The organism is Agrobacterium sp. A3-95 (assembly GCF_053521785.1).
Window position 1 is genome coordinate 1 of record NZ_JBNWDR010000003.1, and the last position, 57,671, is coordinate 57,671.

The 57,671-nt window shown below is 58.2% G+C and carries 48 protein-coding genes, 1 tRNA gene and 1 pseudogene (1 of these 50 running past the window's edge); 31 read left to right on the plus strand and 19 right to left on the minus strand.

Going from position 1 to position 57,671, the window contains the following annotated elements; genetic code table 11:
* The first annotated feature begins 329 nt into the window (after positions 1-329).
* The 4 genes from ACQZ5Y_RS09430 to ACQZ5Y_RS09445 all read left to right on the plus strand — a co-directional run bounded on the left by ACQZ5Y_RS09430 (position 330) and on the right by ACQZ5Y_RS09445 (position 4,634).
* Positions 330-406: transfer RNA gene (locus tag ACQZ5Y_RS09430), tRNA-Met, on the plus strand.
* A 537-nt stretch (positions 407-943) separates the two neighbouring features.
* On the plus strand, positions 944-2,053 hold the full coding sequence (locus ACQZ5Y_RS09435) for a 2Fe-2S iron-sulfur cluster-binding protein (RefSeq protein WP_174050002.1): 1,110 nt from the start codon (positions 944-946) through the stop codon (positions 2,051-2,053).
* 41 nt (positions 2,054-2,094) lie between these two features.
* Positions 2,095-3,216: a histidinol-phosphate transaminase gene (gene hisC, locus ACQZ5Y_RS09440; protein WP_112675621.1), complete on the plus strand. Its 1,122-nt coding sequence runs from the start codon at positions 2,095-2,097 to the stop codon at positions 3,214-3,216.
* Positions 3,213-4,634, plus strand: a complete 1,422-nt coding sequence (locus ACQZ5Y_RS09445; protein ID WP_174050000.1) for an FAD-binding oxidoreductase — start codon at positions 3,213-3,215, stop codon at positions 4,632-4,634. Before hisC ends, ACQZ5Y_RS09445 begins: the two co-directional genes overlap by 4 nt.
* A gap of 51 nt (positions 4,635-4,685) precedes the next feature.
* On the opposite strand, the pseudogene ACQZ5Y_RS09450 reads toward ACQZ5Y_RS09445, so the two are convergent.
* From ACQZ5Y_RS09450 to ACQZ5Y_RS09475, 6 genes and pseudogenes are all read right to left on the minus strand, one after another.
* A pseudogene (locus tag ACQZ5Y_RS09450) lies at positions 4,686-4,811 on the minus strand (S-(hydroxymethyl)glutathione synthase); the annotation flags it as partial.
* Positions 4,790-5,476 carry an ABC transporter permease gene (locus ACQZ5Y_RS09455; RefSeq protein ID WP_013636823.1) on the minus strand — a complete coding sequence of 229 codons (687 nt, stop codon included), beginning with the start codon at positions 5,474-5,476 and terminating at the stop codon, positions 4,790-4,792. The gene ACQZ5Y_RS09455 and the pseudogene ACQZ5Y_RS09450, both read right to left, overlap by 22 nt.
* A gap of 4 nt (positions 5,477-5,480) precedes the next feature.
* Positions 5,481-6,188, minus strand: coding sequence for an ABC transporter permease (locus ACQZ5Y_RS09460; RefSeq protein ID WP_035198759.1), 708 nt, complete (start codon positions 6,186-6,188; stop codon positions 5,481-5,483).
* Between the two features lie 137 nt (positions 6,189-6,325).
* Positions 6,326-7,120 carry a transporter substrate-binding domain-containing protein gene (locus tag ACQZ5Y_RS09465; protein ID WP_003514202.1) on the minus strand — a complete coding sequence of 265 codons (795 nt, stop codon included), beginning with the start codon at positions 7,118-7,120 and terminating at the stop codon, positions 6,326-6,328.
* A 71-nt stretch (positions 7,121-7,191) separates the two neighbouring features.
* Positions 7,192-9,153 carry a DUF2817 domain-containing protein gene (locus ACQZ5Y_RS09470; protein WP_174049998.1) on the minus strand — a complete coding sequence of 654 codons (1,962 nt, stop codon included), beginning with the start codon at positions 9,151-9,153 and terminating at the stop codon, positions 7,192-7,194.
* 138 nt (positions 9,154-9,291) lie between these two features.
* On the minus strand, positions 9,292-10,332 hold the full coding sequence (locus ACQZ5Y_RS09475; protein ID WP_174049996.1) for an aromatic ring-hydroxylating dioxygenase subunit alpha: 1,041 nt from the start codon (positions 10,330-10,332) through the stop codon (positions 9,292-9,294).
* Positions 10,333-10,461: 129 nt separating this feature from the next.
* Between ACQZ5Y_RS09475 and ACQZ5Y_RS09480 the strand changes: the two genes are divergently transcribed.
* Entirely contained in the window at positions 10,462-11,382 is a 921-nt protein-coding gene (locus tag ACQZ5Y_RS09480; RefSeq protein ID WP_080797685.1) for a LysR family transcriptional regulator, read from the plus strand.
* A 23-nt stretch (positions 11,383-11,405) separates the two neighbouring features.
* On the opposite strand, the gene ACQZ5Y_RS09485 is transcribed toward ACQZ5Y_RS09480, so the two are convergent.
* Positions 11,406-11,921, minus strand: a complete 516-nt coding sequence (locus ACQZ5Y_RS09485; protein WP_174049994.1) for a flavin reductase family protein — start codon at positions 11,919-11,921, stop codon at positions 11,406-11,408.
* A gap of 11 nt (positions 11,922-11,932) precedes the next feature.
* Positions 11,933-13,294 (minus strand): LLM class flavin-dependent oxidoreductase, encoded by a 1,362-nt coding sequence (locus tag ACQZ5Y_RS09490; protein ID WP_174050035.1) that lies wholly within the window; start codon positions 13,292-13,294, stop codon positions 11,933-11,935.
* A gap of 430 nt (positions 13,295-13,724) precedes the next feature.
* Between ACQZ5Y_RS09490 and ACQZ5Y_RS09495 the strand changes: the two genes are divergently transcribed.
* The 10 genes from ACQZ5Y_RS09495 (at position 13,725) to ACQZ5Y_RS09540 (ending at position 23,150) form a co-directional block, all read left to right on the plus strand.
* Positions 13,725-14,858, plus strand: coding sequence for an HD domain-containing phosphohydrolase (locus ACQZ5Y_RS09495; protein WP_336509975.1), 1,134 nt, complete (start codon positions 13,725-13,727; stop codon positions 14,856-14,858).
* Positions 14,851-15,177 carry a hypothetical protein gene (locus ACQZ5Y_RS09500; protein ID WP_174049992.1) on the plus strand — a complete coding sequence of 109 codons (327 nt, stop codon included), beginning with the start codon at positions 14,851-14,853 and terminating at the stop codon, positions 15,175-15,177. The genes ACQZ5Y_RS09495 and ACQZ5Y_RS09500 overlap by 8 nt, the downstream gene beginning before the upstream one ends.
* Positions 15,174-15,542: a response regulator gene (locus tag ACQZ5Y_RS09505; RefSeq protein WP_013636814.1), complete on the plus strand. Its 369-nt coding sequence runs from the start codon at positions 15,174-15,176 to the stop codon at positions 15,540-15,542. The genes ACQZ5Y_RS09500 and ACQZ5Y_RS09505 overlap by 4 nt, the downstream gene beginning before the upstream one ends.
* On the plus strand, positions 15,539-17,506 hold the full coding sequence (locus ACQZ5Y_RS09510; protein WP_174049990.1) for a chemotaxis protein CheA: 1,968 nt from the start codon (positions 15,539-15,541) through the stop codon (positions 17,504-17,506). The genes ACQZ5Y_RS09505 and ACQZ5Y_RS09510 overlap by 4 nt, the downstream gene beginning before the upstream one ends.
* Positions 17,503-18,048: a chemotaxis protein CheW gene (locus tag ACQZ5Y_RS09515; RefSeq protein ID WP_111783443.1), complete on the plus strand. Its 546-nt coding sequence runs from the start codon at positions 17,503-17,505 to the stop codon at positions 18,046-18,048. The genes ACQZ5Y_RS09510 and ACQZ5Y_RS09515 overlap by 4 nt, the downstream gene beginning before the upstream one ends.
* Before the next feature lies 1 nt (position 18,049).
* Entirely contained in the window at positions 18,050-19,867 is a 1,818-nt protein-coding gene (locus ACQZ5Y_RS09520; RefSeq protein WP_013636812.1) for a methyl-accepting chemotaxis protein, read from the plus strand.
* 2 nt (positions 19,868-19,869) lie between these two features.
* The gene (locus ACQZ5Y_RS09525) at positions 19,870-20,364 is read left to right on the plus strand and encodes a chemotaxis protein CheW (protein ID WP_003514179.1); all 495 of its coding nucleotides are present in this window, start codon (positions 19,870-19,872) and stop codon (positions 20,362-20,364) included.
* Positions 20,361-21,230: a CheR family methyltransferase gene (locus ACQZ5Y_RS09530; RefSeq protein ID WP_013636811.1), complete on the plus strand. Its 870-nt coding sequence runs from the start codon at positions 20,361-20,363 to the stop codon at positions 21,228-21,230. Before ACQZ5Y_RS09525 ends, ACQZ5Y_RS09530 begins: the two co-directional genes overlap by 4 nt.
* 12 nt (positions 21,231-21,242) lie before the next feature.
* Positions 21,243-22,331, plus strand: coding sequence for a protein-glutamate methylesterase/protein-glutamine glutaminase (locus ACQZ5Y_RS09535; protein ID WP_113472897.1), 1,089 nt, complete (start codon positions 21,243-21,245; stop codon positions 22,329-22,331).
* Positions 22,332-22,448: 117 nt separating this feature from the next.
* Complete coding sequence (locus ACQZ5Y_RS09540) at positions 22,449-23,150, plus strand: ParA family protein (protein ID WP_013636809.1); 702 nt, start codon at positions 22,449-22,451, stop codon at positions 23,148-23,150.
* 58 nt (positions 23,151-23,208) lie between these two features.
* Here ACQZ5Y_RS09540 and ACQZ5Y_RS09545 read toward each other — a convergent pair whose 3' ends face one another.
* The 3 genes from ACQZ5Y_RS09545 to ACQZ5Y_RS09555 all read right to left on the minus strand — a co-directional run bounded on the left by ACQZ5Y_RS09545 (position 23,209) and on the right by ACQZ5Y_RS09555 (position 27,925).
* Positions 23,209-24,936, minus strand: a complete 1,728-nt coding sequence (locus tag ACQZ5Y_RS09545) for a chemotaxis protein (RefSeq protein WP_174049988.1) — start codon at positions 24,934-24,936, stop codon at positions 23,209-23,211.
* 137 nt (positions 24,937-25,073) lie between these two features.
* Positions 25,074-27,188 carry an ATP-binding protein gene (locus ACQZ5Y_RS09550; RefSeq protein ID WP_174049986.1) on the minus strand — a complete coding sequence of 705 codons (2,115 nt, stop codon included), beginning with the start codon at positions 27,186-27,188 and terminating at the stop codon, positions 25,074-25,076.
* Positions 27,185-27,925: a winged helix-turn-helix domain-containing protein gene (locus ACQZ5Y_RS09555; RefSeq protein WP_174049984.1), complete on the minus strand. Its 741-nt coding sequence runs from the start codon at positions 27,923-27,925 to the stop codon at positions 27,185-27,187. Before ACQZ5Y_RS09555 ends, ACQZ5Y_RS09550 begins: the two co-directional genes overlap by 4 nt.
* Positions 27,926-28,154: 229 nt before the next feature.
* On the opposite strand from ACQZ5Y_RS09555, the gene ACQZ5Y_RS09560 reads away from it, so the two are divergent.
* The 4 genes from ACQZ5Y_RS09560 to ACQZ5Y_RS09575 all read left to right on the plus strand — a co-directional run bounded on the left by ACQZ5Y_RS09560 (position 28,155) and on the right by ACQZ5Y_RS09575 (position 33,666).
* On the plus strand, positions 28,155-29,147 hold the full coding sequence (locus ACQZ5Y_RS09560; RefSeq protein WP_029658808.1) for an ABC transporter substrate-binding protein: 993 nt from the start codon (positions 28,155-28,157) through the stop codon (positions 29,145-29,147).
* 117 nt (positions 29,148-29,264) lie between these two features.
* Positions 29,265-30,290, plus strand: a complete 1,026-nt coding sequence (locus ACQZ5Y_RS09565) for an ABC transporter substrate-binding protein (RefSeq protein WP_003514162.1) — start codon at positions 29,265-29,267, stop codon at positions 30,288-30,290.
* Between the two features lie 86 nt (positions 30,291-30,376).
* Complete coding sequence (locus tag ACQZ5Y_RS09570) at positions 30,377-32,608, plus strand: ABC transporter permease (RefSeq protein ID WP_019565040.1); 2,232 nt, start codon at positions 30,377-30,379, stop codon at positions 32,606-32,608.
* Positions 32,605-33,666 (plus strand): ABC transporter ATP-binding protein, encoded by a 1,062-nt coding sequence (locus ACQZ5Y_RS09575; protein ID WP_003514159.1) that lies wholly within the window; start codon positions 32,605-32,607, stop codon positions 33,664-33,666. Before ACQZ5Y_RS09570 ends, ACQZ5Y_RS09575 begins: the two co-directional genes overlap by 4 nt.
* Before the next feature lie 27 nt (positions 33,667-33,693).
* On the opposite strand, the gene ACQZ5Y_RS09580 is transcribed toward ACQZ5Y_RS09575, so the two are convergent.
* Positions 33,694-35,730, minus strand: a complete 2,037-nt coding sequence (locus ACQZ5Y_RS09580) for an oxidoreductase (protein WP_174049982.1) — start codon at positions 35,728-35,730, stop codon at positions 33,694-33,696.
* A 145-nt stretch (positions 35,731-35,875) separates the two neighbouring features.
* On the opposite strand from ACQZ5Y_RS09580, the gene ACQZ5Y_RS09585 reads away from it, so the two are divergent.
* The 3 genes from ACQZ5Y_RS09585 (at position 35,876) to ACQZ5Y_RS09595 (ending at position 38,752) form a co-directional block, all read left to right on the plus strand.
* Positions 35,876-36,505: a TetR/AcrR family transcriptional regulator gene (locus ACQZ5Y_RS09585; protein ID WP_013636802.1), complete on the plus strand. Its 630-nt coding sequence runs from the start codon at positions 35,876-35,878 to the stop codon at positions 36,503-36,505.
* Between the two features lie 139 nt (positions 36,506-36,644).
* Positions 36,645-37,319, plus strand: a complete 675-nt coding sequence (locus ACQZ5Y_RS09590) for a response regulator transcription factor (protein WP_174049980.1) — start codon at positions 36,645-36,647, stop codon at positions 37,317-37,319.
* Positions 37,320-37,354: 35 nt separating this feature from the next.
* Positions 37,355-38,752: a sensor histidine kinase gene (locus ACQZ5Y_RS09595; RefSeq protein ID WP_236762901.1), complete on the plus strand. Its 1,398-nt coding sequence runs from the start codon at positions 37,355-37,357 to the stop codon at positions 38,750-38,752.
* Between the two features lie 248 nt (positions 38,753-39,000).
* Here ACQZ5Y_RS09595 and ACQZ5Y_RS09600 read toward each other — a convergent pair whose 3' ends face one another.
* Both ACQZ5Y_RS09600 and ACQZ5Y_RS09605 read right to left on the minus strand, forming a co-directional pair.
* Positions 39,001-39,387 carry a hypothetical protein gene (locus ACQZ5Y_RS09600; protein ID WP_112154341.1) on the minus strand — a complete coding sequence of 129 codons (387 nt, stop codon included), beginning with the start codon at positions 39,385-39,387 and terminating at the stop codon, positions 39,001-39,003.
* A 104-nt stretch (positions 39,388-39,491) separates the two neighbouring features.
* On the minus strand, positions 39,492-39,923 hold the full coding sequence (locus ACQZ5Y_RS09605) for a MarR family winged helix-turn-helix transcriptional regulator (RefSeq protein WP_025594436.1): 432 nt from the start codon (positions 39,921-39,923) through the stop codon (positions 39,492-39,494).
* Positions 39,924-40,128: 205 nt separating this feature from the next.
* Here ACQZ5Y_RS09605 and graD point away from each other — a divergent pair, with 205 nt between their 5' ends.
* From graD to ACQZ5Y_RS09640, 7 genes are all read left to right on the plus strand, one after another.
* Positions 40,129-40,668, plus strand: coding sequence for an FADH(2)-dependent resorcinol hydroxylase reductase component (graD, locus tag ACQZ5Y_RS09610; protein WP_003514147.1), 540 nt, complete (start codon positions 40,129-40,131; stop codon positions 40,666-40,668).
* Between the two features lie 36 nt (positions 40,669-40,704).
* Positions 40,705-41,934, plus strand: a complete 1,230-nt coding sequence (gene graA, locus ACQZ5Y_RS09615; protein ID WP_174049976.1) for an FADH(2)-dependent resorcinol hydroxylase oxygenase component — start codon at positions 40,705-40,707, stop codon at positions 41,932-41,934.
* Between the two features lie 46 nt (positions 41,935-41,980).
* The gene (tsdA, locus tag ACQZ5Y_RS09620; protein ID WP_174049974.1) at positions 41,981-42,964 is read left to right on the plus strand and encodes a gamma-resorcylate decarboxylase; all 984 of its coding nucleotides are present in this window, start codon (positions 41,981-41,983) and stop codon (positions 42,962-42,964) included.
* A 3-nt stretch (positions 42,965-42,967) separates the two neighbouring features.
* Positions 42,968-44,023: a maleylacetate reductase gene (graC, locus tag ACQZ5Y_RS09625; protein ID WP_025594429.1), complete on the plus strand. Its 1,056-nt coding sequence runs from the start codon at positions 42,968-42,970 to the stop codon at positions 44,021-44,023.
* A gap of 40 nt (positions 44,024-44,063) precedes the next feature.
* Complete coding sequence (gene graB / locus ACQZ5Y_RS09630; RefSeq protein WP_174049972.1) at positions 44,064-44,948, plus strand: hydroxyquinol 1,2-dioxygenase; 885 nt, start codon at positions 44,064-44,066, stop codon at positions 44,946-44,948.
* On the plus strand, positions 44,948-45,286 hold the full coding sequence (locus ACQZ5Y_RS09635) for a YciI family protein (protein WP_174049970.1): 339 nt from the start codon (positions 44,948-44,950) through the stop codon (positions 45,284-45,286). Before graB ends, ACQZ5Y_RS09635 begins: the two co-directional genes overlap by 1 nt.
* Before the next feature lie 220 nt (positions 45,287-45,506).
* Positions 45,507-46,793 (plus strand): MFS transporter, encoded by a 1,287-nt coding sequence (locus tag ACQZ5Y_RS09640; RefSeq protein WP_013636793.1) that lies wholly within the window; start codon positions 45,507-45,509, stop codon positions 46,791-46,793.
* Between the two features lie 53 nt (positions 46,794-46,846).
* On the opposite strand, the gene ACQZ5Y_RS09645 is transcribed toward ACQZ5Y_RS09640, so the two are convergent.
* From ACQZ5Y_RS09645 to mprF, 4 genes are all read right to left on the minus strand, one after another.
* On the minus strand, positions 46,847-49,174 hold the full coding sequence (locus ACQZ5Y_RS09645; protein WP_174049968.1) for a DUF1217 domain-containing protein: 2,328 nt from the start codon (positions 49,172-49,174) through the stop codon (positions 46,847-46,849).
* A 377-nt stretch (positions 49,175-49,551) separates the two neighbouring features.
* Positions 49,552-50,877, minus strand: a complete 1,326-nt coding sequence (telA, locus tag ACQZ5Y_RS09650; protein WP_174049966.1) for a telomere resolvase TelA — start codon at positions 50,875-50,877, stop codon at positions 49,552-49,554.
* Between the two features lie 288 nt (positions 50,878-51,165).
* Complete coding sequence (locus ACQZ5Y_RS09655; RefSeq protein WP_211380935.1) at positions 51,166-52,536, minus strand: virulence factor; 1,371 nt, start codon at positions 52,534-52,536, stop codon at positions 51,166-51,168.
* Between the two features lie 11 nt (positions 52,537-52,547).
* Entirely contained in the window at positions 52,548-55,148 is a 2,601-nt protein-coding gene (gene mprF / locus ACQZ5Y_RS09660; RefSeq protein WP_065662125.1) for a bifunctional lysylphosphatidylglycerol flippase/synthetase MprF, read from the minus strand.
* Between the two features lie 275 nt (positions 55,149-55,423).
* On the opposite strand from mprF, the gene ACQZ5Y_RS09665 reads away from it, so the two are divergent.
* Entirely contained in the window at positions 55,424-55,717 is a 294-nt protein-coding gene (locus tag ACQZ5Y_RS09665; protein WP_003514125.1) for a hypothetical protein, read from the plus strand.
* 60 nt (positions 55,718-55,777) lie between these two features.
* Here the strand turns inward: ACQZ5Y_RS09665 and ACQZ5Y_RS09670 are convergent, their stop codons facing one another.
* Entirely contained in the window at positions 55,778-56,818 is a 1,041-nt protein-coding gene (locus ACQZ5Y_RS09670) for a dipeptidase (RefSeq protein ID WP_013636788.1), read from the minus strand.
* Positions 56,819-57,053: 235 nt separating this feature from the next.
* Here ACQZ5Y_RS09670 and ACQZ5Y_RS09675 point away from each other — a divergent pair, with 235 nt between their 5' ends.
* Positions 57,054-57,671, plus strand: the beginning of a protein-coding gene (locus tag ACQZ5Y_RS09675) for an ABC transporter substrate-binding protein (RefSeq protein ID WP_003514121.1). 978 nt of this gene lie beyond the right edge of the window; only the first 618 of its 1,596 coding nucleotides appear in the window; the start codon lies at positions 57,054-57,056; its stop codon lies beyond the right edge, outside the window.

Consider the following 57,671-nt stretch of genomic DNA (forward strand, 5'->3'; position numbering starts at 1 on the left):
ACACGGCCGTGAAACGCCCCAGCGCCAATGGTACTCCGTCTCAAGACGCGGGAGAGTAGGTCGCTGCCAGGTCTGCAAAACGCAACAAATATCTTCTCAAGCAAACTCTTCGGCCCAGCCGATACAAAGGGCCGCTCAAAGCGGCCTTTTTGCATTGCGTAACATGAAAACATAAGGAAAACGCAACGTGCGTCCCTTAAAGGAGACAAATCGCCTTCGGCAATTTGCTCCGGAAGTATACATCACAGCGTCCCTGTGATGCAGTCGCGATAAATCCAATAGGGATTTACGCTGGTCGCGATAAATCCAATAGGGATTTACGCTGGTAACGCGGGGTGGAGCAGCCCGGTAGCTCGTCAGGCTCATAACCTGAAGGCCGCAGGTTCAAATCCTGCCCCCGCAACCAAAATTTACGAATAAATTCAACACGAAAGCCCTCTCATCGTAGAGGGCTTTCGTGCGTTTTGGGCGTTGGATACCGCAAATGAATTGCTGGCGGTATAGCCACGTGGGGCTCTGATAGCGTGCAGCTAGGCCTATACCCTGCTCGCGGAGCACTCTGCAACTATCTAACGATTGGTTATGAAGATCACGTTCTGCTTGGCGTATCCCGGTAAAAACGAGGGCGCAAATCCAGAGTTGCTCGCGCCGGTTCAAACCCCCATAGTTTAGCTTTTCTAAACAAAAACCCATCTGTGGCGGGATTGTCTCTCTTTGTTGACGCGCAAATAATGAGATTTGTCAGAGGGATAAATTGAGGTGAGGCCTTGGGGCTGCAAATTGGTGAAGACCAAATTGCCAGCGAGTTTTTGAGGAAGTTCTGCCTCCCGCGAAAACCTTTGACCGTCTGCAGATTGAAGCAAGCTTTGAGCGATCTCACGGGGAGGGCTCTCGAGGCGATCTGTAGATTTCCGGATATTGCAATCATCAGGACAAGCAAATCATGACGACCCGCCTGGATCCACGTTTTCGCCCGTTCGAGGTAAAGCGCAAGGTGCGCGAGAGTGCCACGATCACGTCATTTTACCTCACGCCTGTCGATCCTGCGGATTGGTGTACTTTTGAGGCGGGCCAGTTTCTGACGATCCAGATACCGCATCCCGAAGGCAAAGAACCGCTTGTCCGGAATTACACGGTTTCGTCAGGACCAAATGAGATCGGGGTCTATCGTATTACCGTGAAACGGGAGGCCGCTTTAGCGCCCGATATGGCCGATGGTCTTGTTTCGTGCTGGCTCCATGACGCCGTAGAAGAGGGTGCGGTCATCCATATTGACAGGCCGCGTGGTGCCTTCAAACTCGACAAGGCCAGTCAGCGACCGGTTATTCTCTTGTCCGGTGGCGTCGGGCTGACACCTACGATATCCATGTTGAAGGTCCTGGTTGCGGAAAGCGATCGGCCCGTCTGGTTCGTCCATGCCTGCGATGGGGCTGCTACCCATGCGCTGCGTGAAGAAGTACGGGTGCTCGCTGAACAGCGCAGCAACGTCCATATTCATTACTGTTATCGTTTTCCGACCGACGAGGATGCTAAAGCCGGGCTGTTCCATTCCGCCGGTTTCATCAAGCGGGAGACCTTGCAGTCGTTTCTGCCGCTGGACGATTACGAAGTCTATATGTGCGGACCACCGCCGTTCATGCAGGCGATGTATGACCTGCTCCTCTCCCTCGGCTTGGAGAAAAGCAAGATTGCCTACGAGTTTTTCGGGCCTGCCTCCCTGCTTTCGCCATCGCAGCCGAAGAAGGAAGCAAACCTCAGCCTCACTGTTGCTCCGGTGGCGTCAGAGCCTGAGTACTCCGGCATCGAGATTGTTCTCGGAAAGTCAAATGCCAGATTCGAGTGGGATTCAGCCTCGGAATCCATCCTGAGCTTTCTGGAGAGCCGGGGTATTGAGCCAGCATTCTCCTGTCGCGCGGGTGTCTGCGGCAGCTGTGTCCAGGACCTTGTGTCCGGCGACGTGGAATATGTGGAAGAGCCGCTGGATGACGTGCCGTCCGGGCAGATTCTCCTCTGTTGTTCCAAGCCCGTGAGTTCAGTCGTACTCGACCTCTGAAACCAGATTCCAGCGTTTGTCCAAATCAGCGAGATCAACACATGGCCGATATACTTAGACTCAACCCGCACGTTGCTGAACTCCCGCCATATAATGCTGGAATGAATATCGCCGTTGCGCGAAGCAAGACGGGTTTGACCGATATTGCGGCCCTTGCCAGCAATGAGAATCCATATGGTTGCTCTCCGAAGGTAACCGCTGCGCTGGCCAGTCTTGACCCTTCACGCTATGCGGATCCTGCCTGTGTGATCTTGCGTGATGCGCTTAGTCGAAAGATCGGCGTTGCCGGAAACCGGATTGTCATTGGAAACGGCTCCGAAGAGATGATCGCTGCCGTTTGTCGCGCGGTCCTGCGCCCGGATGCTACCGTGGTCGCGATGATACCTGGTTTCGGCCTTCACGAAATCGAGCCCAAAGCAAATGGTGCGAAAATCATCAAGATACCGATGACGAAGGATCTTCGGTTCGATCTTGAGGCGATGACGACCGCATTGCGCGAAAAGCCATCGATATTCTTCATCTCCTCGCCTTCCAATCCCGTGGGCCCGGCGTTGCGACAGGATCAGCTCTCAAGCCTCATTGCAGCTGTCTCGAAAGAGACGTTGCTTGTTTTCGACGAAGCCTATTTCGAATTCTGCGACGGGAATACGCCAGATGGGCTTAAGACACTGGCTGACAGCGCTATCTCCTGGGTCGTGCTCAGAACCTTCTCGAAGGCCTATGGGCTGGCTGGGTTGCGCGTCGGATATGCCGTGGCTTCCGATGAGCGGCTGGCACAGGCCATGTCATCTGCAAAAACACCGTTCAACGTCAATGCAGCCGCGCAATTGGCCGCAGTTGCCGCGCTCGATGACGAAAACTGGATGCGGGTTTCAGTCGAAAGCGTCATCAAGGAGCGCAGGCGCATGGCTGCGGCAATCGCCTCGCTTGATCTTTTCGTTCCGGACTCTCAGACGAATTTTCTCTTCATCGATGTTGGTTGCGACAGTTCGATCGCTTTCGATCATTTCCTGTCCCATGGCGTCATCGTCAAACCCTGGAAAGAACCGGAGTTCGCCAGCTTCATTCGTGTGACCGTCGGGCTCCCTGCGGAAAACGACCGTTTTCTCGAAGCGTTACGCTCACTCAAAGATAAGCTTCCTGAGGCAAAAGTCGCGTCATGATCGAACACAATACCGCCTTAACACGGGATTTGTCCGCCGCGTTTCTCAATGAAATCGACCAGATTATCGGCCTGTCGAACCTGAAACGCGGTGATGCCGTTGCCAATCTCGATTATGGCGTAACGCCTGCGAATTTCGGTGCGGATGCGGTTGCTTTCCCTTCATCTCCGCACGAGGTTGCGTCGATCATAAAAACTGCGGTTGCCCATGGTATATCGGTTGTACCACAGGGTGGCCGAACCGGGCTTGTTGGCGGGGGTGTGTCCGTCCCCGGTCAAATCGTGGTGTCCACCGCCCGGCTGAACCGGATCGTGGAAATCTATCCAGATGAGCGGGTTGCCGTTGTGGAGGCGGGCGTTACGCTTCAAGCGTTGCAGGCGGCCGCATCGGAGCATCGTCTCGAGCCAGGCATCGACTTGCCATCGCGTGGTTCTGCCACGATTGGCGGAATGGTCTCGACCAATGCCGGCGGGATTTCTGCCTTTCGATATGGGGTGATGCGACATCGCGTGCTCGGACTGGAAGTCGTATTGCCTGATGGCTCGATATATTCCGACCTGACACGCGTGGTGAAGAACGCCGCAGGATACGATCTCAAGCATCTCTTCATCGGGGCCGAGGGTACGCTTGGTATTGTGACCAGAATTGCCATCAAGCTGGAGCCGGTTCCCGCAGCAACCGCAACCGCACTTTTTGGGCTTCCCTCCGTTGAAGCGGCTCTTGATGCAACCGGGCTGGGGTTGACCGTGAGGTATGGCCACATGCGTGCGGCGGAAGCGATCTGGAATTCGTTTTTCTCCCTGACGGCGGGCGAGCACCTTTGGTCGGCGCCAGATTATGCCCCTGACTATCCTGTCAACCTCATCATGTCTCTGGGCGGCGGTGACGAGGAACAGCTTCAGATGGAGCTCGGCCGGATTTACGAGGAGCTGTATGAAACCTATCCGAACGTGTCCGCTGTCGTCGCAACATCGAAGGCGCAGGAAGCAGAGTTGTGGCGTCTGAGGGAGGACACGGACCTTATCTATCGCAGATATCCGGCTGCGCCGTCCTTTGACGTCTCCGTCCCCTTGTCGCAGATCGGAGAATATGTGGCTCGCTGCGTACCGGAGCTTCGGTCAATCGATCCTCTCCTCGATCCCTACCTCTTCGGCCACATTGCCGATGGCAATCTTCACATTGTTCTCAATGCAGCCGGGGCAGCTCTGACGCCCGCCAAGATTGCTGCCATCGAATCCGTTCTGTACCGCGACCTGACGCAATCGGGTGGTTCGTTCTCGGCGGAACATGGGATAGGCTCCAAACGCATTCATGCGTTGCGGGAGACAGCGAACCCGGTAAAATTTGCCTTGATGACGCAGATCAAGGCCGCAATCGATGGCGGATGCACTCTTAACCCCGGCAAAGTCACCGGCTGACATGACAACGCCGCGCTCTTTAGGCGCGCGGCGCGGACACGACATAGGCGGCTACGGTTCAGTTCGCCAGATCGCCATTTTTTTGGCTGTCCAGGCGGCGATATAGTCCATAAATGCGCGTGACAGGCAGTCGTAAGGTTCGAGACTACTGGCCTTCAGCGCGCTTCGTGACGCATCAGATGTGCCTCAAGCATGCGGATGAGCATGACGAGGGTGAGGTTGATGACGAGGTAGATGGCACCCGCCAAGGCGAAAACCTCGAAAATCGCGAATGTCTGGCTCATCAGGCGCTTTGCATATCCCGTGATCTCGAGAACCGTGATTGTCGAGGCAAGGCTCGTACCCTTGACGACGAGGATCAGCTCATTGCCGTAAGCCGGCAGAGCCTGGCGAATGGCGAGCGGGAATTCGATCCGGCGGAAACGCATAAATGGTGACATTCCCGTGGCTTTGGCCGCTTCCTTGAGACCCGCGGGAACCGATAATAATCCGCCTCGCAGAATCTCCGATGTATAGGCGGCTGTGTTGAGCGCCATCGCCATGACCGCGCAGCGCGCACCATCACTAATCACCCACCACGTTATGGCATTGCCTTTGATAAAGCCAATTTGGCCAAGCCCGTAGTAAAACAGGAACAGCTGTACAAGCAGCGGTGTACCGCGAAAGACCATGCTGTAATATTTTGCAAACCCGGCAAGGAAACGGTTTTCGGACAGCCGCATGAGCGCAAGACCAAGGCCGAGATTGAAACCGATCGCGACAGATATCGCGGTTATGGTCGCCGTTGTGGAAAGCCCTTTCAAGAGGAAAGGCATCGATGTTTTCAGGAATTCGATATCCATCGCGTTACTTCCTCGCCCTTAGTCTCACCAGGCGTTCGACCCTGTCGAATCCAGCCTGGCTTATGATGGTGATCGCGAAATACACGACGGCTGCGATAAGAAAGAAAATCAGGGGATTGCGGGTGCTACCGGCGCCAACCGAGGCGGCGCGCATCAGTTCCTGCAGCCCGACAACCGATACCAGTGCCGTGTCCTTGATGGTTGTCTGCCAGACATTGTTCATACCGGGGATGGCAATGCGTAGCATTTGCGGGATGATGATGCGCCTGAAGATGCGGCGCCCGGGAATCCCCAGTGCGCGCGCAGCTTCTATGTGTCCCGTCGGGATGGAAGCCAATGCTCCCCTGATAACCTCGGTCGAGTAGGCGCCTGAAATCGTACCGATGGCAATGATGGCAATGATGAAGGCATATCCGCTGTCCGCAAGGGCAGCATATCCGAAAGCTGTGGCAACCTGTGTCACGAATTGCACGGAAGAAAAGAACAGCAGATAGATGATAAGCAGTTCCGGCACCCCCCGCACGAGAGAGGTATAGGCGTCTACCACAAGTGTCAGCGGGAATATCCGCGCCCACTTGATGACCCCGCACAAGGTTCCGATCAACGCACCGACAAGCATGCTGACCGTACCGACGGCAATCGTTATTGCGGCCCCCTGCAGAATGGCTCTTATCCAACCACCCTGCCAAACTAGGATCAGACTAGACTCCATTGGATTTGCCTTGGTTTTGCTGCGCACTCCCTTGCCTTTTTGGCAGCAGGCATCGTCAGCGTCTTCGACCGTGCGCACCCTGTCAGGTTGCGATTGAGTGGTTGCCCCGCACTTCTGGGAAGAGCGGGGCAGGCGTCTTAGTTGCAGGGTCTGGAGATATCCATCTTGAACCACTTCTGGCTCGCTTTGCCGATCGAACCATCCGCGACGAGCTCGCACAGTGCCTTGTCGATCTTCGTCTTCAGCTCGGTGTTCTCCTTGGCAATACCGACGCCGATCCCTTCGCCGAGGGTGGAATCGAATTTGCTCTGAACTTTCACGTCGACAAACTGAAAGTCCTTGCCTTCGGGCTTGGCGAGAAAATCCTGAAGTGCAGAGGCGTCTGCAAATGCTGCCTCAACGCGGCCGCTTGCGAGATCGATCTGCATATTGTCGAGCGTGTCGTAGGTTTTGAGATTGGCATTCGGCACCCGCTTTTCGATGAAATGGGCGTGCGTCGTGCCGGTTTGAACGCCGATCGTCTTGCCGTCCAAGCCCTTCAACAAAGTGTCGATATCCTTGATGCCGGCGAGATCGGACGTCTTGGGAACGAGGAACATGTTTGCCAGCTCAGCATATCCGACCGAAAAATTGATTTCCTTTTTTCGATCCTGGGTAATCGACATCCCGGAGATGATGACGTCGAAGCGCTTCGCCTTGAGGGCAGGGATCAGGCCATCAAAGGCCTGCACGACGAACCGGCACTTCACGGCGAGCTTCGTGCAGAGCAGGTTGCCGACATCGGCGTCGAAGCCGGTTACATTGCCGGCAGCATCGGCCATGCTCCATGGTGGATAGGCACCTTCGGTGCCGATCGACAATTCGCCTTCGGCAGCGTGCGCCGTGCTGACGCCTGCAAGAAGCAGGGCGAGTGACAGGACTTTCAGATTCATATGCGAATTCCCCTATTTGGTTATTTGTTAGGTTTGATTTGCCGGACACAGCGCCGGCACAGCGGATCACGTCATAACGTTCGCGACAGAAACTGACGCAGGCGTTCCGATCGCGGATTGGTGAACAATTCCGCCGGGGTACTCTCTTCCTCCACCTTTCCTTTGTGTAAGAAGAGAATCTTGTGAGATACCTCGCGCGCAAACTGCATTTCATGCGTCACGAGGATCATGGTATTGCCCTCTTCTGCCAGCTGACGGATCACGCGCAGGACCTCTCCCACAAGTTCGGGGTCGAGAGCGGATGTCGGTTCGTCACAGAGGATGACTTTTGGCCGCATGGCCAGTGTTCTTGCGATGGCCGCACGTTGCTGCTGGCCGCCGGAAAGCTGCCCGGGATATTGGGCATGCTTTTCCGACAGTCCCACTTTCTTCAACAACTGATGGGCATGGTCGACTGCATCCTGGCGACGCTCGCCAAGAACATGGACGGGAGCCTCGATGATGTTCTCAAGCACGGACATGTGGGGCCAGAGGTTGAAGTTCTGGAATACCATTCCCACGCGGGCGCGAATTCTTTCGACCTGGCGCATGTCTGCTGGCTGCGAACGGCCATTCGCTCCACCCTTCATTCGTATTTCCTCGCCATCAACGACGATCGTTCCACTGCTGGGCTGTTCGAGCAGGTTTATACAGCGCAAAAACGTGCTCTTGCCGGAACCTGACGAGCCGATCATGGAAACGACTTCACCGGGATCGGCACTCAGCCCCACGCCCGACAGGACTTCGTGCGTGCCGAAGCTTTTATGGAGATCATGAACTTCAACGGCTGGCCGTTCATGGCGTTTGGTGTTGACAGGCACGGCCGGTGGCCAGTCGCTCACCAAAGCCGGAGCGGTTGCGCCCTTTGAAGCCAGGGGAGTAACCGACGCAAATGCGGTCAGCGCGCGGTCGAAATATCGCAAGCTTGTCCCAAGACAGTTCTGCTGCCATTCGGGATCGTCAGGAATGAACGCCGTTCTCAGCGTCTTCTTGATTTTCTGCCCAAGCGGAGATTCGATATTCCCGAAAAGATGCAGCCAGTTATCCGCCTGCACTGCGTCCATCACCACCGGGCCTTCAAGGGTTCCGCATTCGATTACCAGCGGCAATACGCGGCTGTCCGGCAAGGATTTGCAGACCGCTGCTGAAACGTAGCCCGTAGCCGTTGCCGCAATGCCGGTATCGGTCGTTGCGCCCTTGCCGGTCATCACGACCGCGAGTGCGTGCCCATAGGTTTTTCTGCCCCATTCCAGACCGGCATGGTCCTCTTCCGCCACGGATAGCAGCGCGGGATATCCGTAAGGGCCTGCACCGGTGTGAAGATCGAAGACGACGACATCCGACGCGCCGCTGACGAAAGTGCTCAAGATATCGTTGAGGGTGCGGTTCGACCATGTCGGGCCGTTTCCGCCATAAAACAGTCCGTCTGGAAAGTCGTATTGGCCTGCTTCGATAATCGCGGCGATCCCTGCGTGACCGTTTAAAGCGGCCTTGGCATCTCTCAGCAGTTGATCGGCACGGTCACGATCGGGCCCATCCCATTCGGCGCAGACAAATGCATTATGGAGTGGGGCGTATCGTTCGTTTCGTGGAACGGCTCTTTTCCAGTCAACGAAGTTTCGGTTGAGATCGACATTGTCCTCGTTGACCCGTCGGCTCCATGCTGTTCCCCACGGGTTGATCAGATGGATCATCACCACAGCCGTATCGGGAGGAAGCGGTAAAGGGTTATTTGCGGCAAGCCATTCAGCCTGGCAAGCCGATCCGAATTGCCCCTCAACTCCGTGCGTGCCGGACAAGATGACGAGTTTTTTTGACGCGTTGCGTTCGCCCAGATATGCAACATCCGTGAAAAGGTGCTCTCCACCTGGGCCATGCAATGGATGCTTATATTCGAACAACGCAGCATTCGACCGGCGCGCGGCGGAAAGAAAACGTTGCCGCAGCACATTATAGTCCACTGAATAGAGCTCAGGCTGCCTGATGTGGCGCATCAAGGATACTCCCGATTTGTGGCGGGCGTCGGCTTTTGCCGATCACCAGCTATGTTCCCGGTTATTATTTTTTTGCCATCTCCGCCTGACCATTTGAGCAGGCGAAGACCATATCGTTAGTCATTCCGGCGCAGGCGCTTACTCCGCGGCAGCGACGACATTCATGGTATCGCTATCGATCATCTGTGAAAGCTTGCGTCTGAACCGCAGCGGTCCGACATCGATCTTCAGATCGAGGTTTGGAGTCTTCTTGTTCGCGATCCCGTGGTGGACCGCCTCCAGCACGACACGGTCTTCCTCGAATGCGCCGCGTACGGATGTTGCGAAGCGCGCTGAAACGTCCGGGTCGTCGGGCGCGAAATTTCGCATCTGAAACCAGTAATACTTCGTGCGGTTCTCATCGACTGGCGTCATGAAATTGTAGCTGTCCATCAAGAACGTATTGGCTGGCAATTCGCGGCCTTCGCCACCGAAGCCTGATGGTGCAAAGATGGCCTTGATGATGGCATTGCTGGGGTAGCGAACCTCGTAATGCTGTTTTCGATCGCATTTCCCCTCAAATTGCAGGAACGGTGCGTAGAAGGGGGCTGGATCTGAATCCAGCATCCAGCGCCAGACGACGACGCCATCGCTTTTCACCGTTGTTTCCAATGGCGTTTCTTCGCAGGCGGAACTGGCGAACGAGCTCTGATGCACCCATGCGACGTGGGATGGGTCCAGCAGATTGTCCGTCATGTAGAGGTAATTGCAGTTGATCGTCATCGACTCGCCGCGATTGACGCCCCAGGACGGATCACCGAAATGTTCGACATGGAAAATCTCTGCGGGATCGGCTTTCGCGGCCTCACCCATCCAGACCCAGACGAGCCCGTAACGTTCCTCCACCGGGTAGGAGCGGACGCAGGCCACATGTGGAATACGCTCTGCACCCGGCACGCGGGTGCAGGCGCCGGAACAGTCGAAGGTCAGTCCGTGATAGCCGCATTCGACGTCGTCGCCCTTGATACGCCCCATGGACAAGGGGAGCTTGCGATGGGGACAGGCATCTTCGAGCGCTGCAAGCTTGCCATTCTGAAGACGATAAAGGACGATATTTTCGCCGAGCATCGTTACGGGTGTCAGGTCTCGTCCGATTTCGTGATCCCAGGTGGCGACGTACCAAGCATTCTTGAGAAACATTTTCTTCCCCCGTTCTCGCTTTAATCGGAACAGTATTTTCCTTGTTGCGATGCGGGACAAGCGGATTTTCGTTGCGTTTTTGTTTAGAAAAACTTAACAAAAAGCAGAACTGGAGATACTATATTGGCTATGCCCCCACTCCATGCCCTGCAAGCTTTCGAAGCCGTAGGAAGGTGCGGCACGATGAGCACGGCCGCCAAAGAACTGGGCGTAACACCCAGTGCCATCAGCCAACAGGTGCGCAAGCTTGAGAACCATCTCGGCGTTACGCTCCTCGAACGTATCGGACGCCGTGTGGAACTGACGTCGTGGGGTGTTCTTCTTCACAAGGAAGTCGCCAAAGGCTTCAGCCAGCTCAATCATTCCGTCGATGTTCTCGAACGGGCGCGGAGCCAGACCGGCATCGTGCTGACTGCGCTCAGCTCGGTGGTGAACAAGTGGATCGGCCGCAAGATCTTCGAGTGGCAGGCTCTCTATCCGGAAGCCAATGTCCGTATCATCGGCAAGGATGACGAACCCAGCCTGTCGGGCGGCCAGAGCGATTTCCGCATAACCTATGGAAAGCGGGCGGAGGTGCATGCGCATTTCGTGCCGCTTTATACGGATTGGGTGGTTCCTGCATGTTCGCCGCGTCTGCTCGGGGGACGGACATTATCGGCGCCCGCCGACCTTCTCAAATTCCCTTTGCTCAATATCGAGTGGGAAGCCCATTACAGCCGTCCGCCACAATGGAGCGAGTGGGCGCAGCTGGTTGGCGCGACCGTGAATGAAAAACTCTCGAGCCTGTTTTTCGCGCTGTCGAGCAACGCAATCGACGCTGCGGTCAACGGACACGGCTTCGTGCTGGCTCAGGTCTCGATGATCGAGGACGAGTTGCAGGCCGGTACACTTGTTGTTCCTTTCGACATCCGCCTTCCGCTTCCCGAGAGCTACTATCTGGCATGGGATCGTTCCGTTTTCGATAAGCCCTACGGAAGAGAATTTCATATGTGGGTGATGGGGATCGCGAAAAAGCAGTCTGTCGCATCGTCCCCGAACCGTAGTGCGTGACTAAGGGCCTACCGCTCGGGATATCACTTTCTGATGTGTTGATATTCTCCGCGCCAGTACAGAAGTGGCCGGGCATCGTCATGCGTCCTTATCGACCGGACGAGGCCGATCAGGATCACATGGGATCGATGGATGATCGCGTCTTCGAGTTCGCAGTCCAGACTTGCCAGAGCGCCATTCAGCGCAAGGCCGCCTGACGCCATCGTGTGCCAGACGGCGCCATCGTAGCGGCTGGCACCCTTAAGGCCATTAAAACCCGAGAATGAGTGGGCGACGTTTTCCTGACCTTCAGCGACGACGTTGACGCAAAACCGTCTGGCTTTCTCGACGATTTCCCAGGACGAGGATCCACGATTGAGTGCGACCATCACAGTCGGGCCATCCGCAGAAAGTGCTGTGACGGATGTTGCGGTGAAGCCGGTTCGTGTTTCACCCGTGCCTGTCGTGATGACGCAAACGGCACCCGCCAGATTCCGCATGGAGGATTTGAAGAGGTCAGCGCCCGGAGATGGCTCCTGCATTTTCATCCGGTCCACCATGATCGGCTCCTTCAGATGCGCTCTTTATCGCCTTTGGCGGCCGTGTAACGGTTGGCAGGCATCGAAAGCCCCAGGTTCTCGCGCAGCGTCGATCCTTCATATTCCTCACGAAACAGTCCGCGTCGCCGCAACTCCGGCAAGACAAGGCGGACGAAATCTTCCAGGCTTGCGGGAAGTGTCGGGAACATAAGAATGAAACCGTCGGCGGCACGGGTTTCGAACCACTCTTCCATGTAGTCTGCGATCTGTTTTGGTGTCCCGGTTATTCCGTTTCCGGTGTGGCGTTCTGCGTAGTGGCGGATCAATTGTCCCACTGTCTGTCCTTGCTTGACGAACTCGACGAGCTGGTCAAACATCTTGCGCGAGCCTTTCGGCTCGGTGGGCAGCCGGTCCATCGGAAATGGTTGATCGAGGGGGACGCCACGAAGGTCGGCTTCGAGGAACTCCGAAAGCATCAACCGACCTACGTCCGGATGCAGGCTGTCGATGAGAAAATCGACTTTTGCCTTCGCCTCGGCCTCGGTCTCCCCGACATTGACGACAATGCCCGGCATGACCTTGAGATCTTCGGGATCGCGACCGAATGCCGGCATACGTCCTTTGACGTTCTGGTAGAAAGCCCTGTTGCTCTCGATGTTGGATGCCAGGCTGAAGACGATTTCAGACGTCCGTGCAGCAAGGTTCATTCCGGCCTCGGAGCCGCCGGCCTGAGCAATAACAGGCCGCCCCTGCTCGGAAGGCGCAATGTTGAGGGGGCCGCGCACCTGAAAATGCTTGCCGACATGATTGAGGGTATGGTGCTTGTCCTTGTCATAATAAACGCCGCTTTCGCGATCGAGCAGCAAGGCGTCGCGTTCAAAGCTGTCCCATAGGCCGAACACTACGTCGATGAATTCCTGCGCGCGCTCGTAACGGACGGCGTGAGGATCGAGACCCTGACGATTGAAGTTGTAGCCGGTCTCGTCATGATCGGAGGTGACGACATTCCAGCAGGCGCGTCCCCGGCTCAGCTGATCGATAGACGCGAAAATCCGGGCGACATTGAAGGGTTCATAATAGCTCGTCGATACCGTCGAGACCAAACCCAGTCTTTCCGTCATCACCGAAAGTGCCGAGATGAGAGAAAGCGGTTCGAACCGGTTCTGCTTGGTCGGGCTGCGCGCCAGGGCGTCGGGGTCACCAACGGCAGCCGCAGCGGAATCGGCGAGGAACATGAAATCGAATTTGGCAGCTTCAGAAATTCTGGCCACATTCAACATGTGGCTGAAGTCGGTTGCTGCCGTTACCTTGCTTGCCGGGTGCCGCCATGCGGCTGCATGGAAGCCGAACGTGTAAACAAAGGTTCCGAGCTTGATCTTGTCCTGCCGTTTCAACATCGTTCCCTCTTTTGCCTGATACCAATTCTCGTCTCAGGCTATTCGAGGATCAACGCTGCAACAATCGGCCGAAATCTTCTCCGTAGGTTAGAAATACTAACAAGGATTAGTGGCGCGTCTGCGCATCAGCCCGAGAGGCTGCGGCGCCACGCAACAGGATCACATTCCCGTTGGAAGGCCTGATGATGGCGCTTCACTATAAGTATTCATAAGTCACACTTAAGCCGCTGTTAACCAACATCTGGTCAATTTATTCATATAAGAAGTTGTCTTCGCAGGAGAATTTCGCGCAGGCGCTTCATTTTTATGACCACATGACGCGGTCGTCTTTTCCCAAAAAAATGTTTCCAGATCCGTTGAATTCGTTCGGTGAAAGCCGAGGAGTTCGCGCGTCTATTCGCCCGCAATCCAATGATAGCGAGGACAAGTGCAAATCGTATTGGTCGATGACAGCAAGTCGATTCTTGTTGCCCTGAAAGCGACGGTCCGCGGGCTTCCGGATGTCGGCACCATCGTGGGCTTCACCGATCCCACGGAGGCGTTGGAATTCTGCCGCAACAATGCGGTCGATCTGCTTGTGGTGGATTATACGATGCCGAAATATAACGGCATACAGCTCCTCAAGGCACTGAATACATATGAGCATTTCGCGCATGTGCCTGTCATCATGATCACATCGGAAAGAGGCCGGCCTGTCCTTATCGAAGCGATAGAGAGCGGTGTCACGGAATTCATCCACAAGCCCTTTGACCCGGTGGAGCTGAAGGCGCGGGTGCGCAACCTTCTCGCCTTGCGCAAGGCGCAGCGCGATCTTGCCGGACAGGCGCGCAGCCTTGTGGATGAGGTGCGCAAGGCCACCCGGCAACTCGCGGCCCGCGAAGAAGAAATCATCTGGCGCCTGGCGCGGGCCATCGAATTCCGCGACGGCCACACCGGCGACCATATTTCCCGCGTCGCGCAAATCAGCATGCTGATGGCAAAGGATATCGGCCTCGATGACGAGCATTGCCGCATGATCTATCTCGCGGCACCCTTGCACGATGTCGGCAAGATTGGAATTTCCGACAGCGTGCTGCTGAAGCCGGGTCGCCTGACGCCTGATGAGATCACCGAAATGCGAAAACATGTCGGTATCGGCGTGCAGATTCTCGAAAACGGTTCATCCGATCTGCTGCGCATAGCCGAGGCGATTGCAGGCGGCCATCACGAAAAATGGGATGGAACGGGATATCCGCACGGCTTGTCGGGCGATGGCATTCCGCTGGAAGCCCGTATCGTCGCTATTGCGGACGTCTTTGAGGCTCTCTGCTCCGAGCGTCCTTACAAGAAGGCATGGTCGACCGAAGAAGCCTATGCGCATGTTGTCTCGCAGAGCGGCAGCCATTTCGATCCCGCCTGCGTCGCGGCGTTCCAGCGCCAATGGACACTGATCGAGAGGCTCATGACGGGTCACGGCGTTCTGGAGATCGAAGTGCCGAGCCTCGAAACACCGGAAGAACAACCGATCAGGGCGGATGGCGGCATGCAAGCCGCAGCCGTTCGGGAGACTCCCCATGTTTGATGAAACCACGAACGACACACTGAAGATGCCGCAAGCGCTTTCCATACGGTCGATTGCGTCGGCACACGGTCTTCTTCTCGACCGTCTCAAAGACACCGACAGGCTGGTGGTCGAGGTGCCCAAGGATGCGGATGCGGATTTGAGCTTCGTGCAGCTGATGGAAGCCTCGCGCAATTTCGCGGCGCAGAACAACAAGACGATAACATTGAAAGAGCCGGCTGACGGTCAGGTTTTGCAGACATTGCGGCGGGGCGGTTTCCTGTCGCGGATGGATGAAGCCTCCCGCCAGTTCTGGTTGCATGGAAAGGACCTATCATGAGCGCACATATTTTAACGGTCGACGATTCCGCCAGCATTCGCATGACGACGAAGATCGCCCTCACAGGCGCGGGCTACCAGATTACCGAGGCCGTTGATGGGCAGGACGGTCTTGCCAAGGCGAAGGCCGCGAATTTTGACCTCATCGTCACTGATCTCAACATGCCGAACATGAATGGTCTCGAGATGATTGAGGCGCTTCGGCAATCTCCGGCTCATACCGGCATTCCGATCATCTTTTTGACGACGGAATCCGATGCGGACATGAAGGCGCGCGCCAAGGCCGCTGGTGCCACCGGCTGGCTGACCAAGCCCTTCGATGCCGAACATCTGGTCAAGATCGTCAGAAAGGTCCTGGGAAAATGACGACGCTGGACCCTATTCAGGTTTTCAGAACGGAGGCTGCGGAGCTTTTCGAGCAAATCGAGGGTGGCCTTCTCGATCTGCTTCACGATTTGACCGATCAGGATCAGATCGACGCCGTTTTCCGCGGACTGCATACATTGAAGGGGTCCGGGGCAATGTTCGGGTTCGAGGCGCTTGCCGCCTTCACCCACCATTGCGAAACCGCCTTTGACCGGGTGCGCAAGGGCGAGGTTCCGGCAACCAGCGAACTGGTCGCAGCCGTTCTTGAAGCGCAGGATCATATGCAGGCGCTGGTCGACAATCCGCACGGTGTGCAGGGTGATGTTGGAGAGCAGCTGCTCGCCAAGCTTCGTGCGGCAGTCGGCACTCGTGGCGATGGCGGTGTCCTGACACATGTTCCGGCGCAGAATCTCGCCAGGAAGCAGGCAAAGACAAAAGCCGCCACTTGGGAAATCCGGTTCCGGTTGCCCGTCAATGCCATGGCAAACGGAACCAATCCGCTCGGTCTTCTCGATGAGCTGGCCGAACTCGGCGATTGTGAAATCGTTGCCGACACCTCGACGGTGCCGTCTCTCGATGCACTTAATCCGAGCGATCTCCATCTGGGCTGGACAGTCCGGCTGACGACCGAGCAGCCGCAATCGGCAATCGACGACGTTTTCATCTTCGTGATGGATGACATGGAGATCGATATCCGCGCAATCGAAGCGGTTGTCGAAGAAGAGCTCCCCGTTTCCGAAATCCTGCCGGAAGCCAGAAAGGTCGCCGTCGATCCGAAGGGCGGCAAGGCGGCCGAAAACGTGCGGGTGCCTGCTGAAAGACTTGACGAGTTGATGGATCGGGTCGGTGAACTCGTCATTGCCCAGTCCCGCCTTTCGCAGCTGGCGGGTAGCAGCGTCGATATTCTTTTGCGCTCTGTTTCGGAGGATGTCGAACGTCTTTCCGGAGAACTTCGCGATACGATGATGGTCCTGCGAATGGTGCCGATCGCCCAGCTTTTTGGTCGGTTCCGCCGTCTGATCCATGACCTGGCGCGGGAAACGGGCAAACAGATCGAGCTGGAGACCGAGGGCGAAGGCACAGAGGTCGACAAGGCGGTGATCGAACGCCTGGCTGATCCACTCGTGCACCTTGTCCGTAACTCGTGCGACCATGGCCTCGAAAAAAGCGATGAGCGTGTGGCGGCCGGCAAACCGGCGATGGGGCGGATCACCCTCATTGCACGCCAGTCGGGCGGTGATGTGACCATCACCATCCGTGACGATGGCCGTGGCATCGATCGCCAGCGCGTCCGGGCAAAAGCGGAGGCTTCCGGCCTTTTGGCTCCGAACGCGCAGGTCAGCGATCAGGAACTGCTGCAGATGATCTTCCAGCCGGGCTTTTCGACAGCCTCTGAAGTTACCAGTCTTTCCGGCCGTGGTGTCGGCATGGATGTGGTGAAAAAGAGCGTCGAGGCCCTTCGCGGCACGATCAGCGTTACCAGCACGCCGGGCGCGGGTTCGGAAGTTTCGCTGGCGATCCCGTTGACTCTGGCCATCATCGACGGCCTGCTGGTGCGGGTCGGCAATGGTTGTTACGTCATTCCGCTGCCGGCGGTTGAGGAATGCCTCGAACTGTCGCCTGACGACGATATTCGTTCGCGGGGCCGGTCCTTCATTTCACTGCGAGAGAGCCTCGTTCCCTTCATTCGCCTGCGCGAATTGTTCAACACCGGAACCAAGCCGGATCAGTTCCAGAAGATCGTCGTCATTTCCACCGGCTCCGAGCGCGTCGGGCTTGTGGTTGACCAGATCATCGGTGACCACCAGACGGTCATCAAGGCCATGTCGAAACTGCACCATGACGTCGCGACATTCTCCGGCGCGACCATCCTCGGTGACGGCAATGTCGCCCTTATCCTCGATGTCGCACATCTGGTGATGGCGGGGCAACAACAGGAGGCGCGATTGCGGGCCGCGGGATGAACCAGTCTCTCTTGAAGCAGACGGACGAATTTTGGGGCGTGTCCGACGCCGTGGAAGTTCTGACCTTCAACATCGCGGGCGAGACCTTCGCCATCGAGGCGGTGAAGGTTCGGGAAATTCTGGATCTTCTGCCCGAAACCGCCGTTCCCGGTGCTAAAGCCTTCGTGGCGAGTGTTATCAACTTCCGGGGCAAGGTCATCCCTCTGGCTGATATCCGTCTTGCCTTCGGCATGGAAGCCACCGAGCGAACCATTGATAGCCGTATCGTCGTCATAGAACTGCCGTTTGATGGCGAGCCGGCATTGATCGGCATCAGGACCGATAAGGTCAACGAGGTGACCACGTTCAGCCGGGCAGCCAGCGAACCGCCGCCGAGCGTCGGCATGCGGTGGCGGGCGGATTACATCCATTGCCTCATCAAACGCGGCAGCGAGTTCGTCATTCTTCCAAATCTGACAGCAATTTTCACGGGGCATCGCGAGTCCGGACCGGTTTCGTCCGGCGCGCGTGGCAACGTCATCGAACTTTCCAAGGAGCATTGAGATGCGATTTACAATCAAGATGAAGCTGGCGGTTGCCTTCGGCTTTCTGATCCTGATGCTTGCCGGAACGGCCGGCTACGGCATCTACAGCCTCGGTATCGCCAAGAATGCCATGGACGATGTGGTCGATGGCACCGTCGTGCGCCTCGACAAGGTTCACCAGATGAACGCACTGGCGCTGGCAACTGTCCGGTCGCAGAAGAATATCATCCTTGCTGCTTCGCCGGAGGAAACCCAGCTTTTCAAGGCGGCCGGTAACGAAAGTCGCGACCAGTTGACGGCTATGCTGAATGATATGGCAGCCACCGCCAGCGCCGAGACGCGTGCGTTCTGGACGGATCTGCAGGCCATCACCAAGGCTTTCGAGGCCAGTGATGATCACGTCCGGGAACTGGTTGCGCAGGGCAATACGTCGCTCGCCGCGTCGTACTCGTCCGGCAAGGGCCGTGACGCTGCCAATGCCCTGACCGGGAAACTGGGCGAAGGCGTCAAGATGAACCGCGACCGTCTTGAAGAATCGAAGCAATTGGCGGCTGATGACTATGAGCAGACCCGCACCCTGCTGGTCAGTGCATCGGTCGTTGCCGTACTAATCGCCATCGCGACAGCATTCTGGATCGCGCTCGGCATCAGCAGCGGATTGCGCAAGATCATGACCGTGGCGGAGGCGGTTGCGATCGGCGATCTCGATCAGAATGTCGAGATCAAGACCAATGACGAGATCAAGGATCTCGTTGCGCGCATCAACACGATGACGGGCAATCTGCGCAATACCGCAGGCATTGCCGACCGGATTGCCGATGGCGATCTTACCGTCATGCCGAAACCCCTGTCCGACAGGGATACTCTCGGCCTTGCGCTGGAACGGATGGTTGAGCGCCTGCGTGGCATTGTCGCCGATGCGCTTTCCGCTTCCGACAATGTGTCCTCCGGCAGCCAGGAACTGTCGGCCAGCTCCGAACAGCTGAGCCAGGGCGCGACCGAGCAGGCATCGTCTGCCGAAGAGGCTTCGGCCTCGATGGAAGAGATGGCTGCCAACATCAAGCAGAATGCCGACAATGCCGCGCAAACGGAAAAGATCGCGCGTCAGTCGTCCAAGGACGCCGAAGCCAGCGGTGAAGCCGTCAACCGCGCCGTGGTCGCCATGCGCACCATCGCCGAGAAGATTTCCATCGTGCAGGAAATTGCCCGCCAGACCGATCTTCTGGCGCTGAACGCCGCCGTTGAAGCGGCGCGCGCTGGGGAACACGGCAAGGGTTTTGCTGTCGTAGCATCGGAAGTGCGCAAGCTCGCCGAACGCAGTCAGGCTGCTGCCAGCGAGATCAGCTCGCTTTCCGGCGAGACCGTGCAGGTGGCAACCGAAGCGGGCGACATGCTGAACCGTCTGGTGCCGGACATTCGCAAGACCGCCGAGCTGGTCGCCGAAATCTCCGCCGCCTGCCGTGAGCAGGATATCGGCGCCTCCCAGATCAACGAGGCAATCCAACAGCTTGACAAGGTGACGCAGCAGAACTCCGGCGCTTCGGAGGAAATGTCTGCGACTTCGGAAGAGCTGGCCGCACAGGCCGAAGAGTTGCAGAGCAGTATCGCCTTCTTCAAGGTGGATACCTCAAGCGTCTCGTCGCGCCCCGCACAGGCTGCACATCGGCCTGCCGCAAAGCCTGCTGCGACGCGTCCGGCGATGAAGCCGGCCCCCGTTCGCAAACCGCAGACGGGCAACACCGTCAGCGCCCAGCAAGCCCGCGTCAAAGGTTTCGCACTGGATATGTCCATGGGCGGTCCCGATGCTGACGACGCGGATTTCCGCGAAAGCGCCTGACCATGACCAGCACATCTTCAGAAGGCCAGTTCGTGACATTCAGCCTCGGTGAGGAGGTCTTTGCGGTATCCGTCGCGGTCGTCCGTGAAATCCTCGACTATGAGGACACGTTCAAGATTCCGCATAGTCCTGAATATCTGCTGGGTCTGAGAGATGTGCGCGGGCAGGGTGTGCCCATCATCGATCTGCGGCTGCGGCTCGGAATGAGCCGCAGCGTGCGGACACCCCATACCCGCGTGCTGGTGCTGGATATTCCGTTTCCATCCCGCACGCTGGCGATAGGTCTCGTGGCGGACAAGGTATTCGAGGTGACGCCGTTCCGTCGCGACCAGATGGAAACGGCACCCGATATCGGCGTTCACTGGAACTCCGACTACATTGCAGGTGTGGTTCGCCGGGAAGGTGATTTCGTCGTCATCATCGATCTTGCAAAGCTTTTCTCGAACGAAGAAAATGCCATTGCCCGGCAGGGCGGCACACCGGTTCAGGCGGCATGAGGAGAGCCCTTCCCGTGGATGCCTCCATTGCTGCCAGCTCCGCGCATGATGGCCTGAGTCAGCGGGATTTCCGGCTGCTCGCCGAATACATCTACAATTACAGCGGCATAAAGATGCCGGACAGCAAGCGCACCATGCTGGAAGGGCGTCTGCGCAAGCGCCTTCGCGCCACGGGGCATGCCACCTTCGCTCAATATTGCAATTTCCTCTTCCGCGAAGACGGGCTGGAAGAGGAAGCGATCTACCTGATTGACGTGGTGACGACCAACAAGACGGATTTTTTCCGTGAGCCGAACCATTTCGACTACATGGAGAAATTCGCTTTGCCTGCACTTGCGGGTGAAGGCCATGGGCGTATCCGTGCCTGGAGTTCCGCCTGTTCGACGGGTGCGGAACCCTATACCATGGCGATGGTGCTGGCCGAAGCGGCCGAGAAACAGGTCATCAACAATTTCAGTATCCTTGCGACCGACCTTTCCACTGATGTGCTCAGGAAAGCCCATAGCGGTATCTATGCCCGTGAACTGCTCGAACCGGTTCCGGCCGACATGATGCGGAAATATGTCATGCGGTCGGTCGATGCCGGACGACGGGAGGTTCGGATCGTGCCGCGGCTGCGTTCCAAGATCGGTTTTGCCCGCCTCAACCTCATGGACCCGACCTACCAGATCGGCGATGCGGTGCACCTTCTCTTCTGCCGTAACGTTCTCATCTACTTTGATAAAAAAACGCAGGTTCACGTCCTCACTCAATTGTGCAAGCGCCTGGTGCCGGGCGGTTACCTTTTCATCGGTCATTCCGAAACGATAACCGGTATCGACCTGCCCCTGCGGCAGGTCGCCAATACCGTTTTCAAGAAGCAATAGCGGCAGAGAGCCATGTCGAACAAAATCCGCGTTCTCATCGTCGACGATTCCGCCAGCGTCCGGCAGACCCTGACCGAGGTTCTCGAAAGCGATCCCGGTATTGAGGTGATCGGGGCCGCTGCCGATCCGTTTGTTGCGGCCAAGCGCATCCAGGAAGAAATTCCCGATGTCATCACGCTTGATGTGGAAATGCCGCGCATGGACGGCATCACCTTCCTGCGCAAGATCATGTCGCAGAAACCGATCCCTGTAGTCATGTGCTCGTCGCTGACCGAGGCCGGATCGGAAACCCTGCTTCAGGCGCTGGAGGCGGGGGCAGTCGATATCATCCTCAAGCCGAGGATAGGCGCTGCGGATCATCTGGCGGAGCAGGCCACGCGCATCTGCGAGGTCGTCAAAAGTGCGGCGCACGCCCGCGTCGGCAATGCGCGGGCGGCGCTGCGTTCGGCTGCCGCAAGCGGTCCGCAGGCCAAGCTGACCGCCGATGCCGTGTTGCCGCCGCCTTCGGGCAAGGCCATGGCGCGCACCACTGAAATGGTGGTCTGTGTCGGTGCATCCACCGGCGGCACGGAAGCGTTGCGCGCAATGCTGATGAAGCTGCCGGCCAATTCACCCGGCATCGTGATCGTTCAGCATATGCCGGAAAAATTTACCGCCGCATTTGCAAAACGCCTGAACAGTCTCTGCGATGTCGAGATCAAGGAGGCCGAGGACGGCGATCCGGTGCTGCGCGGCCATGTGCTGATTGCGCCGGGCGACAGGCATATGCTGCTGGAGCGGCAGGGTGCACGTTATCGCGTTTCGGTCCGCACCGGGCCACTGGTTTCGCGACACCGGCCTTCGGTGGACGTTCTGTTTCGTTCTTCCGCGCGTGCCGCCGGTGCCAACGCCATGGGCATCATCATGACAGGCATGGGTGATGATGGCGCACGCGGCATGCTGGAGATGCATCAGGCGGGCGCCTTCACGGTGGCGCAGGACGAAGCATCCTCTGTTGTCTTCGGCATGCCGAAGGAAGCGATCGCCCATGGCGGTGTCGACAAGGTTCTGCCACTCGACAGGATCGCGCTGGAAATTCAGGCCGAAGACCGCCGCCGCTGATGGCGCGACCCTTTTTTACCCGGCATTAACCAAACTCGCCAATGATGGCGGTAACACCATGCGACAGGTGCGTTCCGCGAGGCATGACAGTCTCCGCCCAGTTTTCCGGATCATGCCATGCCAGTTATCACCTTCGCGAACACCAAGGGCGGCGCCGGGAAAACCACGGCGGTTCTTCTCCTGGCGTCCGAACTGGCGCGTCGCGGATCGCGGGTTTGCGTCATCGATACAGATCCACAGCGCTGGATTTCCCGCTGGCGTGAAAAGGCCGATGCGCGTGTCGATTTTTCAGTCATCACCTATGTGACGGCGGCGACGTTACAGCAGCATGTCATCGACAGCCGCCGTGCATTCGATCATGTGATCATCGACCTGCCCGGTGCGCAATCGCCCCTGCTCGCGACTGCGATAGGTCTCTCCAACCATGTGCTGATACCCGTTCAGGGCAGCACCATGGATGCGCAGGGCGGGGCGCAGGTGCTGGAGCTGCTGCGTTATCTCGATGAAAAGGCGAATATCCGGATCGACCATTCCGTCGTGCTGACCCGCGTCAATCCGCTGGTCACGACCCGCGCGCTTCTGGCCGCACGGGAACTGCTGGCGCAAAGGAATGTACGTGTTCTCGATACGCCCATTTTCGAACGTTCTGCGTTTCGCGATATGTTCGAATTCGATGGATGCCTGCATATGATGAAAGCCGGCCATGTCAGCAATCTCGACAAGGCTCTGCAGAATGCGGAAGCTTTTGCCGCCGAGGTTCTCCGTCTCCTTGAGGCCTCCAGCAAGAAAAGCCCTGGCAAACTGATGCAGGCGGCCTGACGCCGGGAACCCGGCGCAGTAAAAGCGCCCCATCGATCCCGTTTAGATCGAATACGCTCTAGAAAAGCGCGTCGGCAAAGAGATCGTCGTCATCTTCGACGGTGGCGGGTGCTTTCTGCCCGGGCGCAAGATCGACCGGCAAGTAGCGAAGATGCACGTCGCGCTCCTGCGCCATCGTGTAGATCTTGTAGATGCGTGCCGAAAACGGCTGGATTTTCTCTGCGAAGCCGGAAATGTCTCCGGCGCCGCCGGCGGCCAGCCCGCTTGCCACGTGATGGCATTCTTTCAGGACATCGCCGAGTTCGCTTTCGAAATCGAGCTTGATCACGGCGGCACTGATGCGGCTGAAAACGGCCTGACCTTCCGTGGCGAGATCCTGAAGACCGGTTTCCATCTGACCCTTGGCGTGGCTTATGGCTTCCAGTGCTTCGTTCAATGGTTCCCGCAGATCACCGGCGCTCCGGTTCTCAGCCTTCTTCAGATTTGTAATGACGCTTTCGATCCGGTGGAGATCGGCAACGATCGAATCCGCCGGGCTTTCCAGCTTGTCGGCAAAGACCCGCAGCTCGCCGCTGACGACATTGACCGACCGGCCTTCGTCGCCCAGTTTCGAGCAGCGCAGGTTTGAGTTCAGCGCCATATAATGGATTTCAGTCTTGATCGAGCGCAGCACTTCAATGCCGTGCAACAGGTCCTGTGCGGTACCGGTAACGGAAGCGACGACCGCATTGGCATCCGCCATGCCTTCCTGAACGCGCCCGGCCAGATCGCACGCCTTTGCTATGTCCTGCTCAAGCAGCTGCAACGCGCTGCCGCCATCATTGGCAGCATCTTCCACCAGGGTGTCGCGCAGTGAAAGAATGGTTGCGGCATCGTCGGCGAAACTTGAGATGCCTGCAAAAATCTTGCGGCAATCCTGCTGGAAGGTGGTTGCCATCTCGTCGATCTGGGCGCTGACCATCTCGAAAACGGTGTCGTAAAGAGCGTCCATTTCGGCGGAATTTAACGCCAGCGCCTCTTCGGAATTCAGATAATCGCTGAACAGGGCGAGTGTCGTCTGCACATGTTCGACACGTTGGCGGGTAATGTCGCCGATCTGGAGGGAGGACAGCGTTGCCGCTATCTTGCCCTGCACGCCCTGCGCGACGGATTTCACCTTGGCCGCCATGGCCGTCATGGCGCGATGCTGTTCGCCGATGCGACCGGAATTTGTCTTCAAACCTCCGACGATGCCGGGGATCGTTGCTTCGAAATCGGCGCCGATGACGGATGAGACGTCGCGCGCTCTGGCAAGCTGCTTGTCCATGAGATCGAGATATTGCGCGAATTTGCCGACTTCAGTACCGCCGAAATGGATGCGTTCGCGGATTTCCTCGGCAAAGGAGGAAAATTCGGCGATGCCTGCGCCGGTGATCTTTACCGTGACCGCAAAGGTTTTCAGGTAACGGATCGTCTCGCGGATATCATCGACATGGCCGTTTGCAGACTTGCAAAGGGAACTCATTTCAACGAAGGCGGCCTGTCGCAACTGTTCGGTTTCCGGCAGGCGGACCATATCCTCAATGGTCTTTTGCATGTTGGCCATTGCCGCATCCGCGGTATCGCCGTCCATCGAACCCGTCATGCGGTCCAATATGGTGATGAGCTGGTTCAGGATGTCCATGACTGAAACGAGCACGGAGCCGCCTTCGAGAAAGGTCTTCTCGATACGAGACTGTGCGGTTGCAAGGCGCGCGGTCAGGTACGCTTGCGGATCACTGGCTTCAGCTTTTGGTTGATTTTTCACGACGGTACTGTTTCCCATACTCGGATGGCTTGATCCTAGAGAGCAGGAAGAAACGGACAGTGAATATTCTGAGTTGATCGGGAGTTAACAACTCAATTGGTTGACGAATTCCTCTCCCCTGGAGGCCTTCTCGGGGCTTATCGAATCTGGACGTGGTCGGTGCCTACCGGAAAAGTCAGTTGTACCCTTGCGCCATCGCCCGGCATCGAGCTGATATGCGCCTCGCCGCCGCTCTGCCGGACGAAGCCGTAGACCATTGCAAGGCCGAGGCCTGCCCCGCCGTGTTCCTGCCGGGTGGTGAAATAGGGCTCGAAGGCCTTGTCCACCGCCTCGGGCGTCATGCCCACCCCCTCGTCGGTGACGGCGATCACAAGTGCATCCTTCTCGGAAGCGGCGCTGATCGAGATCAGGCCACCATCGGGCATGGCCGCTGCCGCATTCAGGCAAAGGTTGAGGATGGACTGCTCGAGGAGGGCAGGGTCTAGCGCAATCGAGGGAAGATTCTCGTCAATCTCCAGCGCAATCCGGCATTTCGGGCCGACTGCAATCTCAAGGATATCGGCCATGCCGCGCAGCAGGTTTGCGACGTTGATGCAGCTCGGATGAATGGGCTGCTGGCTGCCGATGGTCAGCATGCTGCTGGCCAGAGAACGGCCGCGATCCGCCGCCTTGCGGATACGGGCGATGTGGCGTTTCTGGCGATCGTTGAAACCAGTTTCGCGCTCCAGCAGGCCGAGGCTGCCGGTGATGATGCCGATCATGTTGCCCACTTCATGACTGACCTGATGGGTCATGCGCATGATGCCATCAAGCCTCTGGGCTTTTGCGGCCTCCGCCTCCTGACGATCGAGAGAAGTTACATCCCGGGCGAGCAGCACGATACCGCCATCCGGCTGGCGTGACATCGATATTTCGATCACTCGTTGATCTCCAGTGCGATGGCGCACCACTGCCCGGTCCATCAACTCGCCTCGGCCGCTCTCGAAAGGGAACAGTGCGGGATCGATCTCCGGTATCGGTTCGACAAAACGGCGAAGCGGCAGCTTACGCGACGAGCCGGAACGACCGACAAGTTCTATGATCCGGCGGTTCATGGTGATTGGCCGACCGGTCGGATCGAACAGCGCTATTCCCTCATTCATGTTGCGGAAGGTGGAGCGGATGGTTCGGGCCGCCGCTTCCGCCGTGCGCCGCAGGCGGGAGACACGATCGACGCTGTCATGGAAAGCCCGGAAAGCATCGAGCAGGCGGATCAGTTCCGTCTCCGATCCGGTGTAGGATGGCGGGCCGACATCCTTTTCACCCTTGGCGAGCGCGTTCATGCCGTTGGAAAGCGTCGCGATCCCGCGTGAGACACGCATCACCGATCGAATCGAGAATGTTGCCATGACCAGAACCAGAAGCGAAGCGACTGCGACGATGACCAATAGGCGGCTCAGAGCGTCCGAGGTCGAGATCAGGTCCTCGTTGAGGCTGCGGGCAACCGCATCGCTCTGGGTTTCGGTGACATGGGACAGATCGCGCGACACAATGTGAAGCCGCGACACCGAGGCGCGGATCGCAAACATTTCCAAGAGGTAACGGCTCTGCGCTTCAAAGACCCGCTCATAGGGTTGCAGCTCGGCCACGGGGAGCCGCTCTCCGGGATAACCTTCCTGGCGCGCGGTGGTTTCGGCAACATAGCGGCGGCGCAGTTCACCAAGCTGGAAGAGGCTGTCGGATGCGGATGCGGCCTGCACGATGCCGTTCATCCGCCTGCGCAGTTCGGGATCGGTGATGCCGCGACCCGTGGCAATTTCGCCAAGCGCGGCTGCCGCTTCCGCCTTGTGGCCCTGCGCCGCATCGGCATCCTTTGCCAGATCCAGCGTCTGTGTTCTGATCAATTCAAGGAGTTCGACGATGCGCTCGTTGGCAAAGCCGCGGGCGACCCGATCACCGTTGCCTGGCCCTGTCATCTCCAGCAGGATATCGACCTGCTGGACCACGGACCGGCTTTCGCTGGAGACGCGATAGGGCGAGGCGGCATTCATCAGGAAAGGTGCGCTCGAGACGAGGTCGGAGACCTGCCGCGAAACCAGCGATGCCTTGGCAAGGCTGGAAAAGGCCTGCAGGCCGTAGGCGGCCATTTCATCGCGGGCGCGTTGCAGGCCGTAGATGGCGATGGCGGATAGGCTGAATACGAGGATGCAGATGAAGACGATCGCAAAGGGCAGGCGAAAGGCGATCGAGGAAAGGAAGGAGCGGCTGATCACGGAGAAAGCTCGCCCTCGTCGGTGTGGAGCACATAACCCCTGCCGCGCCGCGTCTTGATGTGACGCGGCAGATCGGGGTTTCGCTCGATCTTGCGCCTCAGCCGCAGCACCAGCACATCGACGTTTCTATCGATATAGCGGTCGCTTTCCGAGCCCAGCCTGTCGAGGATCTGGGAGCGACTGACGGGCTGGTTGGGCGTTTCGGCCAGAATTTCCAGAAGTGCGAATTCGGCACTTGTCAGCGTTCTGCTGCGATCGGTCAGGCAGACCGCCTGTCGGGCATTGAGATCAATCGCCCAGTCGCTGAGGAGCAATGTTGCCCGGCCGTGGTCGCGCTCACTTTCCTTTTCCTGCTTTAAGGAGGGGATCGTCCGGCGCAGAACGGCCTTGATCCGTGCCGTGAGTTCGATCGGTTCGAAGGGTTTGACGACATAATCGTCGGCCGCTGTTTCCAGGCCGAGAACCCGGTCGGCGGCGCTGCCGGCAGCCGTTACCATGACGATGCCGATATCAACCTTGCTGCGTAGTCTCTGGGCAAAGGTGCGGCCGGAGGTGCCGGGTAAGTTGTGGTCTACGAGCACCAGCTGCATCACGTCCTTCGCCAATATCTCGTCCGCTTCCTCGGCGGAGCGCGCGCAGGTGGGCAGCCAGCCCTCGGCCTCGACGAGGTCCGAGATAAGCTCTGCCATATCCGGATCGTCCTCGACGATCAGAATGCGAACCTTCTGATTAAGCACTGCGTATTCCTCCCGCCATCATCATAGGCGCGGCAGACGCGATCTTCAAAGCCTAGCTGGTTATCCGCCCTGTCATATTTGTAATATCTGTAATCTTGTTCGGAAAGATTGGTAACCATTCTTCGATTGCGGTGCGGTCAGGATGTGACATGCTAATGGCGGAGATTGGAACGGGGAGGTTCCAAGCAGGGAGGCTCAGTTGAGAGCATTGACCGCACTTGCGGCGAGCATGGCCTTATGGCTGTGCGGCGCAGGGCATGGCATGGCCGCGACGAAGTTGAACGTCCTGTGCGGCGTCGACGAGGCTTGGTGCGTGACCATGCAGCGGGCTTTCGAAGCGCGGATGGGGGTCGAGATTTCGATGGTTCGCAAGAGCACCGGCGAAATCCTCGATCAGATTCGTGCCGAACGCGCCCATCCGACAGTCGACGTCTGGTGGGGCGGTACAGGCGACACTCATTTGCAGGCGGGTTCGGAAGGCCTTCTGGAAGAGTATCAGCCTGCCCATCAGCAGGATCTGCTGCCATGGGCGCAGAATTTCAATGCGATGTCGGGATCGAAATCGGCCGGAATCTATGCCGGTGCGCTCGGTTTTGCCTATAATACGGAACTGCTCGCCAAGAACAATCTGCCGGCCCCGACATGCTGGAAGGATCTGGCGAAGGAGATTTATCGCGGCCATATCCAGACCGGCAACCCGAACTATTCGGGCACGGCCTTCACCATGCTTGCCACGCTTGTCCAGCTCTTTGGCGAGGAGGAGGCTTTCAGTTTCATGGGCAAGCTTAACCAGAATGTGGTGAGTTACACCAAGGTCGGCTCGGCGCCCGTAAAGGCGGCGGCGCGGGGGGAGGTTCTGATCGGGATTTCCTTCATGCATGACGCCGTGACACAGAAGATCGAAGGCTTTCCGCTGGTGATCGTCGCCCCTTGCGAGGGAACCGGTTACGAGATCGGTGCGGTCAGCATCGTCAAGGGCAACCACAACGATGCGCTGGCGCAGGCCTTCGTTGAATTCGCGCTGACCCCGGAAGGACAGGCGACCGGGGCAAAGGCGGGGCAGAACCAGGTGCCATCCAACGCCCGGGCGACATTGCCGCTGACGGCGCCCGATATATCGATGATCAAGATGGTGGATTACGACTTCGCCACCTTTGGCCAACCCGAAGAGCGAAGTCGATTGTTAAGCCGCTTCGACAACGAAATTCACCCGACCCAGTAGGGGTCAGCAATCCAAGACCGAAAAGACAGACAGCGTGGCAGCACAAGATGCCGCGACCGGCAGCGCCATGTTTGTGGACTGCCGAACCATTCAGACGCAAGCTACAGGAGGATAACCATGCGACTGACGATACTTTCCACATTGCTTTTTGCCGGTACGGCACTCGGCACCACATCGGTGCAGGCGGCAGGCGAGCTTAACCTGATATGCTCTGCCGATGTCGTCATCTGCGAACAGATGAAGGGCGATTTCGAAAAGTCGCATGACATCAAGGTCAATATGGTTCGCCTGTCTTCCGGCGAAACTTATGCCAAGGTACGTGCGGAAGCCCGCAACCCGAAGACCGATATCTGGTGGGCCGGCACCGGCGATCCGCACATGCAGGCGGCCTCCGAAAACCTGACGCTCGAATACAAGTCGCCGATGCTGGATCAGCTGCAGGACTGGGCCGTCAAACAGGCGGAAAGCACCGGTTACAGAACCGTCGGCGTTTATGCCGGCGCGCTGGGCTGGGGTTACAACACCGAAATCTTCAAATCCAAGGGTTACAAGGAGCCGAAGTGCTGGGCCGATCTGCTGGCACCGGAACTGAAGGGCGAAATCCAGATCGCCAATCCCAACTCTTCGGGCACAGCCTATACGGCGCTTGCCTCGCTCGTGCAGATCATGGGCGAAGACCAGGCGATCGATTATCTGAAGAAGCTCAACGCCAACATCTCGCAATATACCAAGTCCGGATCCGCGCCGGTGAAGGCGGCAGCGCGTGGCGAGACGGCACTCGGCATCGTCTTCATGCATGATGCCGTGGCGCAGACAGCGGAAGGTTTCCCCGTCAAGTCCATCGCGCCCTGCGAAGGTACCGGCTACGAAATTGGCTCCATGTCGATCATCAAGGGTGCCCGCAACCTCGAAAATGCCAAGACCTGGTACGACTGGGCGCTGAAGCCAGAGGTCCAGTCACGCATGAAGGACGCCAAGTCCTTCCAGCTTCCATCCAACAAGACCGCGGAAGTGCCGAAGGAAGCACCGAAGTTCGAGGACATCAAGCTCATCGACTACGACTTCAAGACCTATGGCGACCCGGCCAAGCGCAAGGCGCTGCTGGAACGCTGGGACCGCGAGGTCGGTGCAGTCGCAAACTGATCTGAACTCCGGCGATCGGCATCCCGGCTTTTGAAAGCCGGGATGTCCGCCGTTCTTTCATCGGCATGAAATAAGCGAGGTCGGCCATGACACGTGGCAATCGCAGGCTGAACATTGTCCTGGCGCTCGGGGCTTTTGCCCTGGTTTTTCTTCCCTGGTATCGCATTGAAGGCGGCTTCTTCAGCTTCCGCTGGCTGTCTGAGTTTCTTTCTTCCCCCAGCAATGCGCCCGGTGTGCTGCAAATATTGGTTTATGGAAAACCCTGGCTTGCCGGTGCTGGCCTGTTTTTCCTTGCCGGATGCCTTGTCCGCCCGATTGGCGATCCGATGTTGCGGGGCAAGCTGCTTGCGTGGATTGGTGCTGCCGGTCTCGTGGTTCTGATTTTGCAGGGATTGGCGATCGGCTTTACCGGCTGGACATGGAGCGTCAGTGAAAACCTGTTCGGCGTGCTTTCCGATGGCCAGCCCGCCATGGGCGCCGGCGCCGTCGTCATGTCGCTGGTCTTTGTGCTTTTCTTTGCCTTCGGGCTTGCCGAACGCGGCGTGATGAAGGGCGACGCCTTTGTCGTCGGCTCGATTTCCATTCTGGCCTTCCTCGTTACCGTTTTCGTGTTCTATCCGATCGGCAGCATGCTGATCGCATCCGTTCAGGATTTCGATGGCTCCTTTAATGCCGATGGCTTCATCCGCAATATTCAGGATCCCGGCATCTGGAGCCTTGGCTGTGTCACGGGTGAAGAACGCTGCGGCGTTGCCTGGCGAACGCTCTTCCTCGCCTTGATGACCGCCTTCGGCTCCACAGTGCTTGGGTTGGGTTTCGCGCTGGTCGCCACCCGCACCCGTTTTCCGTTCAAGAAGGGCCTGCGCCTTCTGACGGTTCTACCGATCATAACGCCGCCTTTCGTCATCGGTCTTGCCCTGACGCTGCTCTTCGGCCGCGCCGGTGTCGTCACTGAATGGCTTTCCTATCTCTTCGGCATCGAACCCGGCCGCTGGCTCTACGGCATGACCGGCATATGGATCGCGCAGGTGCTCTCCTTCACGCCGATATCCTTCCTGGTGCTGATCGGTGTCGTCGAAGGTGTCAGCCCGTCGATGGAGGAGGCGTCGCAAACGCTTCGCGCCGACCGCTGGCGCACCTTCTGGCGGGTGTCGCTGCCGCTGATGAAGCCGGGTCTCGCCAATGCGTTTCTCATCGGCTTCATCGAAAGCATGGCGGATTTCGGCAATCCGCTGGTGCTTGGTGGCACGCATGGGGTGCTGTCGACGGAAATCTTCTTTGCCGTCGTGGGTTCGCAGAACGACCCTTCACGCGCCGCTGTTCTCGCCATTATCCTCCTGTGCTTCACGCTTTCGGCGTTCCTCGCCCAGCGTTTCTGGCTGGCCGGCAAGAACTTCGCCACGGTTACCGGCAAGGGCGACAGCGGCGCGCATATCGCGCTGCCACGCGGCCTGTCCATTGGTGTCCATGCCGTCGTCGTGCCGTGGATGGTCTTCACCATCGTCGTGTACGGCATGATCCTCGTCGGCGGTTTCGTGAAGACCTGGGGTCTGGACAATTCGCTGACGCTCGACCACTACATCCGCGCGTTCTCCGTCAGCTTCTCCAACGGCTCGATTGCCTGGACCGGTGTTGCCTGGAACTCGTTCTGGACCACCATGGAGATCGCGCTGGTGTCGGCGCCGCTGACCGCTGCCGTCGGTCTGCTGACGGCCTATATCATCGTGCGGCAGAAGTTTGCCGGTCGGAACATCTTCGAATTTGCCCTGATGATGAGCTTTGCCATTCCCGGAACGGTCATCGGCGTCAGCTACATCATGGCCTTCAACCTTCCGCCGGTGGAAATGACGGGATCGGCGCTGATCCTGATCGCCTGCTTCGTCTTCCGCAACATGCCGGTCGGCGTGCGCGGCGGCATTGCGGCAATGAGCCAACTCGACAAAAGCCTCGATGAGGCCTCGCTGACGCTGCGCGCCGACAGTTTCCGCACGATCAGGAAAGTGATCCTGCCACTGCTGCGCCCGGCGATCACGGCGGCTCTGGTCTACTCCTTCGTCCGAGCGATTACCTCGATCAGCGCCGTCATCTTCCTCGTCAGCGCCCAGTACAACATGGCGACCTCCTACATCGTCGGTCTCGTCGAAAACGGTGAATACGGTGTCGCCATTGCCTATTCCTCCATGCTGATCGTGGTGATGATCACTGTTATCACCGGCTTCCAGCTCATTGTAGGCGAGCGTCGCCTGCGCCGCGAAAACCGCGTCGCGGGACTGCCGTCCGCGTCCTCCGTTCCTCTCGCTCAGGAGAAAACCGCATGATTTCCGTAAAGCCCGGCTCCGTCACCTTTCAGAATGTCCGCAAGACATTCGGCGCCTTCACCGCCATCCCCGACCTTTCGCTCACCATCGAACCCGGCACGCTGGTGACACTTCTCGGTCCCTCCGGTTGCGGCAAGACGACGACGCTGCGCATGCTGGCGGGGCTCGAACATCCGACGGCCGGTCGCATTCTGATCGGCGACAAGGATGTGACCATGCTGCCGGCCAACGAGCGCGATGTCTCGATGGTTTTCCAGTCCTATGCCCTGTTCCCCCACATGACGGCGCTCGACAATGTCGCTTATGGCCTGCAATCCTCCGGACTGCGCAAGGCGGAAGCACGGGAGAAGGCTGAGGAAGGTCTGAAGCTCGTGGGGCTGGCCGGCATGGGACATCGTCTGCCTGCCGAGCTTTCCGGTGGTCAGCAGCAGCGCGTGGCGGTTGCCCGCGCTCTGGTGCTGGAGCCGCAGGTGCTGCTGCTCGATGAACCCCTTTCCAACCTTGATGCGCGTCTTCGCCGCCGGGTTCGTACCGAAATCCGGGAATTGCAGCAGCGGCTTGGTTTTACAGCCGTTTATGTGACGCATGATCAGGACGAGGCGCTGGCCGTTTCCGACCGGATCATCGTGATGAAGGAAGGCGAGATCGCCCAGTCAGGCGCGCCGCGGGAACTCTACGAGGCGCCGGCTTCTTCCTTCATCGCCGACTTCATGGGCGAGGCGAATGTCGTCGGCTGCGAGGTGGTCAGCCTTGAGGGCGCCGATGCGTTGATCCGCGTTGGGGGGATCGATCATCGTGTTGCGGCACGCAATGCCAAACCCGGCCCGGCAAAGCTTGCGGTTCGTCCGGGTTCGATTTCCATTGCCCAATCGGGCGGGCAGGGACTTGCCGGGCGGGTGCTGCACAGCGCCTATCTCGGCGGTCACGTCGAATATGAAGTCGAGACCGATATCGGCACGCTCTTCATCATCGACCATGCCGTCGAGACCAGCCTGCCGCCCGAAAGCGATGTCACACTCGGGTTCAAGAACCGTGGCATTGCCTTGATCCAGGCCTGAGTTTCAAAGCGTATCGCGGCGGCCCTCTCAAATGTCCTTTGCGAGACGCAGCGCATCGTAGATCGCCGCATGTGTATTGCGTGCGGCGACCGCGTCGCCGATGCGGAAGAGCCGGTAGGCACCGCCAGGGTTGCGCTCGACGGTTTGGGCGGAGCCCTCCAGCAAGGCGTCGTAGGATATTTCGCCGAGGTTCCTGGAGCCGGGCTTGAGGTCGAAATAGAGATCGTCCAGCGGCACCGTGCCGTGATTGACGACGATCTGGTCCACGGTCCTTGATTTCGTCACGCCGCCATAATCGCTGCCGACGTGGGCGACGAGCTGGTTGCCGTTTCTTTCCGCCGCTTGCAGCCGATAGGTGACGGTGAAGGTGACGTCGAGTTTTTGCAGTGAGCGCATGTAAGGAACCAGGTTCATCGCCATGACTTCCGGCGCGAAGGCGCGATCCGGGGTCATGATCTCCACTTTAGCGCCCGCCTTTGCGAGAAATTCTGCTGCCTGCAAGCCCGCATGGTCGCCGGCATCGTCGAAAACCAGCACATTCGTTCCCGGCTTGACGTCGCCGGAAATGATATCCCACGAGGAAACGACCAGATCATTGCCGTTTGAAAGCACATCGGTATGCGGCAATCCGCCGGTGGCGATGATGACGACATCTGGGCTTTCCGAGAGAACCGTGTCCGCTTCCGCCCAGCTGTTGAAGTGAAAGGTAACGCCGAGCCTTTCGCACTGGCTCATGCGCCAGTCGATAATGCTGATCATTTCGCGGCGGCGTTCGCTTTGCGCGGTCAGGCGGATCTGGCCGCCCGGATCGTTTGCGGCCTCGAAGACGACGACCTCATGGCCGCGTTCGGCACAGACTCGCGCGGCCTCCAGCCCGGCCGGACCGGCGCCGACGATCACGACCTTCAGGCTTTCCGTCGCCTTGGCGATCTCGTGCGGCATCGTTTCTTCGCGGCCTGTCGCCGGATTGTGAATGCAGAAGGCGAGGCCGCCCTGATAGATGCGGTCGAGACAGTAGTTGGCGCCAACGCAAGGCCTGATATCGTCCTCCCGCTTTTCCATGATCTTGCGCACGATATGCGGGTCCGTCATATGGGCGCGGGTCATGCCGACCATATCGACCTTGCCGGAGGCGATGGCGTATCTGGCGGTGGCGACATCCTGGATCTTGGCGGCGTGGAAGGTGGGGAAACTGGTTGCCGCGCGGATTTCGCCCGCGAACTCCAGATGCGGCGCGTTCGCCATGCCCTGAATGGGAATGACGTCGGTCAGGCCGGGATCGGTGTCGATATGGCCCCTGATAACGTTGAGATAGTCGATCAGACCGCTATCCCGCAACCGGCGCGAGATTTCGAGGCCTTCCGCCTTTCCGGTGCCGCCTTCAAGACATTCGTCGGCGGTATAGCGAACCCCGAGGATGAAATCGTCGCCGACACGTTCGCGCATCGCCCTGAAGACGTCGAAACAGAAACGCATGCGGTTGTCCAGCGAGCCGCCATAGGGGCCATCCAGCTCGTTGGTCAGCGGCGAGACGAACTGATCGATGAGATGGCCATAGGCTTCAAGCTCCACCCCGTCCATGCCGCCCGCCTTCATGCGTTCCGCAGCGTCGGCGAAGTCCTTGATGATGCGCTCGATATCCCAATCCTCGATCTTCTTTGGGAAAGCGCGATGCGCGGCCTCCCGCTGGTGGGATGGTGCCAGCACCGGCAGCCAGTCGCCCTTGTCCCAGCGCGTGCGGCGGCCGAGATGCGTCAGCTGGATCATGATCGCTGCACCCTCTTCATGCACGGCGTCGGTCATTTCCCTGATCCACGGAACGATTTCATCCTTGTAGGCCAAGAGGTTGTTGAAGACGGGCGGGCTGTCTTTCGAGACGGCTGCGGAGCCTGCCGTCATCGTCATGGCGACGCCGCCCTTTGCCCGCTCGAGCGTATAGGCGCGGTAGCGCCCTTTCGGCATGCCGTCCTCCGGATAGGCGGGTTCATGCGAGGTAACGATGATGCGGTTTCGCAGGGTGAGATGCTTTAGCTGGTAGGGCTGAAGAAGGGGGTCATTCGACATGGCGACCGTGCTCCGAGAACGTTTATCGGAGAAGGCTAAGCGGGAATGTACATAGGTGTCAATTAATAAAACACTTGTGTTTATGCATTCGACATGAGTGGACATTCGCCTTGTCGCGACCAGACCGATTTGCTAGGAAATCACCATGGAAGCGACATTGAACGAGACCGGTTGGCGCGGATCGCAGGAGGGCTGGCTTGAGGCCGCCTACCAGGCACTTCTCGAATCCGGCGTGGATTCCGTGAAAATCCTGCCGTTGGCGAAAAAACTCGGTCTGTCGCGCACGAGTTTCTACTGGTTCTTCCGGGATAGGGAGGAGTTGCTGGCCGCACTCGTCTCCCGCTGGCGCGAAAAGAATACCGGCAGCATCGTCAGGCAGTCGGAGGCCTATGCGGAGACCCTGGCCGAAGCGATGCTGAATGTCTTCGATTGCTGGCTGGATGCTGGCCTCTTCGACAACAGGTTCGAATTTGCGGTTCGCAGTTGGGCTCTCCAGTCCGATGATATTCTTGCCGAGGTGCGTAAGGCCGACCAGACGAGAATGGATGCGCTTTCGCGCATGTTCATGCGGTTTGGCCATTCCGAAAATATGGCGGATGTGCGTGCCCGCACCACCTATCTCGTGCAGATCGGCTATATCTCCATGCAGTCGGAGGAAGATATGGCCGTGCGCATGAAAAGGATCCCGGACTATATTGCGATCTACACCGGTGAGGTGCCGCAGCAGCGCGAGCTTGACCGGTTTTATGCAAGACATGGGTACAGGCCGGGATAAGGCATCCAAGGTGTGACGGTCGATTTGCGTCTGGCAGGACGGTGAGAGAAGGATAGTCCGGCTCCTTGCCTGCAATGTAGCTGTAACATTCACCGACCAGTGGTGAGGACGGCAAGAATTCACCTTTGGGGAAAAGTCATTGCGAATCCTGCTTCTTGAGGATGAACCGGAAATGGCGCGGGCCCTGCTCGAAGCCCTGCGACGGCGTGATGTGCTTGCGGATCATGTCAGGACGATTGCCGATGCCGACGCGCTGGCGCGTGACGGGTCTTACGATGTGCTGGTTCTGGATCGTCGCCTTCCGGATGGTGAAGGGTTGAACCTTGTGTCTTCGCTTCGCAAAGCCAAGCATTCGGTGCCGATCCTCGTTCTGACGGCGCTCGGAAGTGTCGATCACCGCGTTGACGGTCTTGACGCCGGCGCGGATGATTACCTCGCCAAGCCCTTTGCGATCGAGGAATTGCTTGCCCGCCTTCGGGCGCTGCACAGGCGCGGCCCTTCGCTTTCCAGCCAATATGTGAGCTTCGGAAATCTGAGCATTGATCCGAAGAGCAATGAAGTCACGGTTGCCGGTGCCATCATCGAGTTTCGGCGGCGGGAATACCTGGCGCTCGAGGCTCTGATGCGACGTCCGAACCGCATCGTGACGCGTTCCAATCTGGTCGAAGCGGTTTACAACCTGGACGATGAGATCGAATCCAACGCTCTCGACGCCCATATCTCGCGCATCAGGAAGAAGCTCGCGCAGGCCGAAGCCACGGTCGAGATAAGAGCCGTGCGAAACATCGGCTATCTCATCCGGGCGAATACATGAAGCAGGAGCGCAACCGATCCCTGCGGTGGGCGCTGATGAAGCGTCTTTTCGCCTTACAGGCGTTCTTGCTCGTTCTGTTTGTCATCCTCCTCGCCGGCTGGATCTGGATCATTGATCCACGGCTGGAGGGCGCCAATGAAGAGGCTGTCCGCATCGTTGCGGAAAGCGTGACAAAGGATGGGCCGGGCCGGGCGCAAGTTTTGCCCACGCCCGGATTGGTCGAGCTGAAACAGCGCTATCCGAATCTTTGGTTCTTGGTGCGGGACGCCGATGAAATCGTCCTGCGATATGGAGAAATCCCAGTACCGGCTTTGGCGGCAGTTTTTCCGTCAAGCATCGAAAGGGCGCGTCTGGAAGCGGGGGAAACAGTCCGGGCCACCATGGAAAACCGTAATACGCCTGCCGGGCGGCTGCAATTCATTGCCGGTACGGAAAAAGGCATCCCGAATGACGGCCTCAGCCTATGGATCAGTATGCAGTTAGATCTGGAAAAAGATGCCAACGGCGAGATCCGCTGGCTTACTGTCTTGCCGGGTGTGGGCTTCGTCATTCTTATCGCCGTCGTGCCCATGCTGATCCTGACTGGTATCGCGACATTGATCGTGACCCCGAGGGCGGTCGGCCGTTCACTTGGCGGCCTGATGGAAACGGTCAGCCAGGCGCAATCCATCAATTTCGAGAACCGGTCTGCCCGTATCAATCGTTCCAAGGTGCCCAGCGAAATCATTCCCCTGGTAAATGCCTTCAACGTCGCGCTCTCCAAGCTGGATGAGGGATATAATCGCCGTAACCGCTTCCTTGCCGATGCCGCGCATGAGTTGAGAACGCCGATTGCAATCGCGCGGATCAGGGCCGATCTTTTGCCCGATGACGCGCTGAGCCGACAACTCCGGGCCGATATCGATCGCCTCACACGCGTTGCGCACCAGTTGCTGGAGATGCAGGCAGTCGGCGTGGTGGAATTACCCGCCGAGCGGCAGGACCTGAACATCCTTGTCGAGCGCATCGCGACCGATCTCGCGCCGATTGCGATGGATGCCGGTTACGAGTTCGATTTCGAGCCAAGTGAAGGAGAGGCCGTATTCACGGTCCAGACTTCGATCATCGAGATGGCGGTCGTCAATCTCGTCCGCAACGCAATCGATCATGGCGGCGGCAAGGGTGCTATCACGATCCGGGTCGGTGCTGCGGGCTTCATTGACGTTTGCGATGAAGGGCCGGGCATCCCCGTCTCGGAGCGCGAGCAGGTATTCGAGCCGTTTCACCGCGTCAATACGAATTCGCCAGGAGCAGGCCTCGGGTTGAACCTAGTCCAGAAGGCGGCAGAGATTCATTGCGGACGCGTTGTCTTCCTCGACCTCAATCCCGGTTTTTGCGTCCGGCTGGAAATTCGCTCGGTGGCTTCGAAAGATGCTGCGGCTGACACTGTCTAGCTGACGGGATTTTAAGCGATCAGGCATGTTTCCCCGGCTTTGGCGGCGGCCTGTTGGCCAAGTTTGGCGAGCGGCAGGTCGAAGACCGATCTAAATGATCACGTCATCAAGGCTGGCCTGAATTACCGCTTCTGACCGGCCCATCCGATGAGAAATCCCAGGGAGAACGTTCCAACGAAAACCGCCGCTTCGAGCATCAAAGCGGCGGTCAAAAATCTGGGAGGGCTGAGTTTGAAATCCGGGAACGATCACTCGCATTCGAGCGCCGGTTGCCGGAAGCTCGTTACATACCATTCGCCGCCGGAATTGCGTGTGTAGAAAGTGTAGAAGCAGTCGATACGCTCGACATAACCCGGCGTCTCGGACACTTCGTAACGCTCTCCGCGCCGTGTTGTCCGCACTTCGCCACTCGATGATCCGGCGACAGCCTGTGTCTTGTTCTTCCGCCACTGGTAGGCCTGCTGTCCACCGCCAAGGCTATAGATATTGTCCGGCGGCCCATAGTCCAGCATCACGCTGGTGATGGGCGCGCCGATGTAGCTTTTCATGACTGTCGAGGCGCAGGCCGAAACCAGGATCGATGCTGTGACAAGGGCGAGCGTTGTCAGGAAGGCGGGTGACAATCTCTCGGACATGGGCAAATTTCCTCCGCTGTGGTGAGTTGCCACAGGGATAGGAACCAGCCATTACAAGTACATTGCACGCGAAGGTCGTGACGGGTCAGCGGATCCTTGGTGGATCAGAGACCGGCAATGTTGCGGCCGATGTGGCGCAGGATGCTTTTGAAAAGTTTCACTTCGGCCGGGTCAAGGCCTTCGATCGCGGTCTTTTCGAACATGGCGGCGATGGGCATCAGTTCCTCGGCAAGTTCTTCACCCTTTGGCGTCAGCGTGATGCGCACGATCCGCGCATTGTCGACCGGTCGCTCGCGGCTGACGAGGTTGCGTCTGACGAGCAGGCCAACAAGCCGGGAGAGCGTGGAAATCTCCACCGACACGAGGTCTGAAAGCTCGGTCAGCGTTTTGCTTTCCTGTTGTCTCAGCGTTGCCAGCACACGATACATCGGCAGGGTGATGTCATAGGATGCCAGCCTCAGGGAGAAGCGCTCTCCAAGCCGAACACCTACCCAGTTGAGCAGGTAGGGTACCGAGTCAGTGAACTGATAAGACACAAGCAAAACCCCGTTTTGAGAAACACGTGCGCGGATGACGTGGCGCACCCATCGGCTGTACCGGCATAATCTATCAGTTTCAATAGTTTCGCTCCAGAAGACCGGGGACGGCGAGGCCATATCGCAGCTTCCTCCGCCGTAAAACATTTGCATTGACAAATGTTGCAAATGAAAATATTTAAGAATGAGGATTTGGGAGGATCTCATGACATCAGCACTGTTTGGCCTGAACAATCTTGCGCCTGAAGGCGTCGGCCAGAATTTCCGCACGACGATGCGCCGTTTTCCGGCGACCGTGACGGTCATCACTGCCTGTGCCACGGGTGATCAGCGCGATCACGGCATGACGGTTACCGCCGTCACCTCGGTTTCGATGGAGCCGCCCTCTCTTCTGGTTTGCCTGAACAACCGCACGTTTCTGCACGAATTGCTGCTCTGCCGGCCCGATTTCATCGTGAATGTGCTGACGCAGGACCAGATTGCCTTGTCTGATGCTTTCAGCGGCAAGGTTTCGCCGGAGGAGCGTTTCCGCAACGGCGAGTGGCAGCGTCATGACAACGGTGTTCTTTATCTGCCCACGGCCCATGCCGCCATCGCCTGCCGCCGTGTCGCGGCAATGCCATATGGAACGCATACGGTGTTTATCGGACAGGTGGTGTCGGCCGATGTAAGCGAGACGACACGACCGCTGCTTTACGAAAATGCCCAATATTGCGCCGCAAGCCCGGCAGGCCTGTCCGCCTGATATTTCCCGGCTAGACTATTCTCGGAGGAGACAATCATGAACGATATGAGCCATGCGCCGCAGCCGGCGCAAACGAACCCGCATGTCCGCCTCGTCGGTCGCGTTGCCGGTGTAGCGGATTTTTTCCGCTCCAGCGCCCGACAAACAGAGGAGGCGCGCCGCGTTCCCGCCAGTCATATCGCGGCGCTGCGCGGCATCGGCTATTTCGATATCGTCAAACCGCGGGCTTTCGGCGGGCAGGGCGGTGAATTTGCCGAGCTTGTCGAAGCCAATATCGAGCTTTCGGCGGCCTGCGCGTCGACAGGCTGGGTTGCCGGCCTGCTTTCCGCCCATCAATGGCTGCTGGCGATGTTTCCAGAGGAGGCGCAGGCGGATGTCTGGGGCGAAAACCCTGACGCGCTTCTGTGTGGTTCCTATGCGCCGGTAAAGATGGCGGAGGCCGCTGACGGCGGTTACCGCCTGAGCGGCAAATGGGCCTTTGCCTCGGGCTGCGAGAATGCCCAATGGTCTCTCTGCGCCGCCATCCTGCCGCCGCAGGGCGAAGGCAGGCCGGTTCCGGCCTTCCTTCTCGTGCCTGCGAGCCAATATGCCATTGAAGACACGTGGCATGTGGTCGGACTGGCCGGCACGGGTTCCAAGACGCTGGTTCTCGATGATGTCTTTGTTCCCAAACATCGGGTTCTGACCTTTCCGGACGCGACCAGCGGCCACACGCCGGGCGGGCGGTTTTATGCGCAGGAAGGTCTCTTCAACATGCCGCTTCTTACCGGCATTCCTTCCTGTCTCGCCTCGGCTGGAGTCGGTGCAGCCAAGGGTGCCCTGGCAGCCTATGTCGATCATGTCAGTGGCCGGGTGACCCGCGGTGCGGTGGCGGGCGGCAATAACCGCATGGCGGAATTTCCAACCATCCAGCTGCGTGTCGCGGAAGCCGCTGCGAGCGTGGATGCCGCTTGTGAAATCCTGTTGCGCGACGTTGCGCGGGCTCAGGCACTCTCACAGGCAAGGCTTGAAGGGCGGGCGGAATTTTCGGTGGACGACCGGCTATTGAGCCGTCGCGGCCAGTCCTTTTCGGTCTCTCTGGCGCTGCGCGCCGTGCAGGCACTCAACGATTCCACCGGCGGTGTCGGGCTCGATCTTTCCAATCCGGTCCAGCGGGCCTGGCGGGATGCGAATGCGGTGGGCCGCCATATCAGCATGAACTGGGATGCCGTGGGCACCATGATCGGCCAGAGCATGCTCGGCCTGGAACCCAAGGGCCAATATTGACCGCACATGTGGCGGCAACTGAACAGCGATTTTCGGAGGAAATAACATGCAAGGCAAGGTCGCTCTCGAAGAGCATTTCGCAATCCCGGAAACACTTCAGGATTCGGCCGGGTTCGTGCCCGGTGATTACTGGAAGGAACTGCAGCATCGCCTGCTCGACATTCAGGATACGCGCCTGAAGCTGATGGATGCGCATGGCATCGAAACCATGATCCTGTCGCTGAATGCGCCGGCGGTGCAGGCTATTCCCGACAAGAAGAAGGCGATCGAGATTGCGCGCCGCGCCAATGACGTCCTGGCTGAAGAATGCGCCAAGCGGCCGGACCGCTTCCTCGCCTTCGCAGCCCTGCCGTTGCAGGACCCGGATGCGGCGACCGACGAGCTTCAGCGCTGCGTCAACGACCTCGGTTTTGTCGGCGCACTCGTTAACGGCTTCAGCCAGGAGGGCGATGGCCAGACACCGCTTTATTACGACCTGCCGCAATATCGTCCATTCTGGGGCGAGGTGGAAAAGCTTGATGTACCTTTCTATCTGCATCCGCGCAATCCGCTGCCGCAGGATTCCCGCATCTATGACGGCCACCCCTGGCTGCTTGGCCCCACCTGGGCGTTTGCGCAGGAAACGGCGGTTCACGCGCTGCGCCTCATGGCATCAGGCCTGTTCGATGAGCATCCGCGCCTCAACATCATTCTTGGCCATATGGGCGAGGGCCTGCCCTACATGATGTGGCGCATCGACCACCGCAATGCCTGGGTGAAGCTGCCGCCGCGCTATCCGGCCAAGCGCCGTTTCATGGATTATTTCAACGAGAATTTCCACATCACCACCTCTGGCAATTTCCGCACCCAGACCCTGATCGATGCCATTCTGGAAATCGGTGCCGACCGCATCCTGTTCTCCACCGACTGGCCCTTCGAGAACATCGATCACGCCTCCGACTGGTTCAATGCGACGAGCATTGCCGAGGCCGACCGGGTAAAGATCGGCCGCACCAATGCGCGCCGCCTGTTCAAGCTCGACGGAGCCTGAGCCATGCAGCCGTTCGTCTATACGACGGCCCCGGCCCGCATCGTCTTTGGCACGGGTAGCTCCGTGGGGGTGGCGGAGGAAATCCGTCGCCTCGGGCTGTCACGGGCGTTGGTGCTTTCCACACCCCATCAAAAGGGCGATGCGGAGGCTTTGGCCGCCCGGCTTGGCCCATTGGCTGCCGGTGTTTTTTCCGATGCGGCCATGCACACGCCGGTCGAGGTGACGAAACGGGCGGTCGAGGCCTATCGCGCTGCCGGTGCCGATTGCGTCGTATCGCTCGGCGGCGGCTCTACCACCGGTCTTGGCAAGGCCATTGCCTTGCGCACCGATGCGCCCCAGATCGTCATTCCAACGACCTATGCCGGCTCTGAGGTGACGCCCATTCTTGGCCAAACGGAAAATGGCGTGAAGACCACCCTGCGCGGTCCGGAAATCCTGCCGGAAGTGGTGATTTACGATGCCGAGCTGACACTTGGATTACCTGTTGGCATCAGCATGACCAGCGGGCTAAACGCCATGGCCCACGCGGCAGAGGCGCTTTATGCTCGGGATCGCAATCCCATCGCCAGTATGATGGCGGTGGAAGGGTTGCGGGCGATGATCGAGGCGCTTCCCGGTGTGAGGATGGAGCCGCAAGATACCAAGGCGCGCGAAACGGCACTTTACGGCGCGTGGCTGTGTGGCACGGTGCTTGGCGCTGTTGGCATGTCGCTGCATCACAAGCTTTGCCATACGCTGGGCGGCAGTCTGGACCTGCCGCATGCGGAGACCCATGCGGTGCTTCTGCCGCACACCATCGCTTATGTGGAACAGGCGGTGCCGGATCAGCTTGCGCCGCTGGCCGCACTTGTCGGTGGCAGGGCAGGGACGGGCCTTTACGATTTTGCCGCCCGGCTCGGCGCGCCGGCAAGCCTTGCAGCACTCGGTGTTGGCGGGGAAGATCTCGACGCTATGGCCGAGCTTGCGACCGCCAATCCTTACTGGTGCCCGCGGCCAGTTGAAAAAACCGCGATACGCGCCCTGTTGCAACGCGCCTTCGAGGGCGCAAGGCCGGAGTGATCCGGCAAGCAGGGAGCGGCAATGATGGGAGGAGGACATTATGGACATGAAAACGACCGGTGATGACGGCTATTTCGTCGAGGAACGTTCGGCCGAAACCGTGATCGCCCGTATGCGTGATTGTGACGATCCGCGTCTCAAGGAGATCATGGCGGTCGTCACCCGCAAGCTTCACGAGGCGGTGAAAGAGATTGAGCCGACTGAAGAGGAATGGATGAAGGCGATCCATTTTCTGACCGAGGTCGGCCAGATCTGTAATGAATGGCGGCAGGAGTGGATCCTGTTTTCCGATATTCTCGGCGTTTCCATGCTGGTCGATGCGATCAACCACCGCAAGCCGAGCGGCGCGTCGGAATCCACCGTTCTCGGGCCTTTTCATGTGGCCGATGCGCCTGAGATGCCGATGGGCGCCAATATCTGCCTCGACGGCAAGGGCGAGGACATGCTGGTAACCGGCCGCATTCTCGACACCGACGGAATGCCGGTCGCAGGCGCCCGCATTGACGTCTGGCAGGCCAATGACGAAGGTTTCTACGACGTGCAGCAGAAGGGCATTCAGCCCGATTTCAACCTGCGTGGCGTATTCGTCACCGGTGAGGACGGACGCTACTGGTTCCGGGCGGCGAAGCCGAAATATTACCCGATACCGGATGATGGCCCCGTGGGGCAGCTTCTGCGGGCCATGGGGCGTCATCCCTACCGACCAGCGCATCTGCACTACATCGTTGCGGCAGAAGGCTTCACTACGCTCGTCACGCATATTTTCGACCCTGATGATCCTTACATTCGTTCGGATTCGGTTTTCGGTGTGAAGGAAAGCCTGCTGGCCGATTTTCAGCGGGTGGAGGATGCGCAGAGGGCGCAGGAGCTGGGGTTCGCCAACGGCTGGTTCTGGTCGGTGGACCACGATTTCGTGCTCGCCTGATGACCGTCGGTAGCGACCGTCCCCGGCTCTATGTGCGTTTTGCGGAAAGTGATCCCGCTGCCGCTGAGCAAAGGTTGACGCAGATGAGTGCCCACAAGGCTCATTTACGCAACGAAGATGGCGTTCCGGAAGGATTCAGAATTCTCGCATCCGGCCCGATGCAGGCGGAAAGCGGAGGGTCTGCCGCGGCCCTCATCATTGCTGAAGCCCGCTGTATCGAGGACGTCATGGCTTTTAGCGACGCCGACCCCTTTGTCATCCACGGCGTCTATAACCGCATTCGTATTTTGAACTGGACGCCGACTTTGTCGAGGATTTCCGGGCTGCAAGGCGACTGAAATTCACGCCTGCAATGGCTGTTGGCGATTGTTAATATTTCAATTGCAATTTTTGCAAACGCAACATTTAATCGAAGGCGGGTGATACCGGCGATATGTGTCTTGACAGGAGCGAGACGCACATCAGGGTGGAGCAAGCCGGGCACCCAGGGAGCAATCGCAGGAACGGGAAGACGTCGATCCATTCCGGGTGGCGCGTTCATGCGTGAAAGGGAGGAATATGTCCACGAACTATATGAGCGCCGCCTCGGTGCGGACGAAGAACCCGGCTGGCGTCATCGCGACATGCGGCCTGATGATCATGTTCGACGGTTACGATCTTGTCGTTTACGGCGCGGTCGCACCGGCGTTGCTGAAAGAAGGCGCATGGGCGCTCAATCCGGCCATGGTCGGGCGGGCTGCCGCCTTGACGTTGGTGGGCATGCTGCTCGGCGCGCTGTTTGCCGGCACCATGGCGGACCGTATCGGCCGCCGGAAGGTCGTTCTCATCAGCCTTGCCGGATTTTCAGCGATGATGATTGCCTCGGCCATGACGCCGAACTTTCTTGCTTTCGAAATCACGCGCTTCTTCGCCGGTCTCGGCCTTGGCGCGCTCCTGCCGACGGTGACGGCGCTGGTGCTGGAGTTCTCGCCGCCCAAGCGCAGGGCACAGGCAAACTCCCTGTCGTTCCTCGGTTATCTTATCGGCGGCATTATTTCCGGCCTCATGGGTATTTTGCTTCTGGAGAGCTATGGCTGGCGGCCATTGATGCTGATCGGCGGCCTGCCGCTTATTCTTCTGCCGATCTTCATGCGGTTCCTGCCGGAATCGCCGGAATGGCTGGCAAGCAAGGGCCGGCAGGCGGAGGCAGACGGGATTTGCGACACTTACGGCCTGCAACGTATTACGCCGCATGCCAAGATTCAAAAGGGCGGCGTGGGCGCCCTCTTCTCGGAAGGCCGGCTGCTTTCGACGCTGAATGCCTGGGGCATTCACTTTTGCTCGCTTCTGCTGACCTTCGGCATGGTCAACTGGCTGCCCACCATCATGAACAAGATGGGCTACGACATCAGTTCGGCGCTCAGCTTTTCCATCATGCTCAATGTCGGAGCCGCAATTGGCATTCTCATCGGCGGGCGTTTCGCCGACAAGGGTAACGTCAAGGTGGTTGTGGCCGTCCTTTTTGCCATTGGCGCGGCCTCGATCTGGGCGTTGACGGTAAACAAGGGGCCGTTGCTCTATCTCTTCGTTGCCCTTGCGGGTGCGGGAACGATTGGAACCCAGATTCTTGCAAATGTTCTGGTGGGGCGGCTTTATCCTGTCCATATTCGCGGTACGGGTCTTGGCTTTTCCCTGGCCGTCGGGCGGCTGGGCGGCATCGCCGGTCCGATGATCGGCGGTCTCGTGCTGCAACGGGGCCTGGCTCCGGAGTGGAACTTCTACATTTTCGGCTCGGTCGCGCTGGTCGGGCTGGCTTTGACCGTATTGACCCTGCTCTACCGCACTTCAGGCGACGGGCGGGTTTGACTAAGATGATGATGGCCGCAGGGCAAAACCTGCGGCCAGCACTAATAGATGGTCTAACCTCTTCGGCGGCTGCGGAGTTGCCCCAACGTCGCGAGTGTATTGCCGCTGATGGACGTGCTGCCGCTGCCGAATAAAGCGAGACGCGGATCCGACGTTGCGTTGTTCGCTTCGAATGTCAGCAAAAAGCGATTAACCAGTTTTTCGACCTTCTTGGGGTCCTGCAGGTCCTTTATCTTCAGCTTCTTCTCGATCATCTTTGCCTGCGCATCCACCTTGGAGTTTGCGGTTTCTGCGGGAATTCCAAGGGCGGTTCGGGTGAACTCCGCAAGTGCATTGTCGGCGAGTATGTCGTAGGGATTGGAAATGCTGGCAGCCATGCGCTTGAAATAGAGCGCAAGGCGAACGCCGGAATTTTCTTCGCCCACCCGCTGTTCCAGCGTCTGCCGAACATATTTGTCGCGTGTTTCCATGAGGCTGCGGGTGTTCTGCACGCTCTGGCCGGCTTTCGCGACGATATTCCCCTTGGCGTCGAAATTGAAGGAGCCGGCAAGTGCGCGGAAGCGGGCATCTTTTTCGGTATTGGCGAAACTTTTGGGGTCCTTGAGGTCGGACTTGAAGATCTTCTTGAGGTAGTCGGTGGTGACCGTTTTGGGGTCGATACGCTGCGCAATCAGCATGAAATCGAGAAGGCGGCGGTCGGAGAGCAATTGATCGACGGTTTCAATCGTTTCCATTTTCTGGCGATAGTAGGTGACCTCCTTTTCGCCTTTCTCCCTGACCTTTTTGTCCTTGTCCCAACGGGTAACTTCCTTCAGATAATTTCGCGATATTCGAGTGATCTCGTTTTCCGACTGGGCGAGCCGGGGTGAGCCGATCTTGCCCTCGGCATCAAAGTTGAAAGCCTTGGCCAGCCGCACGAAACGCTCGTCTTTCAAAGTATAAACGTAACTTTTCGTGTCTGACAGATCGCTGGTAAATACCCGTTTCAGCGTGAAGGACGAGGCTTCTTCAGCGGTAATATCGAAGGCCTTCAGGGCGAAGTTTCGAATGATGACCGCGCCCTGCGCGTTCGACAGAAAATCCTCGAGATTTTTCGTCAGGCCGATATAGCGCTGGTAGTTCTTGATTGCCTTTTCGTCCGCTGCTTCGTCCTTGTCATCGTAACGGCTGAAGTAGAGGTTCATCATGGTGTTGAGCTGTTCGGCGGTCTGCGCGACCTTGCCGGTCTTGATCTTGCCATCCGCACCGAAATTGAAGGCGCGTGCCAGATCGACAAGACCTTTGTCCTTCTCCTTATGGATAGGGCTTTTCGGATCATTCGGATCCTGCAAGACGGCCCAGCCGATTTTCTTGTCCGTCTCATCATTGTCGGTCAGATTGAAGCTGACGATGAGCATCGTTCTCAGGCGCGCAAACTGCGTCATCTGGCTGGCCTCGGTGATGGTTTTCATCTTGTCCGCGAAATACTCGCGGTTGAGAACAGCTCCGGCCTGCGTCAGGCGGGGATTTGAAAGAACGTAGGTTTCGTTAATCAGTCGCCTCTGCGCAGCCGTCTGCGCCGGCATGCCGTCATCTACACGGCCGTCGTCCCGGAAATTAAACGCGGCCGCCATCTCGAACAGTTTGTTGGCATCGTTGATACGCTTGTTATATTGGCTGATCAGGTAGTCGATCTTTGCGAGCGCCGGTTTGTCGGTGGACGCGACGCCTGCACGTTCTATGCGCAGATCGGCCGCCTTCGCCTTCCACTCCGGGATCAATGACTTGTAGGTCTTGTTGATGTAGCTATCGGCATTGCTGATATCGCTCGTCAGAACGTTTTTGACGTGCTTGTAGCTGAAGGTCTCGGGGTCGATGCCGAAGGATTTGAAGACATAATCCCGAAGCCGCGTGTTCTTGAAGATATCGTCGACATGTCCGACCTTCTCGATGGCAATGTTATAAAAACGGGTCTCTTCCTTTAATTCGGCGCCTTCCTGTTCGATCGTAGCGTGATAGGTGGCAATCAACCGGTCTTGCTGGGATTTTGTCTGAACCGATTTTTCCGCTTTGATCGTGCCGAAATCGAAAGAGGCAGCGAAGTCGCGGTATCGCGTATCCTTCAGTTTGTTGGCGAAGCTGTTCGGATCGTTGAGATTGCTTTCCAGCACCTTCTTCATGAAGGCGGTGGCATAGATCATTTCCTCCAGTCCATGTGCCTTCATGGCGTAGGAATAGAGCCGGAAGTCCTTCAGGAACGCGTCAAGGTTTTTGACCTTGCCGATATTATCCGCATAATATTTGGCGTCGCGCGATACGACGGGGTCGTTCGCGACGCGTTTCAGCGACAATTCCATGTCACGATTGTAAAGAGCGTAAGTCGTATATGCGGGCAGCACCATGTGTCTCCGAAAAAACTATGGTAAAATCTGTGCGGGAACCAGTTATGAAGCGGATAATTACAGTATAGTCTTGCGCGTAGCTGTATAATTAAAAGTAATATTTAGAGTAATATTTTGTATTATTAATTTAGTTGAGATTTATATTGATTGTTTGGTGCGTGGCTGCGTTCAGATCGCGTGCAGGCAGAAGCGGCCCCAAGCGCCAACGCCAACACCACGCCGGCAGACAAAGGGGAAAGACTTGGCAAAAGCTGAGGGCGGCACATTTGTCCGGGCTGTTGGGACAGACATGCGAAAATACCGCTGGCAGCGTGTTCAGCGCTATCCTGAGGCAAGGCCGGATTAGAGGCTTTTTTCTAGGGCAGTTCCGGGTACCGCTACGGGTTCTTGCGGGAGACGGGGGCGACGGTCGCCATCTGCAACAATGTGCGCTCATTCGTGCGTTTGGCTCGCGCCAATGCATCGTCGCGATCTTCCGGCAGCGTGTAGGTCATGTAGGACAGCGAGGTTTCGAGGTCGTTATTGTTGTGTCCGAGGATGGCCGCGAAATAGCTGTTCTTGGTGACATGGGGCGGCGCGAAATTGTGATACGCCACCTCCGCATAAAGGTGCCGCAAGCCATAGGGCTTGGGCAGTTCTTCCTTCGGCCAGAGATCCTCGAACAGATTAAAAACCGTGTCCCGAAGCAGCAGGCGAGTTTCCGATGAAAAATCGTCGATCGACATGCCGTGCCACAATTTTCCCTGCCCGCTTTCGCGCAGGCGCTGGTAGGCGGACAGGATGGTTGCGGAGCGTGCAAGGACCGGGATCTCGTAGGTAATCCCGAATTTCGTTCCTTCGCCCTGCTTCGTCTTGGCCTGGCCGTTAAACAGGATGCTCCATTTGGAAACGCCCTTGCCATAGGGAGCGGGTGAAAACTCGGCCTGGGTGAAGACTTCATAGGGGCGGCGTCCCGTCATGCCGATCAGGCCGATGCCGATCATCAGCGGATCGCTGGACTTGAGACAATCCTCGCAGATCTTCAGCACCTGCCGGTAATTCTCGAATGTGATTAGCGCGCCGTGCTTGTTGGCGATCTTCTCCATCTTCACCCGGCGTGCCTCGTCATACATTGCGGCATCGCCGGTGGCGATCTTCAGCATCGGATGGTCGTCACCGAAGGCTTCGCGGATGGCGTTACGATATTTGGTGATGTAGGAAATGATCGTCGTCTGGGCGCGGCCCTTCATGACGGCGATTTCGGCGTCCCACAAGGCCTGCATCTCTTCTTTCGAGCCCAGGCCGTTCATCGCTGCAATAAAATCCGCGATCCGCAAAAGCACTGTCGGCTTGCGGCCGGCGGTGTTGAACTCCGCCCGTTCGATCTTTTCGACAATGGAAGTCGCCACGCCGGTTTTCGGATAGTCGGCCCGCTCTATATAGGTCTTCAGCCGCTCCCGCAGCTTTTTCATGTTGCAGATGGCAAGCGGGGTGCTCTTAGCTCCAAATTCGGCCTTCAGGGCATAGCGATATTTCATGATGTAAAGTTCGAGCGTCTTTTCCGTGCGGCCATTGTCGAAATGGTAGCGGACCTCTGCGTCCCAAAGATCGCGGATTTTTTTGTTTCGCAACGTCTCGCTGCTTTTCATCGCCTCCCTGACCCGACCGACGAACTGGTCGATGCGTTCCACGAGAACTGGAGTTTTGGTCTTTCGTGCGAGCATGCGGCGGCCCCTGAACCGGTCGGGAAATATAAAATCTATGATTGGCAATCAACAGAAGCATGGTTGCGGAAATGCCATGGATATCCGCCTCCAGCATATTTCTTTTGAATAATAGTTTAATCGATTCCGCAAGTATGGCCGTGATGCGTGGAACCTTCAAGGAAGGTTTGCGAGCCGAGATCGGCAAGTCGGGGAGCCGGCATCCTGCCGGCGGCGCTTCGGGTGATTGAATTCTGATGGAAGTATGGGCTTCGGGAATTCTCCCGAAGCCGCAGAGGTTGCGACAGCCTATTTCGGTAGCCGGGTTTTCAGGGAGGTCACGATGCGCTTGGCAAGCCCCTCATAGTCCTCATCGAAATGGTGGCCACCTTCGATGCCGACCGTCTCCACGCCCTTTGCCTTCAGGCCGGGGCAGGGGTCTTCATCCTCTTCCTCCGTGCCATAGACGCATTGCACCAGCTTCGGATCGATCTTGACGATGTCATCGATGGTCTTGCCGCCCTTGCCTTCGCCTGCAACGCCGAGCCAGCCCTGGACGGAAATCTCGAAATCGACTTCGGTCGAAAGTCCAAGCAGCGTCAGCTGCACGACATGGGATTTCGCGCGTTCGGGCAGGAGATTATAGGTGGCGGGAATGATATCGGCGCCAAAGGAATAGCCGATCAGCACGACGTTCCGAACCTTCCATTCCTTGCGGTAGGTGTCGATGATGCGCGCAAGGTCATTGGCCACTTCCTGCGGCTGTTTTTCTTTCCAGAAGTAACGCAGGGCATCGACACCGATCACAGGTATCCCCTGCTTTTGCAGCGCGCCGCCGACTTCCTCGTCCAGATCGCGCCAGCCGCCGTCACCGGAATAGATCACCGCCATGGTGTCCATCGCCGGGCTTGTTTCGAGAACCGTGATCGGCAGGCCTAGCGGGCTGCTGGTGTCGCCCGCCGCATCGACCTTGTCGGACAGGGTCTGAGACAAAATCTCATCCGCCTTGCCTGTCACATCAGTCACTTCGATATCGGGATGAAGCTTCACCAGGGCGTTAACGTGGTCGCGGCCCTTCTGATCCGCATCGGGCGTGAACAGCACGCTGACAGGAGCTGGCAGCGGGCCATCGGTCAGGCCATAAACCGTTTCACCGTCCGCCTTGTCCTTGGTGGCGGGGGTGCAGAGTATCTTCTCAAGCGGCAGGCCAGCCTTGGGGTCGACCGCGATGGCTTCCTGAACGGTGGAGACCGGGCTTTGCGCGATCATGGCGAGCGCCAGCGTTCCGCCCTTGCCGATGCCGGTGAGGATAGGCTGGCGATAGCTGGCCGTCCCGGCGGTGCGCTGGATCTGCTGCGACAGCGACTCGATGTCCGAGATCATATAGATACAATCGTCATCATCGGCCTCGAGTGCCTTCAGATATTCCTTGAAATCGATGCCGACCACCGCGGCACCCTTTTCCACCAGTGCTTTGGCGCGTTCTTCGTCGGTGCTGGTCCATCCGTCCGCATCGGAAATCAGGAAGACGCTGGCGAGAATTTCGCCATCCGGCACCATGATGTGCTCGGCGGGGATCATGCCGGTGTCATAGGCTGGCTTGTCCTGCGAAAAGGCGGCGCTGGAAGCAAACAATGGGGAGAGGAACAGGGCGGAAGCGGCAAGGGCTGCCTTCAGCATGCTGTATTTTCTCATTTTCCGATCACTCCTCTGACGCCGCCACTGATCAGAACCGTCGCGTCCATCAGCGCCAGAGCGGCGTCTGCGCCATTTTGTACGGCGAGGTAACGCGGTTCCCATTTCGGGTGGAACTTCGTCTTGAACGCACGAAGGCCCTTAAAGTTGTAGAAACGTTCGCCATGTTCGAAAAGCGTGCTGCCAATGCGGTCCCAGACCGGTGCCGCATCGCGCTTCGACATGCCGGACATGGGTGCCATGCCGAGATTGAAGCTCTCATATCCCGCCTCGCGCAGGTGCTGCATGATGCTGACGAAGAGGAAATCCATCGAGCCGCGCGGTGCATCCGGTGAAAAGCGCATGAGATCGACGGTGGCTTCCTTTTTGGTGTCCGTCACCATCAGATTGGCGAAGGCGGTGATCTTGCCATCCTTGCGCAGCACGGCGACGGGCTGGGAGAGAATGTAGTTGGGCTCGAACGCACCGAGAGAAAATCGCTTTTCCCTTGTATTGTGGTGGGTGAGCCAGCCATCCGAGACCTGCTTGAGATCATCCAGAATATCGGCAACATGCGATTGCTCGACAACTTCGAAGGTCAGCCCGTCGCGGGCGCCGCGGCTCAGTGACTGGCGAAGGGTTGCGAGCTTGCCGCCCTTCAATTCGAATGCGGTAAGATCGACCAGCGCCAGTTCGCCAAGCTTGAAGGCACGCAGGCCCGCATCGGCGCAATGGGACAGGAGGAAGGGCGAAATCTGGTAGAAGGCGGCGCGCGCACCCGCCGAACGGGCGGATTCCACGAATTGCCAGACCAGATCGGGAAAATCCTCCTCGTTGCCGACGGGGTCGGCGAAGGCTATCCATGATCGGCCCTGAATGCCGTACATGATGAAGGCGCTGCCGCTTTCCGAGAACATCACATGCTTGTCGCCCATGCGCACCAGATTGGCATCGGCCGAATCCTGCTGCATGACGATGTCGGTTGCACGTTCAACGTCTTCCGGCTGGATGGAATCCGGCTTGAAGGTGACCGGCCGCATCAGGCTGAAAATTGCAATGGTGGAGGAAGCGAGCACCAGGCCGAGAAGGGCGCGCAGACCGCGCGGTGCTTCTTCGGAGAACTCGAATTCCCACCACAATGTGTGGCTGTAATCGGTGTCGCGGTAGACGAACAGAAGGATCGTTGCCGCGCCGGCGATGATGACGGCCATAGCGGCGAGCCAGCTCGGTCCCAGAGCCTGTTTGACCAGCGAGGCATGACGGTTGAAGCTGCGCATATTGAGGGCTAGCGCCGCGATGAAGATGCCGAGGAAGATTGCCTCGAAAACGGCAATCGCCTTCACCAGCGACAGGATGAGCGCCAGCGATGCGGCGACAAGGGCAATCCACCACGCCCCATCCAGCCGCTGCCCGAGGCCGCGGGAGGCGACAACGAGGCCGAGGCCGAGAATACTCGTCAGAAAGTGCGCCGCCTCGATGATCGGCAGTGGCACGAAATTCGACAGGAAATCCAGATTGCTGCCGGGCGTCGGCGTCACGCTCGAAAAGATCAGCATGGTGCCGAGAATGATCGCGAAGGTGGAGAGCAGCGGTGGCGCCAGCCGCACGGCAAGCTGGCTGATATCGGAGACCACCGGCTTGGCCGCGAACTGCTTCATTTCGGAAACGATCATTACCAGAATGGCAACAACCAGCGGCAGGACGTGATAGATGACGCGATAAAGAACGAGGCTTCCGAGCAGCTGATCGACGCTGATCGCGTTGCCGAGCCCGGCTACCATAACCGTTTCGAACACACCGAGACCGGCGGGAACGTGGCTGAGAACGCCAAGGCCAACGGCGGTGGCATAGATCGCGAAGAATGTCGGCCAGCCGAGATGCGTCTCGGGCAGGAGCACATAAAGCACGGAGGCGGAGGCGGCGATATCAAAGGCGGAGACGAGGAACTGGCGCGAGGAGGTGCGGCTGTCGGGAAGGCGCAGTCGCCATTTGCCGAGCCGGATCGCCTTGCCGTTGCGGCCGATATAGGCGGTGGTAACGAGAACGGCAATGACGGCGAGCGCTCCGCCCCTTAGAACAGTCGGGTCGAGACCGATGATGGCTGCGATGCGTGGTGCGACGATGAAGGTCGAAAGGGCGCTGACCGACAAAAGGCCCAGCCCGAAGGACAGCGTGACGAAGGCGATGACACGGGCGATGTCACCCGGCGAAAGTCCCAGCCTGGAATAGGCGCGAAAGCGTATTGCGCCACCGCTCAAGGGGCCAAATCCAGCAGTGTTGCCGATGGCGTAAGCGGCAAAAGCGGTGGCCGCCATGGACGGGAAGCGCACCTTTTTTCCGACATATTCGATCGCGTTGGCGTCATAGAAAATCAGCGACAGGAAGCTCAGCGCCGTAAAGACCATTGCAAGAAGAATGGCCGGAAGCGAAGTGTCCAGAAGGGCTGCGATCACATCATCGTACCGCACTTCGGATGTGAGGCGGTAAATCGCAAACGTCATCATCACGAAGATGAGCGTAATGGCGATGGCCGTCAGATAGGGCCGGTTTCTGGCAAAGAAGCTTTCAACCGGGGATTCGGTAATATCGGTCTGTATAATTTCGCTCTTGTCTGCCATTTGCTTTTTCCAGCGCCAGTCCCTTGGTTGGCGAACCACAGGATTGTGTCGCTAATTCGTTTCGGTTGAGGAAATTTGCTTAGCAGAAATGCGTGACGTGTCGATGTGAAGTTTGGCGACAAACCAACGAGATTTTCGCCGTTAAAATGAAAAATGCAACCAAAAAGAGCGATGTTCAAATTTTAGATCAAAAACTCCGTGAATTAAACGTTCCGATTGCTTGGAGGCGATGTTTGATGTGATTAAACGCTTCTTTCAATTGAAGGAAATGCAATATGAACATGCCTACAAGAATAGTAATTTCGCTGATCGCAGCCCTTTTGGTGGGCGGCGGCTACATGGCTTATGACAAGATGCGGGGCGCCGAATGGGTTGTTTCGCCGCAGCAGATCGCTGATGCGAAGGCCGGTGGGCAGGCCGGATATGAATCGCGTCCGGGAACAGTGACCGTTCTGCCGATCCGTAGCGAGACGGCGGATGTACTGCCGATCAAATGGGCCATTGCTGGTCTGGTCGCAGGCTTGCTGGCGTTTCGGTCCACGGGCAAAAAGAAAGCGGCAAAGGCCTGAGGCCTGCCGCTTCATGTCTCCGGCACGGAAGTCCGGGGAGAATGCCAAAGTCGGGGCGCGTTACGCGCCCCACGTTTTCTCCAGCACGCGTACCCAGTTGCCATGGCAGATCTTGGCGAGTGCGGCGTCGTCATAACCGCCGTTGCGCAGGGCTGTGACCAGCAATTGCAGATCGGCCGCATCCTTCATGGCTGCTGGAATGGTGGTGCCGTCGAAATCCGAGCCGAGTGCGACGTGATCGATGCCGATGCGGTTGACGATATAGTCGACATGGCGGACCAGTTCGCCAAGGTCGGTAGCCGGGTTCTTCACGCCGTCCTGGCGCAGGAACAGAACGCCGAAATTGATGCCGGCAAGACCGCCTGTGTCGCGGATCGCGTCCAGCTGGCGGTCCGTCAGGTTGCGGCTGTGGTTGCACAGCGCATAGGTGTTGGAATGGGACGCCACCAGCGGTGCGTCCGATATCTTCGCGATGTCCCAGAAACCCTGTTCGTTCATGTGCGACAGGTCGACCATGATCTTCAGTTCGTTGCAGGTCTTTACCAGCCGTTTTCCGGCATCGGTGAGGCCGGGGCCGATATCCGGTGTCGACGGGAAGCGGAAGGGAACGCCGTAGGCGAAGATGTTCGGGCGGCTCCAGACCGGGCCGAGCGTGCGAAGGCCAGCCTCGTGGAGAACATGCAGCGCATCCAGATCGGCGCCGATCGCTTCTGCGCCCTCGATATGGAAGACGGAGGCAAAGGCGCCCTCTGCCATCGCGCTGCGGATCTCGGCGGCCGTGCGGCAGACTTTCAGCGCACCGCCTGATTGTTTCTCGGCGCGGAACAGCAGGGCCGCCATGCCAAGCGTCGCCTTCAGCGCGTCCGCTTCAGCCGGTGTCGTGAAGTCGCCGTTCGCGTCCTTCTCCATGCTGGGCGAGGGGACGTAGATGGCGCAGAGGCCACCGGCCAACCCGCCCTTCCTGGCGCGCGGCAGGTCGATGTGGCCGACCGTATCACCCTCGATGAGAAGCGTTTCGGGAGAGGCATTGCCCGATCGCCATAACCGCAGAAGCACGTCGTTGTGGCCGTCGAAGACGGGTACGGTTTTTTCATCGGTCATGGTCATTCACCTTTGGATACGGGCGGGGCGCGGGCGCGCGGTCGTCAGACTTTTGAGAATTGGTAGAGGAAAGGTCAAGGTCGGAGCAAATGCAATCCGTGCATAGGCTCTGCCAAATTTGGAATTGGTCGCGCCTCGTTTGCTCGTGGTAATCGCGGGAAAACATAAAAAAAATGACTGGATTGGGGCGAACCCATACCGTTTCCGAAAAATAAGGTCCGAAAGGGGATTTTCGATGATTTCAAGACGCAACCTGCTGATTGCCGGCGCTGCCGTACCGTTCCTGTCCTATGCGCACATTCCGGCATTTGCTGCGACACCCAAGGATATTCTGGTGGTCGCGCAGCAGCTGGACAACATGACGAGCCTTGATCCGCATGAGGGTTTCGAAGCCGTCGGCGGTGAAATCATGTCCAACATGTACCAGAAGCTGGTGCGGGCGAACCGTGAAGATTCCACCAAGGTCGATCCGGTCATCGCGAAGTCCTGGGAAGCCGATGCGGAAAGCAAGGTTTTCACCTTTGTGATCGGTGATGATGCGACCTTCTCGAGCGGTGCGAAAGTGACCGCGGAAGACGTGGCCTTTTCTCTGCAGCGCGCCATCAAGATGAACAAGAGCCCGGCCTTCATCATCGGCCAGTTCGGCTTCACGCCTGACAATGCCGAAACCACCATCGTTGCCGCCGACGAAAAGACAGTGAAGCTGACGACGGCAAAGCCGACCGCAATCTCGTTCCTGCTCTATTGCCTCTCCGCCAATATCGGCGCGATCGTTGAAAAGAAGGCCGTGCTGGCAAATGCCTCGGGCGAAGACCTCGGCAATGGCTGGCTGCAGAAAAACAGCGCCGGTTCC

Bases quoted from the DNA above. Each gene is read 5' to 3' on its own strand.
- ACQZ5Y_RS09640 (WP_013636793.1), top strand. From the start codon at position 45,507: ATGTCCACGAACTATATGAGCGCCGCCTCGGTGCGGACGAAGAACCCG.
- ACQZ5Y_RS09480 (WP_080797685.1), top strand. From the start codon at position 10,462: ATGCCCCCACTCCATGCCCTGCAAGCTTTCGAAGCCGTAGGAAGGTGC.
- ACQZ5Y_RS09520 (WP_013636812.1), top strand. From the start codon at position 18,050: ATGCGATTTACAATCAAGATGAAGCTGGCGGTTGCCTTCGGCTTTCTG.
- ACQZ5Y_RS09670 (WP_013636788.1), bottom strand. From the start codon at position 56,818: ATGACCGATGAAAAAACCGTACCCGTCTTCGACGGCCACAACGACGTG.
- ACQZ5Y_RS09465 (WP_003514202.1), bottom strand. From the start codon at position 7,120: ATGAATCTGAAAGTCCTGTCACTCGCCCTGCTTCTTGCAGGCGTCAGC.
- ACQZ5Y_RS09455 (WP_013636823.1), bottom strand. From the start codon at position 5,476: ATGGATATCGAATTCCTGAAAACATCGATGCCTTTCCTCTTGAAAGGG.
- ACQZ5Y_RS09645 (WP_174049968.1), bottom strand. From the start codon at position 49,174: ATGGTGCTGCCCGCATATACGACTTACGCTCTTTACAATCGTGACATG.
- ACQZ5Y_RS09525 (WP_003514179.1), top strand. From the start codon at position 19,870: ATGACCAGCACATCTTCAGAAGGCCAGTTCGTGACATTCAGCCTCGGT.
- ACQZ5Y_RS09565 (WP_003514162.1), top strand. From the start codon at position 29,265: ATGCGACTGACGATACTTTCCACATTGCTTTTTGCCGGTACGGCACTC.
- tsdA (WP_174049974.1), top strand. From the start codon at position 41,981: ATGCAAGGCAAGGTCGCTCTCGAAGAGCATTTCGCAATCCCGGAAACA.
- ACQZ5Y_RS09635 (WP_174049970.1), top strand. From the start codon at position 44,948: ATGACCGTCGGTAGCGACCGTCCCCGGCTCTATGTGCGTTTTGCGGAA.
- ACQZ5Y_RS09505 (WP_013636814.1), top strand. From the start codon at position 15,174: ATGAGCGCACATATTTTAACGGTCGACGATTCCGCCAGCATTCGCATG.
- hisC (WP_112675621.1), top strand. From the start codon at position 2,095: ATGGCCGATATACTTAGACTCAACCCGCACGTTGCTGAACTCCCGCCA.
- graB (WP_174049972.1), top strand. From the start codon at position 44,064: ATGGACATGAAAACGACCGGTGATGACGGCTATTTCGTCGAGGAACGT.
- ACQZ5Y_RS09570 (WP_019565040.1), top strand. From the start codon at position 30,377: ATGACACGTGGCAATCGCAGGCTGAACATTGTCCTGGCGCTCGGGGCT.
- ACQZ5Y_RS09530 (WP_013636811.1), top strand. From the start codon at position 20,361: ATGAGGAGAGCCCTTCCCGTGGATGCCTCCATTGCTGCCAGCTCCGCG.
- ACQZ5Y_RS09600 (WP_112154341.1), bottom strand. From the start codon at position 39,387: ATGTCCGAGAGATTGTCACCCGCCTTCCTGACAACGCTCGCCCTTGTC.
- ACQZ5Y_RS09585 (WP_013636802.1), top strand. From the start codon at position 35,876: ATGGAAGCGACATTGAACGAGACCGGTTGGCGCGGATCGCAGGAGGGC.
- ACQZ5Y_RS09500 (WP_174049992.1), top strand. From the start codon at position 14,851: ATGTTTGATGAAACCACGAACGACACACTGAAGATGCCGCAAGCGCTT.
- ACQZ5Y_RS09595 (WP_236762901.1), top strand. From the start codon at position 37,355: ATGAAGCGTCTTTTCGCCTTACAGGCGTTCTTGCTCGTTCTGTTTGTC.
- ACQZ5Y_RS09475 (WP_174049996.1), bottom strand. From the start codon at position 10,332: ATGTTTCTCAAGAATGCTTGGTACGTCGCCACCTGGGATCACGAAATC.
- ACQZ5Y_RS09540 (WP_013636809.1), top strand. From the start codon at position 22,449: ATGCCAGTTATCACCTTCGCGAACACCAAGGGCGGCGCCGGGAAAACC.
- ACQZ5Y_RS09460 (WP_035198759.1), bottom strand. From the start codon at position 6,188: ATGGAGTCTAGTCTGATCCTAGTTTGGCAGGGTGGTTGGATAAGAGCC.
- ACQZ5Y_RS09580 (WP_174049982.1), bottom strand. From the start codon at position 35,730: ATGTCGAATGACCCCCTTCTTCAGCCCTACCAGCTAAAGCATCTCACC.
- ACQZ5Y_RS09665 (WP_003514125.1), top strand. From the start codon at position 55,424: ATGAACATGCCTACAAGAATAGTAATTTCGCTGATCGCAGCCCTTTTG.
- graC (WP_025594429.1), top strand. From the start codon at position 42,968: ATGCAGCCGTTCGTCTATACGACGGCCCCGGCCCGCATCGTCTTTGGC.
- graD (WP_003514147.1), top strand. From the start codon at position 40,129: ATGACATCAGCACTGTTTGGCCTGAACAATCTTGCGCCTGAAGGCGTC.
- ACQZ5Y_RS09560 (WP_029658808.1), top strand. From the start codon at position 28,155: ATGGCCTTATGGCTGTGCGGCGCAGGGCATGGCATGGCCGCGACGAAG.
- ACQZ5Y_RS09470 (WP_174049998.1), bottom strand. From the start codon at position 9,153: ATGCGCCACATCAGGCAGCCTGAGCTCTATTCAGTGGACTATAATGTG.
- ACQZ5Y_RS09575 (WP_003514159.1), top strand. From the start codon at position 32,605: ATGATTTCCGTAAAGCCCGGCTCCGTCACCTTTCAGAATGTCCGCAAG.
- ACQZ5Y_RS09435 (WP_174050002.1), top strand. From the start codon at position 944: ATGACGACCCGCCTGGATCCACGTTTTCGCCCGTTCGAGGTAAAGCGC.
- ACQZ5Y_RS09515 (WP_111783443.1), top strand. From the start codon at position 17,503: ATGAACCAGTCTCTCTTGAAGCAGACGGACGAATTTTGGGGCGTGTCC.
- graA (WP_174049976.1), top strand. From the start codon at position 40,705: ATGAACGATATGAGCCATGCGCCGCAGCCGGCGCAAACGAACCCGCAT.
- ACQZ5Y_RS09655 (WP_211380935.1), bottom strand. From the start codon at position 52,536: ATGCTGAAGGCAGCCCTTGCCGCTTCCGCCCTGTTCCTCTCCCCATTG.
- mprF (WP_065662125.1), bottom strand. From the start codon at position 55,148: ATGGCAGACAAGAGCGAAATTATACAGACCGATATTACCGAATCCCCG.
- ACQZ5Y_RS09510 (WP_174049990.1), top strand. From the start codon at position 15,539: ATGACGACGCTGGACCCTATTCAGGTTTTCAGAACGGAGGCTGCGGAG.
- ACQZ5Y_RS09535 (WP_113472897.1), top strand. From the start codon at position 21,243: ATGTCGAACAAAATCCGCGTTCTCATCGTCGACGATTCCGCCAGCGTC.
- ACQZ5Y_RS09445 (WP_174050000.1), top strand. From the start codon at position 3,213: ATGATCGAACACAATACCGCCTTAACACGGGATTTGTCCGCCGCGTTT.
- ACQZ5Y_RS09485 (WP_174049994.1), bottom strand. From the start codon at position 11,921: ATGGTGGACCGGATGAAAATGCAGGAGCCATCTCCGGGCGCTGACCTC.
- telA (WP_174049966.1), bottom strand. From the start codon at position 50,877: ATGCTCGCACGAAAGACCAAAACTCCAGTTCTCGTGGAACGCATCGAC.